This is a genomic window from Halobacterium sp. KA-4 (assembly GCF_021028995.1).
Taxonomy (GTDB): Archaea; Halobacteriota; Halobacteria; order Halobacteriales; family Halobacteriaceae; genus Halobacterium.
Map to the genome: position 1 here is coordinate 56,215 of NZ_JAJJZG010000013.1, position 43,719 is coordinate 99,933.

At 54.2% G+C, this 43,719-nt stretch carries 39 protein-coding genes, 1 tRNA gene, 1 other RNA gene and 3 pseudogenes (1 of these 44 only partly in view); 17 read left to right on the forward strand and 27 right to left on the reverse strand.

Going from position 1 to position 43,719, the window contains the following annotated elements; genetic code table 11:
- Nucleotides 1-380 carry the 3' portion of a DUF7504 family protein gene (locus tag LPA44_RS12880; protein WP_230889951.1) on the forward strand. Its footprint begins 271 nt before the window's first position, so the window shows 380 of its 651 coding nt (coding positions 272-651); the start codon falls outside the window, past its left edge; its stop codon occupies nucleotides 378-380.
- A gap of 121 nt (nucleotides 381-501) precedes the next feature.
- Here LPA44_RS12880 and ffs read toward each other — a convergent pair.
- An RNA gene (gene ffs, locus LPA44_RS12885) (signal recognition particle sRNA) lies at nucleotides 502-814 on the reverse strand.
- Nucleotides 815-918: 104 nt separating this feature from the next.
- Between ffs and LPA44_RS12890 the strand changes: the two genes are divergently transcribed.
- From LPA44_RS12890 to LPA44_RS12905, 4 genes and pseudogenes are all read left to right on the forward strand, one after another.
- Nucleotides 919-1,941: a hypothetical protein gene (locus LPA44_RS12890; protein ID WP_230889952.1), complete on the forward strand. Its 1,023-nt coding sequence runs from the start codon at nucleotides 919-921 to the stop codon at nucleotides 1,939-1,941.
- Nucleotides 1,942-2,007: 66 nt separating this feature from the next.
- Complete coding sequence (locus LPA44_RS12895) at nucleotides 2,008-2,313, forward strand: DUF5798 family protein (protein WP_230889953.1); 306 nt, start codon at nucleotides 2,008-2,010, stop codon at nucleotides 2,311-2,313.
- Between the two features lie 27 nt (nucleotides 2,314-2,340).
- On the forward strand, nucleotides 2,341-3,321 hold the full coding sequence (locus LPA44_RS12900; protein WP_230889954.1) for a PLP-dependent cysteine synthase family protein: 981 nt from the start codon (nucleotides 2,341-2,343) through the stop codon (nucleotides 3,319-3,321).
- Between the two features lie 94 nt (nucleotides 3,322-3,415).
- Nucleotides 3,416-4,068, forward strand: a pseudogene (locus LPA44_RS12905) (AIM24 family protein).
- 7 nt (nucleotides 4,069-4,075) lie between these two features.
- Here the strand turns inward: LPA44_RS12905 and LPA44_RS12910 are convergent.
- The 3 genes from LPA44_RS12910 to LPA44_RS12920 form a co-directional block, all read right to left on the reverse strand.
- Entirely contained in the window at nucleotides 4,076-4,486 is a 411-nt protein-coding gene (locus tag LPA44_RS12910) for a CoA-binding protein (protein ID WP_230889955.1), read from the reverse strand.
- 31 nt (nucleotides 4,487-4,517) lie between these two features.
- Nucleotides 4,518-5,165: an RAD55 family ATPase gene (locus tag LPA44_RS12915; RefSeq protein ID WP_230889956.1), complete on the reverse strand. Its 648-nt coding sequence runs from the start codon at nucleotides 5,163-5,165 to the stop codon at nucleotides 4,518-4,520.
- A gap of 120 nt (nucleotides 5,166-5,285) precedes the next feature.
- Complete coding sequence (locus tag LPA44_RS12920) at nucleotides 5,286-6,125, reverse strand: geranylgeranylglycerol-phosphate geranylgeranyltransferase (protein ID WP_230889957.1); 840 nt, start codon at nucleotides 6,123-6,125, stop codon at nucleotides 5,286-5,288.
- Between the two features lie 107 nt (nucleotides 6,126-6,232).
- Here LPA44_RS12920 and LPA44_RS12925 point away from each other — a divergent pair.
- Nucleotides 6,233-6,307: transfer RNA gene (locus LPA44_RS12925), tRNA-Arg, on the forward strand.
- Between the two features lie 617 nt (nucleotides 6,308-6,924).
- On the opposite strand, the gene LPA44_RS12930 is transcribed toward LPA44_RS12925, so the two are convergent.
- The 9 genes from LPA44_RS12930 to LPA44_RS12965 all read right to left on the reverse strand — a co-directional run bounded on the left by LPA44_RS12930 (nucleotide 6,925) and on the right by LPA44_RS12965 (nucleotide 18,344).
- The gene (locus tag LPA44_RS12930; protein WP_230889958.1) at nucleotides 6,925-8,436 is read right to left on the reverse strand and encodes a hypothetical protein; all 1,512 of its coding nucleotides are present in this window, start codon (nucleotides 8,434-8,436) and stop codon (nucleotides 6,925-6,927) included.
- A complete protein-coding gene (locus LPA44_RS12935) occupies nucleotides 8,433-9,713 on the reverse strand; it encodes a hypothetical protein (RefSeq protein WP_230889959.1) in 1,281 nt (426 codons plus the stop codon). Before LPA44_RS12935 ends, LPA44_RS12930 begins: the two co-directional genes overlap by 4 nt.
- Before the next feature lie 292 nt (nucleotides 9,714-10,005).
- On the reverse strand, nucleotides 10,006-10,722 hold the full coding sequence (locus LPA44_RS12940; protein WP_269070162.1) for a M48 family metallopeptidase: 717 nt from the start codon (nucleotides 10,720-10,722) through the stop codon (nucleotides 10,006-10,008).
- Nucleotides 10,719-13,691 carry a type I restriction endonuclease subunit R gene (locus LPA44_RS12945; protein WP_230889961.1) on the reverse strand — a complete coding sequence of 991 codons (2,973 nt, stop codon included), beginning with the start codon at nucleotides 13,689-13,691 and terminating at the stop codon, nucleotides 10,719-10,721. Before LPA44_RS12945 ends, LPA44_RS12940 begins: the two co-directional genes overlap by 4 nt.
- Before the next feature lie 2 nt (nucleotides 13,692-13,693).
- Nucleotides 13,694-15,049 (reverse strand): restriction endonuclease subunit S, encoded by a 1,356-nt coding sequence (locus LPA44_RS12950; protein ID WP_230889962.1) that lies wholly within the window; start codon nucleotides 15,047-15,049, stop codon nucleotides 13,694-13,696.
- On the reverse strand, nucleotides 15,046-16,608 hold the full coding sequence (locus LPA44_RS12955; protein ID WP_230889963.1) for a type I restriction-modification system subunit M: 1,563 nt from the start codon (nucleotides 16,606-16,608) through the stop codon (nucleotides 15,046-15,048). The genes LPA44_RS12950 and LPA44_RS12955 overlap by 4 nt, the downstream gene beginning before the upstream one ends.
- Before the next feature lie 87 nt (nucleotides 16,609-16,695).
- Nucleotides 16,696-17,718, reverse strand: a complete 1,023-nt coding sequence (locus tag LPA44_RS12960) for a hypothetical protein (protein ID WP_230889964.1) — start codon at nucleotides 17,716-17,718, stop codon at nucleotides 16,696-16,698.
- A gap of 74 nt (nucleotides 17,719-17,792) precedes the next feature.
- Nucleotides 17,793-17,918 carry a hypothetical protein gene (locus tag LPA44_RS18125; RefSeq protein ID WP_269070166.1) on the reverse strand — a complete coding sequence of 42 codons (126 nt, stop codon included), beginning with the start codon at nucleotides 17,916-17,918 and terminating at the stop codon, nucleotides 17,793-17,795.
- Nucleotides 17,919-18,089: 171 nt separating this feature from the next.
- Nucleotides 18,090-18,344 (reverse strand): winged helix-turn-helix transcriptional regulator, encoded by a 255-nt coding sequence (locus LPA44_RS12965; RefSeq protein ID WP_230889965.1) that lies wholly within the window; start codon nucleotides 18,342-18,344, stop codon nucleotides 18,090-18,092.
- A gap of 110 nt (nucleotides 18,345-18,454) precedes the next feature.
- On the opposite strand from LPA44_RS12965, the gene LPA44_RS12970 reads away from it, so the two are divergent.
- From LPA44_RS12970 to LPA44_RS12980, 4 genes are read left to right on the forward strand one after another with little or no spacing between them, the layout of a single operon-like run.
- Nucleotides 18,455-18,856 carry a DUF7344 domain-containing protein gene (locus LPA44_RS12970; RefSeq protein ID WP_230889966.1) on the forward strand — a complete coding sequence of 134 codons (402 nt, stop codon included), beginning with the start codon at nucleotides 18,455-18,457 and terminating at the stop codon, nucleotides 18,854-18,856.
- Nucleotides 18,857-18,888: 32 nt separating this feature from the next.
- Nucleotides 18,889-20,007, forward strand: a complete 1,119-nt coding sequence (locus LPA44_RS12975) for a CRISPR-associated protein Cas4 (RefSeq protein ID WP_230889967.1) — start codon at nucleotides 18,889-18,891, stop codon at nucleotides 20,005-20,007.
- Nucleotides 20,000-20,785, forward strand: coding sequence for a hypothetical protein (locus LPA44_RS18410; protein WP_442903390.1), 786 nt, complete (start codon nucleotides 20,000-20,002; stop codon nucleotides 20,783-20,785). Before LPA44_RS12975 ends, LPA44_RS18410 begins: the two co-directional genes overlap by 8 nt.
- Nucleotides 20,775-21,707 carry a recombinase family protein gene (locus LPA44_RS12980; RefSeq protein WP_230889968.1) on the forward strand — a complete coding sequence of 311 codons (933 nt, stop codon included), beginning with the start codon at nucleotides 20,775-20,777 and terminating at the stop codon, nucleotides 21,705-21,707. The genes LPA44_RS18410 and LPA44_RS12980 overlap by 11 nt, the downstream gene beginning before the upstream one ends.
- A gap of 41 nt (nucleotides 21,708-21,748) precedes the next feature.
- Here the strand turns inward: LPA44_RS12980 and LPA44_RS12985 are convergent, their stop codons facing one another.
- The 4 genes from LPA44_RS12985 to LPA44_RS12995 all read right to left on the reverse strand — a co-directional run bounded on the left by LPA44_RS12985 (nucleotide 21,749) and on the right by LPA44_RS12995 (nucleotide 26,328).
- Entirely contained in the window at nucleotides 21,749-23,173 is a 1,425-nt protein-coding gene (locus LPA44_RS12985) for a recombinase family protein (protein WP_230889969.1), read from the reverse strand.
- A complete protein-coding gene (locus LPA44_RS12990; protein WP_230889970.1) occupies nucleotides 23,173-24,312 on the reverse strand; it encodes a tyrosine-type recombinase/integrase in 1,140 nt (379 codons plus the stop codon). The genes LPA44_RS12985 and LPA44_RS12990 overlap by 1 nt, the downstream gene beginning before the upstream one ends.
- 595 nt (nucleotides 24,313-24,907) lie before the next feature.
- Entirely contained in the window at nucleotides 24,908-25,681 is a 774-nt protein-coding gene (locus LPA44_RS18415) for a hypothetical protein (RefSeq protein ID WP_442903391.1), read from the reverse strand.
- Nucleotides 25,682-25,797: 116 nt separating this feature from the next.
- On the reverse strand, nucleotides 25,798-26,328 hold the full coding sequence (locus LPA44_RS12995; RefSeq protein ID WP_230889971.1) for a hypothetical protein: 531 nt from the start codon (nucleotides 26,326-26,328) through the stop codon (nucleotides 25,798-25,800).
- 34 nt (nucleotides 26,329-26,362) lie between these two features.
- Between LPA44_RS12995 and LPA44_RS13000 the strand changes: the two genes are divergently transcribed.
- Both LPA44_RS13000 and LPA44_RS13005 read left to right on the forward strand, forming a co-directional pair.
- Nucleotides 26,363-27,601, forward strand: coding sequence for a hypothetical protein (locus LPA44_RS13000; protein WP_230889972.1), 1,239 nt, complete (start codon nucleotides 26,363-26,365; stop codon nucleotides 27,599-27,601).
- Nucleotides 27,602-28,192: 591 nt separating this feature from the next.
- Complete coding sequence (locus LPA44_RS13005) at nucleotides 28,193-29,116, forward strand: hypothetical protein (RefSeq protein WP_230889973.1); 924 nt, start codon at nucleotides 28,193-28,195, stop codon at nucleotides 29,114-29,116.
- A 144-nt stretch (nucleotides 29,117-29,260) separates the two neighbouring features.
- Here the strand turns inward: LPA44_RS13005 and LPA44_RS13010 are convergent, their stop codons facing one another.
- The 3 genes from LPA44_RS13010 to LPA44_RS13020 form a co-directional block, all read right to left on the reverse strand.
- Nucleotides 29,261-30,715: a hypothetical protein gene (locus LPA44_RS13010; RefSeq protein WP_230889974.1), complete on the reverse strand. Its 1,455-nt coding sequence runs from the start codon at nucleotides 30,713-30,715 to the stop codon at nucleotides 29,261-29,263.
- Nucleotides 30,716-31,017: 302 nt separating this feature from the next.
- Nucleotides 31,018-31,365 (reverse strand): hypothetical protein, encoded by a 348-nt coding sequence (locus LPA44_RS13015; protein ID WP_230889975.1) that lies wholly within the window; start codon nucleotides 31,363-31,365, stop codon nucleotides 31,018-31,020.
- Between the two features lie 156 nt (nucleotides 31,366-31,521).
- Nucleotides 31,522-31,956: a hypothetical protein gene (locus tag LPA44_RS13020; RefSeq protein ID WP_230889976.1), complete on the reverse strand. Its 435-nt coding sequence runs from the start codon at nucleotides 31,954-31,956 to the stop codon at nucleotides 31,522-31,524.
- A gap of 8 nt (nucleotides 31,957-31,964) precedes the next feature.
- Here LPA44_RS13020 and LPA44_RS13025 point away from each other — a divergent pair, with 8 nt between their 5' ends.
- The 3 genes from LPA44_RS13025 to LPA44_RS13035 are packed head-to-tail and all read left to right on the forward strand — an operon-like array spanning nucleotide 31,965 to nucleotide 35,428.
- Nucleotides 31,965-32,294, forward strand: coding sequence for a hypothetical protein (locus LPA44_RS13025; protein ID WP_230889977.1), 330 nt, complete (start codon nucleotides 31,965-31,967; stop codon nucleotides 32,292-32,294).
- 30 nt (nucleotides 32,295-32,324) lie between these two features.
- Complete coding sequence (locus LPA44_RS13030) at nucleotides 32,325-33,461, forward strand: hypothetical protein (RefSeq protein ID WP_230889978.1); 1,137 nt, start codon at nucleotides 32,325-32,327, stop codon at nucleotides 33,459-33,461.
- Nucleotides 33,461-35,428 (forward strand): hypothetical protein, encoded by a 1,968-nt coding sequence (locus tag LPA44_RS13035; RefSeq protein WP_230889979.1) that lies wholly within the window; start codon nucleotides 33,461-33,463, stop codon nucleotides 35,426-35,428. Before LPA44_RS13030 ends, LPA44_RS13035 begins: the two co-directional genes overlap by 1 nt.
- A 30-nt stretch (nucleotides 35,429-35,458) precedes the next feature.
- On the opposite strand, the pseudogene LPA44_RS18420 reads toward LPA44_RS13035, so the two are convergent.
- The 5 genes and pseudogenes from LPA44_RS18420 to LPA44_RS13060 all read right to left on the reverse strand — a co-directional run.
- Nucleotides 35,459-35,512: pseudogene (locus tag LPA44_RS18420) on the reverse strand (zinc-ribbon domain-containing protein); the annotation flags it as partial.
- A gap of 351 nt (nucleotides 35,513-35,863) precedes the next feature.
- On the reverse strand, nucleotides 35,864-36,277 hold the full coding sequence (locus LPA44_RS13045; RefSeq protein ID WP_230889980.1) for a TRAM domain-containing protein: 414 nt from the start codon (nucleotides 36,275-36,277) through the stop codon (nucleotides 35,864-35,866).
- A gap of 54 nt (nucleotides 36,278-36,331) precedes the next feature.
- A complete protein-coding gene (locus tag LPA44_RS13050) occupies nucleotides 36,332-36,484 on the reverse strand; it encodes a phage terminase large subunit family protein (protein ID WP_230889981.1) in 153 nt (50 codons plus the stop codon).
- A gap of 317 nt (nucleotides 36,485-36,801) precedes the next feature.
- Nucleotides 36,802-37,383 carry a hypothetical protein gene (locus tag LPA44_RS13055; RefSeq protein ID WP_230889982.1) on the reverse strand — a complete coding sequence of 194 codons (582 nt, stop codon included), beginning with the start codon at nucleotides 37,381-37,383 and terminating at the stop codon, nucleotides 36,802-36,804.
- A gap of 115 nt (nucleotides 37,384-37,498) precedes the next feature.
- Nucleotides 37,499-38,176 (reverse strand): annotated as a pseudogene (locus LPA44_RS13060) (IS6 family transposase).
- 228 nt (nucleotides 38,177-38,404) lie between these two features.
- On the opposite strand from LPA44_RS13060, the gene LPA44_RS13065 reads away from it, so the two are divergent.
- Both LPA44_RS13065 and LPA44_RS13070 read left to right on the forward strand, forming a co-directional pair.
- Nucleotides 38,405-38,851 carry a hypothetical protein gene (locus LPA44_RS13065; RefSeq protein WP_230889983.1) on the forward strand — a complete coding sequence of 149 codons (447 nt, stop codon included), beginning with the start codon at nucleotides 38,405-38,407 and terminating at the stop codon, nucleotides 38,849-38,851.
- Nucleotides 38,852-39,194: 343 nt separating this feature from the next.
- Nucleotides 39,195-40,367, forward strand: coding sequence for a Fic family protein (locus tag LPA44_RS13070; RefSeq protein ID WP_230889984.1), 1,173 nt, complete (start codon nucleotides 39,195-39,197; stop codon nucleotides 40,365-40,367).
- Nucleotides 40,368-40,545: 178 nt separating this feature from the next.
- On the opposite strand, the gene LPA44_RS13075 is transcribed toward LPA44_RS13070, so the two are convergent.
- Both LPA44_RS13075 and LPA44_RS13080 read right to left on the reverse strand, forming a co-directional pair.
- A complete protein-coding gene (locus tag LPA44_RS13075) occupies nucleotides 40,546-42,693 on the reverse strand; it encodes an AAA family ATPase (protein WP_230889985.1) in 2,148 nt (715 codons plus the stop codon).
- Between the two features lie 367 nt (nucleotides 42,694-43,060).
- Nucleotides 43,061-43,719: IS66 family transposase (locus LPA44_RS13080; protein ID WP_230889986.1), on the reverse strand; the 659-nt coding region annotated here is incomplete at its 5' end.

Sequence of the window (43,719 nt, forward strand, 5' to 3'; positions counted from 1 at the left end):
AGGTCCTGCCGGTCTCGGGGCCGTCGGACCTGACCGGCATCGGCATGCGCTACTCCGACGTCTACCGGACGTTCCGCCAGTCCGGCGTTGAACGCGTGCGCACGGGCCTGTTCTCGGTGTCGACGCTGCTGTCGTTCGGCGACCTCAAGACCGTCTCCCGGTTCGTACACACGCTCGTCGGCCGCATCGACGCAGTCGACGGCATCGGCGTGTTCTGCATCGACCCCGGGATGCACGACGAACAGACCGTGAGCACGATTACGCAGTTCTGCTCGGCGCGCATCGATGTTCGCGAGACCGAATCCGGCCAGGAACTCCGCGCCCGCGGCATCCCTGACCAGCCCCGCGAGTGGATGAACTTCGACGTAGAGACGGAGTAAAACTCACAGCGCGCTGACTGACGAACTGTCGGTACGGCTCACAGACCCATCGCTGAGTGCTATTTAACGTAGGTTTCTAGCCGGGAGCCGATGGCTGGTGGCTGAAAATGGCGCGTATGAATGGTGGACGGGCCGAGGTGGCCCGGTGTTCCTGCCCGGGTAGTCCCGGTCGCCTTCTCCACCCCGCGACCCTTCGAGCGACGAGCGTTCGGTGCTCCGCTGCTCACTTCCGTGCCTGACGGAGTGGCACCGACGAACCGCGACGACGCCACCCTTGCAGGTGTGCGCCGCGGACCGCCGTCCCCGAAGGACGAGGCTTCCACGTTGGCTTCCGGGGCCCGGACAGGTCGACCGGACTCCCCCGGATTTCGGCCCCCGCTGATGACTGTCTCGCGGGTAAAGGGCGGGGCCAAACCGCCCGGCCTAGTCCACTTCACCGTAGTCGACTGCCTCTTAAGGGCCTTTCGGGACAACCGCTGCGTCGTATGGTATCGCGAACCGCGTTAGCACTTTAACGCCGCTGCTAAAATTGCCAGCCATGTCGGCATTGCTCGACCACTACGAGGCCGTCCGCGAGGAGTTCGACTACGACCGCCCGGATGTCGACATCGGGTCGCTATCGGCGTCGCTCGTAGACCGCGCGTTCGTCGCAACGACCGACACCGACGCACTCTGTCAGACGGGCGACCGCGACACACTGTTCGTCGCGAGCGCTGGCCTCACCGGGACGCCGCACGTCGGCACCGTCGCACAGATGTATGCCGTCAAGCGCCTGCATGAGGCGGGCTTGGACACGCAGTTTCTGCTCGCCGACTACGAGAAGTACGCCAGCGACGGCCGCGACCTCGACGTAGTGCGCTCGCTCGCCGACAACTACCGGACGTTCCTCAACCGAATCGAGTACAGCGGCGAGGTTCGCACACAGTACGACGACTACGACGTGATGCAGACGGCGTTCCGGCTGGCGCCGCACTTCGAGTTCAAGGACGGCCCGACGTTCGACGTGGAACCGACCGAGTGGGTCGAGCAACTCCGGACGGCGTACGACGACGACCAACTGACTCACGACGACGCGACAGGCACCACGAAGTTCGGCGGTCGAGTCGCGTCGCTGCTCTGTCTCGCGGACTTCCTCCATCCCACAGTCGGGGACGACTACGACCAGACTGTGTTCGTGCTCGGCGTCGACGAGCATGCACTCGTGCTCGCAAACGAGTACTACACCGAGAAGACGCCGTTCGAGCCCGCCTTCGAGGGATTGTTCACGTACATGGTCCCGGGGCTGAACGGATACCCGAAGATGGCGAAGACGATTCCGGGGTCGGGCATCACGATGGACATGGACCCGGAACGAGTGCGGCGACTCGTCCACGAGGCCGACGACGGCACGACGCCCGCCGAATCCACCGTCTACCAGATGCTGTGTCTGGTCTCCGAACACGACGGCCAGCGCCTTGACGAGTTGGCGACCACCTGTCGAGCGGGCGGCGAGGAGTGGGACGCCGCGGTCGCGGCGTACGCCGACTTCCTCGCGGACCTCGCGGCGGCGTGGCCCGAGTAACAGAAGCGACCGCTGGCGCTGCAGCCGAGGGAAACGGTCATCCCGGGCGAACGTCTACTCGCGACCATGGGATTCGGTTCGACCGCGAAGAAGCTCCAGAAAGTGACGGAGATGGCGGACAAGCTCTACGAGCGCTTCGAGCGTCTCCGGGAGCAGGTCAACGATCTGACCGAGACCGTCGAGGACACGCACGGCCGCGTCGCGGACCTCGAAGCCGAACTCGCCGAGCAGCGCGCGCTCGTCGAAGCGCTGGCCGAGAAGGAAGGCGTCGACGTCGAGGCCGTCGTCAGCGACGCCGGTACTGAGTCCGAAGCCGCCGCGGAGGCTGGCGTCGGCGACGCCGGCAGCGAGCGTGTGGATGGCAACGACTAAAGAACCCAGGCAAGAATTACCGCGTAGATGACCACCCACCGGAGGCCGCTGGACTCGGTGCTGGAGACTATCGGGGAGACGCCGCTCGTGCGCGTCCACGCGTCGCCCGACGACGTCCCGGTGTACGCGAAACTCGAGTCGTTCAACCCCGGCGCGAGCGTCAAAGACCGCATCGGGAAGTACATGCTCGAAGCGATGCTCGATTCAGGGGAACTCCCCGAAGGCGGCACCATCGTCGAGCCGACCGCCGGCAACACCGGCATCGGATTCGCGGTCGCCGCCGGCCAGCTCGACGTCGACGCCGTCTTCGTCGTCCCCGAGCGCTTCAGCATCGAGAAACAACAGTTGATGCGCGCACTCGGCGCCGACGTCATCAACACGCCCACCGAGGATGGGATGGGCGGTGCCATCGAGCGAGCCCACGAACTCGCCGAGGAACTGGACGACGCCGTCGTCCCCCAGCAGTTCTCGAACCCGCTAAACCCGGAAGCCCACTACAAGACCACGGGACCCGAGATCGGCGAGGCGCTGGACAGCGAGGTCGGCGCGCTCGTCGCGGGCTGTGGCACCGCGGGCACGCTCATGGGAACAGGGCGCTTCCTCCGCGAGCAAGTGCCGGACCTCCACGTCACGGCCGTCGAACCGAAGGGGTCGCTGTACGCGACCACACAGGGAACCGACGTCGAGAAGGGCGAGTACAAGACCGAAGGCATCGGCACCCACGACCCGACAACGAACGAACTGTTCGACCCCGACTTCGTCGACGACGTCGTCCAGATTCCCGACGAAGACACCCACGCGGAGATGCAGCGGCTCGCCCGCGAGGAGGGGCACCTCGTAGCGTCAAGTTCCGCTGCGAACAGTCTCGCAGCGCTGGACGTCGCCGAGCGCGCGGCCGCCGGCGACCTCGATTTGCCGCATGACTGCGTCGTCACCATCTTCCCGGACTCCAGCGAGCGCTACCTCTCAAAGGGCGTCTACGGCAGCTACGAGGAGTGGGAGGGCTGACGCCACCCGGAATCGCCGGAGCGGCAGCGTTCGCACGACGCGTCACTCGACGAAGCGTATAACTCGGATTGTCGAGAACCGTGCCGACGTCCCCATGGACATCTCGAACCTCCCACAAGCCGCCGAAGCCGACGGCGACGGGTTTCGCAAGGAGAACAACCGCTCCTCGGTATCCCGGTCGACGGGAGCGTGATGATTCGCGCCGGCTCGATGGTCGGTTACACCGGCGAGTTGACGTTCACCGGGAAGTCGACCGCCGAAGGCGGCCTCACCGGCTTCGTCAAGGAAGCCGTGACCAGCGAAGGGACGCCGGTCATGGTCGCGGAAGGCTCCGGCTACCTCTACGTCGCCGACCGCAGCAAGAAAGTCCAGATTCTCGACCTCGACGCCGGGGAGTCGCTCTCCGTCAACGGCAACGACGTGCTCGCGTTTGAATCGAACGTCGACTACGAAATCAACACCATCGGCAGCCTCTCGGGGGCCGCCGCGAGCGGACTGACGAACGTCTACCTCACCGGCCCCGGCGAAGTCGCCATCACGACGCACGGCGACCCGCTGGTCGTGACACCGCCCGTGAAGACCGACCCAGACGCGACGGTCGCATGGAGCGACGACCTCTCCCCGTCGTTCTCCGTGAACAAGGCGTTCGAAATTGGGCAGACCTCCGGCGAGTCCGTCCAGATGGAGTTCACCGCCGACGAGGGATTCGTCGTCTTCCAGCCCCACGAGGAAGGCGGCCAGATGTAGCGTAGGTTCAGGCCTTCAAGCGGCCGTGCTCGACTTTAATGCACTTGTCCTGAACGACGCGCAGCCCCGCGTCTTCGGCGCGCTGTGCGGCGTCGTCGTCGCGGATGCCGAGTTGCGTCCAGACAACCTGCACGTCGTCGCGCGCGATAGCCTCGTCGACAATGCCCGCGACCTCCTCGCTGGGCCGGAACACGTCCACGATATCGACCTGTTCGTCGACGTCGGACAGCGAGTCGTACGCCTCCCGGTCGAAGATTTCGTCGGCGTACGGGTTCACCGGAATCACGTCGTAGCCGTGGTCGAGAAGGTACTGGGGAACGTCGTGGGCGGCCTTCCCCGGCGTCGAGGAGCAGCCGACGACGGCGACGTGGTCGTACCCCAGAATCTCCTCGATTTCGGCGTCGGATTCGATGGGCATACGTTCCTATTGAGCGGCCGCGGCGAAAAAGTTACAGGTCGCGCCAGTCGGTGCCGTCGCCGATGCCGACGAGGCGCGCCTCGAAGCCGCCGTCCTCGCGCTCCCGAATCGTGACGATGCCGTCAAACAGCTGCTTGAGCGTGCTCACCGTCTGCTCGTCGTGGGCGCTGGAGTCGACGACGAACACACCGAGGGCGTCCGCGCTCTGCACGCGCCCCGTGAACACGTGGAGGAATCGGAACACCGTCTGGAGGTCCGAGTACATCAATAGCGTCGACAGCGAGTGCAGGAGGATGCGGTTGCGGGTGACGCCGCGCTGCTGGTAGAGCGCGCGCAGTAGTTCGGAGAGCTCGATACCGATGCCGGTGAGGTCCACCGGCGAGGAGGCGTAGCGCACGAGTTCGGACTCTGTCGCCGTCCCCATCCCCTGCTGTTTGGTGACGCAGTCGACGACGCCCAGCAGCGGCTCGGTGTCGCCGACGTGCTCGGCGAAGTCCTCGATGACGCGTTCGGCGCTGTCTTTCGTCGACACGACGATGGCACCCTCGCCTTCCCGAGCGCCGGTCGCGAGGATGTCGAAGCCGAGGTCTCGCTTGCCGCTCATCGGCGGTCCCTCGACGAGGATGTTGGTCCCCGGGTCGACGTCTACGTCCGAGAAGGCCGCGCCAAGCTCGTACATTATGCTACCCCTCGCGTCCCGACTGCGACCGGGGGGTGGCGTGTCGTCGAGTCGTACTCCCCCGTTCTCATCTGCCCGAAAGATATGCTGATTCGCTTATATTCCTTTTGATTGGCCGGCTCACGGCGCGACCAGCCGACCGACGACGAACGCCACAGCGGCGACGAACGTCCCGGCCTTCAGGAGTTGCTGGCCCGCCTCCGGGTCGTCGAAACTCCGGTACGCCGCGGCCAACATCACCGCGTCCGCGGGTGCCACGACGACGAGATACCAGACCCCGAACGTCCCGAACAGGTACGGCACCGGGCTCGCGAGCACGGCGATTATCAGGAGGGCTGTCCCGAGTACCAGCGCGCGCCGCTCACCAACAACTATAGGGAGCGTCCGCAATCCCTCCTCGCGGTCCCCCTCGATGTCCTCGACGTCCTTGATGACCTCGCGCGTAAACGTCGACAGCGCCGCCAGCACCGCAAGCACGCCGCCCGCCAGCGGGTCACCTACGGCCGCCGCGCCGAACAGGAATGTGCTCCCAACGAGATATGCCACCAGCGCGTTCCCCGCGCCCGGCAGCCCCTTGAAATACTCCGTGTACGTCACCAGCGCGACGAGGTTCACTGCCGCGATGCCGAGCGCCAGCGGTGGCAACAACAGCGCGAGCACCATCGCGCCCGCGAACAGCGCGAGGCTGAACACGAGCGTGCCGCGCGCCGACACCGCGCCCCGCGGAATCGCGCGCTCCGGATTGTTGATGCGGTCGATCTCCCGGTCGAAGTAGTCGTTTATCGCCATCCCCGCCGCTGTCGCGAACCACGTCGCCCCCACCGCGGCCGCCGTCGCCGTCGGCTCCGCGAACGCCCCACCCGCGACGAACGCCCCGATGAACGTCAACGCGCCCGCCGCAACCGTGTTCACCGGTCGCGTGAGCTCCACCAGCCCTCGAACTGTCGCCGCCACGCTCATACCCACGCCTACGCGGACCACCCCGAATAAAGGAGGCGATACAACCGAAACCCGGTCCGCCCGGAATCACCGGGTTTAAAGCCGACCTCCGTCTACGTTTGCGTGCCGGGCGCTTAGCTCAGCTTGGACAGAGCACTTGGCTTCGGACCAAGACGCCGCGGGTTCAAATCCTGCAGCGCCCATTCGTTGCTCGAACGATCCAAATCCGACAGACAGCGGTACATCGTTTATAAACCGACGTTGGTTTCTGAGTTAGATTTCGTTCGCTTACCAGACGATTCTGAACTGGGGCGGCTCCGTCCTGCGATTCGCTATATCCAAACAGGTTCTACGGCGTCTTCAACAATTGGTGATTGTGGGAGCAAACATAGGCCGTCTCATGCAATGGAGCCGTCCAACCGTTCGCGAACATCTCGGGTAACTTCGCGAACAAGGACTCGTCGAGTACTACGACGAGGAAGGCGGCATCTACCAGCTCTCTGACCGCGGTCGCGCGTCGCTCGACGGCGACCTCCCGACCGATGACCTCGAAGACGACAGCTGAAGTCCACAACGATCATTCTCGCTGGACGTTCGACGATTCCTTGCTCACCTCGCGTCTGCTTGCGTTCGGTCACGTACGAACCGAGGGAGTTAGCTTGGAAAAGGCCACAGCGGGCGCGAACGGAAACAGCGGTTTCGGCTTAGATTATTGTTTTCTGGTTCGAGAGCGCGTCTACCTGCGAACGGAAGTGCGAACGGAAAGCGAACAGGTCCCTGCCTTGGGTCTCTTCGAACGAAATCTCTACCCGATCTGTGGTTAGTATCCTCCTGATAGGACAGAGGGCTTGCGGAAATACTCTGCAAGGTCCTTTTCTACCTCTGCAGGGGATTTTACGAAGTTCCGTATCCGCTCTTTCACGACATCCGTGGTTATGACGTGCAGTCGAGGGCGTCCTTTGTACTCCTCATTATATTCCTCTTGTACCTTCCCAACACCTTGCTCAGGCTGATGACCAACGCTTCTCGTAATTCCGCTCACGTTGGTCTCTCTGAATGCCTCGGTGACGAAGAAGGGATAGAACAACTTCTGGAAGTCACCGCCAATCAACTGCAGATCGTTCCGAATGTTGACTGTTAGGGCCACATCGAGTAGCATTGCAAGCGCGTCTACGTACCAAATTACGAGGTTCTCGTTCGCTTTGTAGAACTCGTCCATCTTATCGAAGAATTCGATGTCCTTCTTACCATCAATCTCGTTGACGACGAAAATGTGGGAAATGAACTCTGAGTCTAAGTTTCTTCTCGCCCGGCTCAGATACTCTGTATGCTTCCCCTCTGTTTCTTCGCTACCAAACTTCGCGTCATCCCCAGATTTCGTATCGACAATGCCACCGACAGTCGCGTACTTATCATCGGGGTCAGGCGCGATATCGGTTATTTTGAAGATTAAGTCTGGAAGCTCATCACCTCGATCGTCCTCCCCGCCAGCGTCCGGATACGTCGGTGTCAAAGTTGAGAAGGCAGCATAGCCGACCTCTTCGAGTCGCGTTCCAGAACTTTGTTCGAGTTCTTTATTCGCTCGAAGAAGCCGCATATGGTTGAGTTCAGTGAGCATATATCGGGGATTCGAGTGAATTCTGCCGACTACCTTGTGTGACTCTTCTCCCAGCTCTTCTCGGACAATATCTTCCTCCAAAGCCTGTATCTGCTCCATAGCTTCCACTGGGTTTTCGAGGTACTCTGAGTCCTCAGCGAGCATCGAGAGGGGAGCAGTATAGACAAGACTCCCAGTCGAGAACAGGGACTGCGTTTCGAGGTAGGAATCAATCTCGGTGTCGGGAACGAGAAGCAGCGTGGGCTGATTCTCCCGTAATGCGTGTGCATACACTTTCGTCGCTTCTCGTTCCGGCTTCCGCCCACCAATTATCGAGATTCGGAGTCCCTCCTTCGTTACTCCGTGGACTGAGCTCGGGAGGCTCTGCTGGTCAAAGCGTGCCAGTTCTCTACTGATTTCTGTAGAAACTTTTTCTAAAACAGATTCCCAGTCTAGATCAAAAAATCTCCGCTTTTCAAAGCTGATTGTTTCCTCGTGTACTCCGTCGGATGTTCCCGTACATCGAGTACGGAACACCTGTTCGCTTTTATCAGTCTCTTGATCCCGTAACTGTGCCCGGCAGTGCGGATTTGGACAGCGTTGGGGCGGTTTCAGCTCTGAATCCACGAACTTTGTCTCCAGAAGAGCCTCGGGGAGGTCGTCGTAGTGAATATCTCCGTCACGGAGCCTCGAAGCAACAGCCTCTGCCAATGCCTCCAACAAAGATTTGCTCATACCACGTCTTCCTCGTCGAAGAAGTACTTCAGAGCGAGCTGTGCATCGTCGGAGAGACGAGCACTATCTGTCGGGCGGTAATCCCCACTTCGAACTGCTACGTTTCGGTTGTCGATAGAGAGAACTAGTGCGGCGTTCTCGTCGTCTGCGGTAGCGAGAAGGTCTAGGAAGCTGTCTCGCATCTGGTCTACTCTGTCGAAAATTGCTTCGAGCCCCTCACGGCCAACTAAAGAGAATTCTTCAGCCGCTACCGACGGGTCATCAATTACTTGCGAGCCGTCGTACTCGATGGTGTCTAAGCACTTTATGACGGAGTTCTGCTTGTCTTGTGGGAGCGAATCTGCATCACGGACACGATCCTTGGCCTGGTCAGCATGATGTTGAATCAACTGGCGCGTCTGCTCGATTGGGTCATCCGCTTCCTGAATTGCTTCGGAAGCATCTTCTTCGAGTTCTCCGGCAGCCTCGACTTGCTTTGTCGTAAGTTCGTCGACGAAATCGTCCACGCCGAATGCGCGGCTGAAAAATGAGTTGAGAATCTTCTTCCAGCCCTGCTTCCCTTCCGACAGGACGACGGTGGCGTCTTCTCCTTTTGCGTCAATATAGACACGGCTCGACTTGACTGCCCGGTATTTTTGCATAGCCACCTCCGGTTCCGTGGGCATTTCGTCAGCCTCACTCTCTCGGAATTCGAAGACCCGAACCTTACTGGGCTGGATACCGCGCTCGGCAGTGACGTGCAGCACAATACTTTCGCTACCCGATTCTTCGATTTTCACTCGCACCGCTTTGGTTTGCCCGTCCGAGTTCCACTGTTTATGGAACTCATCAACAGCCTCCTCAACCCCGTCTAACGATAGGTCTCCGTTGTAGACATAGGTTTTTGTAGAGGAGACCTTCCGGATTCGGGAGCCGACCACAATGTGGTCAATCTCGCTGGATAGGTCCTCCTGAAGGACTCGAAGAGCGAGTTGGTACTTGGACGCTGGCGATTCTTCGTCGAAGTCTACTTCGTACTCCTCGGCCAGGAACCGGATTGTGGTATCGATTCCGACGTTCTCATCGTCAAATCGGCCATAGATTGCCAGCCATTCGCGAGTCTCCTCAGCATACTCAGAAGAGAGTGCGCGTTGGAGCCCCTCGATTTGATAATCTGATTTAGTTGAATCCCCGGATTCAAACAGACTCAGAGCATCGTAGAGCGTTTGCTTTCTTCGCTGCTGTAGCCTTGAATATACTTGCTCATCGTAATCCTCCGCCACACCAGATGCTGTCATACGTTATGTCTGACACGAGGCAGGCTTTAATACTTGTATTTTACTTGCACTTTATGTGGGACTCACCTCTGTAAGAACAGTTCGTTCATCGCAAAATATATCGAATTGATTATATATGGCTGGATTTAACCATCGAGTATGGTGAAAACGAGAGAGTGTGATTTATACCGGTGTAAGGAATGTCATGTGGTCATGGGTCGAAAATCTACTAAGGCATTCTCTCCAGACAAATGTGCGGTTTGCGGAAATAGTGGATTCGAGAAAGTCATAGTATCATAAGGAGCGCGAAATGCTATACCCGTAGTTTTCCGCCGTTAACACGGAGCCATTCCCTTCGCTTCTGGTAGTCCGGAACGAGCGTCCCCACTGTATTCCAGAAGGAATCGGAGTGCGTGTCGTGTCGGAAATGGGCCAGTTCGTGGGCGACAACGTAGTCCTGAATATTCCGTGGTGCGAGTATGAGCCGCCAGTGTAGTGAGACCTGTCCGTCCTGGTATTCACCCCAACGCCGATTGAGCTCGCGAACAGTGATGTCCACGTCGTTGAGCCCCAATTTCTCAATGTAGCCGCTTGCTCGCGTAGGCAGGTCTTCGCGAGCACGGTCGAGATACCAGTCGACAACCGCCTGTCGCTTTCGGGTAACACTCGTACGCTCGTCGGCCGAGATTCGCATAGTGAACCGCGAACCATCGAACTCCAACGATGGCTCGGCTACGTCGTCTTCGTGAACTTTCAGCCGATAGCGACGGCCGTTTAACAGTAACTTCTCGCCACTCAGGTATTCCTTGTCTAGCGGTGGGTCTTCTTGGTCTGCGACGCCGTACAGCGTCTCCAGAATCCATTGCTTCCTATCAGCCAGTACATCCTCGACTTCTTCGACAGTCGCGGAAACAGGTGCCCGAACCGTGAGTTCCATCGAGCCGTCCATCGAGAGCGCGACCGTCTCACGGTCGGGACTCCACTCTATTTCGTATGGGACAACGGTCTGACCGATGTGGTACTCGTTCATGGCTGGTAGTGAGCCCGAGCCAACTCTACAATCCGATTCGTGAGCTCGGTACGCTCGTCGTCAGTCATTTCGACATCGGACTGGAGCAGTTGGAGTTTTACCTTCTTCCGTAGCTTCGACTGCACGCCGACTTTCTGCTGCCACTCCACCACGTCGACGACGTTTTCGACCTCCGCCAGAATGGTACTGGTCAGTTCGACCAACTCCTGCTGGTCGGCCTCCCCGGACTCCCTAAGCAAGACATCCTCAAGGGCGTGGTAGAAGGAAAGCTCCGTCGCGTCTTCGAGCCCCTTCGCTCGCGCTTGCTTGTCGCGAGACCGCATCTCCTCCAAGAGCTCGTGGAGTTCCTCGACGACCTCTTGGTCGCTGAGGCGCTTTTCTTTGTATTTCTCGATTAGCTCCTCGACGCGTTCCTGGAGGGACTCGTACTGGACCGGGTCCTCGTCGTACCGGACCGAAATCTCGTGCTTGATGGCGTGTTGCATTTCGCTGGCCCGGGCTTCGTCGCTCTCCAGGCCTTCAATTTCGGGGTCGAACTCCTCAGCGTCCATTATCGACACGGGCTCCTCGTTGAGCACGTCGATACCCTGCGAGCGAATATGGTTTTGGATGACCTCCCGAACCTTCTCGCCAGTGCCTTCCAGGTCCATCGAGTCGTCGCGGAATCGTTGTTTCGCCCGGGCATAGATCTCGCTGAGCTGGTCGAGTTCGTCTGTGTAAGGATTCGCCATCGGGTCGGGGAGCACGACGTCCATAAGCTGGGAGAACCGCTTGTACGCGTTTTTGAACTCGATGCGCGTGTCCTCGTTCTCCAGCGTTTGCAGGCACGCCTCCATATCGTGGATGTCCTCGAAGAACGCCGTGGCCTTCCGGTGGGCGGCCTCCAATTCCGGCTTCTTGTCCTCCAGAGGGACCATGGCGTGCTTGACGTCGTCCTCGGAGAACATCGCGAGCGCCTCCCGCAAGTCGTTCGAGACGCCGTAGTAGTCGACGATGAGCCCGTGGTTCTTCCCCTCAAATGGACGGTTCACCCGAGCAATTGCCTGCAGGAGGTTGTGCTCTTTCAGCGGCTTGTCGAGATACATCACCTGCGCGACCGGCGCGTCGAACCCCGTGAGCAACATGTCGCAGACTACCAGGAGTTCGACCTCGCCATCGGGGTCGACGAACGCGTCCTTGTAATCCGAGATCTCGCTATCGGTCGGCGTCCACCGCTTGATGTGCTCGGGGTCGTTATGGCCCTTCGAGATGACGACGCGTGACTCCGGGCCGTTCAGTTCGTCCAGTTTCTCCTTGTACCGGACGGCGGCCTCCTTGCTGGTCGTGACGACCATCCCCTTGAACGGGTCCGCAATCTCGTTCTCGTAGTGCTCGATAATGTCCAGCGCGACTTCCTCGATGCGCGCCTCGGCTTCCGCTAGGTCCTGCTCGCGGGCGTAGCGCTTCTTGATCTCGGCTTTTTCTTCCTCTGTGTAGTCGGCGAACACGCGGTCGAAAATCCGGTCGAGGTTCGAGCCTTCGAGATGGATGTCGGCGAGGCGGCCCTGATAGAGGATTTCGACAGTGGTGTCGTCTTCGAGCGACTGGTCGATGGTGTACGTGTCGACGTAATTGCCGAAGGTGCGGCGGGTGTCGCGGTCGTCTTTCTCGATTGGCGTCCCCGTGAACCCGATGTAGAAGGCGTTGGGAAGGGCCGTCCGCATGTTGTTCGCGAGGTCTTTGTACTGGGTACGGTGAGCCTCGTCCACCATCACGAAAATGTCCTCGTCGCGTGAGAGCACGGGGAAGTCGCCGTCCTCGTCGTCGTCGAGCTGGAACTTCTGGATGAGCGTCGTAATTGTCTCTCCGGCGTGACTGGAGAGTTTCTCCCGCAGGTCTTCCTTGTCCTCGGCGCGCTTCGGGTTCGGGAATCCACACCGCTCGAAGGTCGCGTGGATTTGCTCGTCGAGGGCCGTCCGGTCGGTCACCAATAACAGCGTGGGATTAGGTTTCTCGCGGCGGAGTTTGAGCCCGAGGAACAGCATTGTGAGGGATTTCCCGGAGCCCTGGGTATGCCAGATGACACCGCCCTGTGCTTCCCGCTGGCTGCGCTTGCGAATCCGCTCTAGGGCTTTGTGGACAGCGCGGTACTGCTGGTAGCGCGCGACCATCTTGATCGTCCCACCCTGCTTGGTCTCGAAGACGGTGAAGTGCCGGAGCTGTTCGAGTAGCCGCTCGGGCTTGAACAGCGCGTACAGCATCCGGTGTTGGGGCGATACGTACCCGACATCGAAGAGCTCCGCGAGCTGCTCGTCGTCCGCAGGGTAGGGGTCACGCCAAGGCTTGTACTGGTTTTTAGGCGTCCCGTACGTCCCCATGACCGCGCCCTCGTACCAAGTGGCGACCGAGAACTGGTTGTACCGGAACAACTCTTCAGCGCCCTCGCTGCCGGTCCTCGTACGTTCGTTCTGGTAGCGCTGGAGTTGTTCGAGCGCCTCGCTCCTCGGCTCGCCGGCAGTTGGAGCCTTGCACTCAATGACGCCGAGGGGAATGCCGTTGACGAACGGGACGATATCCGGTTTAATTGTCTCGATGTCGCCCTCGACGGGGAACTGGTTGACGGCGAAGAAGTCGTTGTTCTCGGGGTTTTCGTAGTCGATGTACTTGACCGTCTGGTGTTTCGCGCCGTAGCCCTCGTCTTGCTTGACAGATGTGTGCCGGACGAGCTTCTCGTGGATCTGCTCGTTCTCGGCCATCGTACTCGTTCCGGTAACTCGCTGAAGTTCGCGCACGACCGCGTTCAGGTTATTTTCGGAGAGCCAGGGGTTCAGGCGGTCGATGGCGTGACGGAGTCGGTTTTCGAGTACAGCCGAGGACGTAGTATCGCGTGGGTCGTTCCAGGTGGTTTGCTGCTGGTCGATGATCTCCCACCCGAGTTTCTGGAGGGTGTCAAGGGTCGTGCGTTCGGTCTCGACGTACTCGTCCGGCATATCTATTCCACCATATCCACTCGAACCTTCCCAGTGAGGAGGTCCTGCATCAGGCTGCGCTTGAGAGCTTGAAGTTCTTGTTTTGTCTCGCGCTCTTCTTTGATTTGCTCGTCCACCGTTTGTAGGGTGCTAACGATTTTTTGCTGCTCGTCAATTGGGGGGAGAGGGAGAAGGATACTGGAGTATTCGCTCGTATTGATGTTCTCCTGCGCACCCTGCCGGGTTATTCTGGCGACCCACCGGCTATAGTTGTCTGTCTGTGTGTAGTAGAACACGAACTCTGGGAGGACGCGACTTTCATCGAACTTGAACCGGATGAGGTAACCTGCATACGCTGCATCCGGATGATAGTCCCTGTAGAGGAATGTCTTCCCTACGGTTGCACCGGTTCTTGCAAACATGATGTCTCCCGGCTCTATCTCGTAACCTTCTGCCTTCTTAGGAGAAATGCTCGTAGGGTCGTCGTCTTTCAAGTGGCCTTCTTCGGAAATGTCGGTGATTCGGAGGTACCGAAGCTTCGCCTCGCTGAATTCCTCTGCACTCGCGTTTAGCCCATAAGACGAGGACTCCGAAAGCTCACCAAGACGTTCCGTGTCCCAGTCGGCGGGGATATCGCCTACGGTCGTTTGATCCATCCCAGTGCTAACGCCACCGGATTGCGCACCGAGATCCTCTGCAGCGAGAATCTCCTCGTGTTCACCATATCCATTATGGAACAAATCTTGGAGAAGTCCTGCTCGTAGCCCCTGAGTCTCCTGGATTATCCTATCCGTCTGCTGAATCTGCTTGTCTATCTTCGCGAGGATATCTGCAATGTGGCGCTGTTCTTCTAACGGTGGAACGGGCAGTTGAAGTTTCGTAAAGGACTGCTCTTTCACCCGCTTATGACTATTTGTGGATGAGGAGGAAGTGACTTTAGGATCACTCATGAATCGGTAACTATCGAAATAGTAATTATAGAAGGCTAAACTCAATTCCTTCTTGGGTAGAAGAGGCCAATACTCAGTTGAGCAGATTGCTGGATAGTCGTGGTCATGACGGACTCTCCAAAACCGCCGTTTCCGTATATTTAATTTTGGAAACAGAATCGTGTCCTGGGGTACTTCGTATTTTTTACTCCCGATCTCCTCTACCCGCGTCTTTTCTGGTTCTCGGCCGGAATCGTACGCGGGCATGGAATAGAGTAGGACCTTAGAGCCTCTCTCGCGTTCCGAAGGGTCAAACGGGGTTTTCTGGATTTCGAAGAGGTTGTCAACCGTATTTATCTCCCAATCCTCCGGGAATGTAACACTCCTAGGGCCGAGTTGGACCTCTCGGTATTTTTCTGGATGTCGTTCTGGAGTTATTACCTCACTCATCGGTACTCTAGTTCCTCCATGTATGCATCCAGTTCTGCATTCGTCTCTTCGCGTTCAGCCTTCAACCGGTCCAACTCTTCGAGCTTTTCACGTACATCGATGGGTTCCTCGGGTTCGGTTGTGTCGACGTAGCGGGGGACGTTAAGGTTCCAGTCGTTCTCCTTAATCTCCTCCAAGTCGACGAGCCGACTGTGGTGGTCTTCTTCCCGCCCTATAAGGTGTGTTTCGGCGAGGTACTCGACCCCCTCGCTGGTGAGCTGGTTCTGATTCGAGAGGTCCTCGAACACGTGAATGCCAGATTCCCGGAGTTGCTGGTCCTCGGCATAGATGAACTGGACCTTGTTCTTGCGCTCCGCGGGCTTGTCCTTGTTCAGGACGAGGATGCACCCCGGTGACGACGTGTTGTAGAAGAGGTTCTCCGGGAGTGCGATGACCGCTTCCACGAGGTCGTCCTGCAATAGGGGCTTGCGAATTTTCTTCTCCGAACGCGAGCGGAATAGTACACCATTGTCCATCACTATGCCAGCCTTTCCGGTCTCCGATAGCGACGCGAGCATCAACTGGATCCACGCCCAATCCCCACGGTTTGCAGGCGGGAGCCCGTACTCGAAGCGGTTGTACGGCTCGTTCTCCTGCACCCACTCCTTGTTCCATTTCTTCTGGTTCCACGGTGGGTTCGCGACCACGCGGTCGAACACTTCGAGTTCGTCGTGTTCAGTGACGAATTGCGGCTTCCGAATGGTGTCGCCTTTCTCGATGGTGGCGTCCTGGAGCTCGTGGAGGAGGACGTTCATTTGGCCGATGGCCCACGTATTCAGGTTCTTCTCCTGCCCATACAGGGAGATGTCGTCGCGGTCGCCGCCTTCCTCGTCGACGTGCTGGGCGGAGTAGATGAGCATGCCCGCAGACCCACACGCCGGGTCGTAGACGCGGTCACCGGGCTCGGGGTCGACACACTCGACGAGGAGCTGGACGACCTCGCGGGGGGTGTAGAACTCGCCGCCCTTCTTTCCGGCGTCGTCAGCGAACTGCCGAATGAGATACTCGTAAGCGCGCCCGAAGATGTCGGGGTCGTCGAGGTCGGAATTCCGGTAGCGGTGCTTGTCGAAGTGCGTCACCAACTCTTCGAGAGTCGAGTCCGCCAGACGCTCCTTGTCGTTGAAGTCGACCGTCGTGAGCACGCGGTCGGCGATTGCGTCGTTCTCGTCCTCGACGGCCTCCAATGCCTTGTTGAGGGTAGCGCCGATGTCGGAGCTCTGGGCGGTGATGTGATTCCAGCGAGCGCGCTCGGGCACCCAGAACTCCTCGTGGAGGTCACGGTCGTTCCGGACCGTCTCCTCGTCGACGTCGTACTCCTCGGCGATCTCCTCGGTCTCCTCGTCGAAACGGTCGTTGATGCGCTTCAGAAACAGTAGTCCAAAAATGTAGTTCTTGTAGTCCGCCGCGTCAATGCTGCCCCGGAGAATATCGGCCGCCTCCCAGAGGTGAGATTCGAGAGTGTCCAAATCGAGGGTTTCGCCGTCGGCGTAGTAGCGAAGATCCTCGTTTTCTGCAGCCATGTTCTCACCGTTGCCCGACACAGGTTTAGACCTTTCTGGAAGCGTCCCAGACAGATATGGGATACTTGTACTGGGCCAATAGGTGAATTAGAATACGTTCTGGAGCGGGCCGGCGTCCTGAACCGTCTCGTAGGTTTCCTGAACGTCGTCGAACGAGAGGAACCCCAGGTCGCAGTGTTCAGCGTTCCCCAGCACCTTGTCGAAGGTCGGGCGCGTCATCTCTTTTCGGACCTTGTCTTCGTCGTTGCCGGGCGCGACGATGCGTATGTCGATAGCGATGTTCGGGACCTTCACCGCGAAGTCGGCCATTCGAAGAATCCCGCTGTAGATGCTGGTGGTACTCTCGACCTCGAAGAGCTTCGCGATGTGGTCGTCCTCCAGCCAAATCACGTCGACGTACTTAATGATGTCTGTCGCCGCCGAACTGAACCCCGGTAGCTGGAGCGACTCCACGCAGTTCTCTCCGAGGCGCTCGCCGTCGTACTCGCGGTTCTTGTCGTTTTTCGCGACGTACACGTCGTACCCGTGCCGGAGCCCGAGCTGAACGAGATAGTACTGAATCTCGGTGTGCTCGCGGGGAGTGTCGGTATCGTCGTCAGGTTTGGACGGTTTCTTCTCGCCACCGTCTTCCTCGGTCTGGAAGTCCTGGAACGCCTCCTCGATCGAGTTGTATTCTTGGAGGAGCGTGTTCCGGGCGTCGTTCGAGACCTCGACGAACCCACGGGGATACCAGCCTTCGGAGTACCCGAGGAGGCGGCCGATACGACGCCGGTCGAGCGTGATTCGTTTGTAATCCGTGATGGTGAAGAGGAAACTGCTCTCGGGTTCGCCCCAGGCTGCTTCGCCGACAGCATCGCTCTCGAAGGGAGTGCCGATGCGGCCGCTCGCGATGAACTCACCGTTGTTGTAGAACAACACGACGTCGCCCGAGGACATATCTTCGAAGAAACTCCGCTTCTGTGGACCGTCCCCCGTCCCCCAGAGGCGAATCTTGTCCTCCCGCTGGAGGTCGTCGGGGGCGTCTTCCGGGACCGGAACCCGATTGTCGACGGTTTTGTTGAACTGGTCGATCCACTCCGGACCGACAGGCGCGAGATAGAGATTGTTCATATTATTCGACTATTCACGAGGCAACTGCTTGAAAATACTGGACAAGAAACCAGTAGGGGACTACCGAGACTGGCTCAGTACTGCGGTTCGAACGCCATCGCCTTGCTGTCGAACGAGTACTGGTCGATGTCGTGCTTCTCGCAGACGTCCGTCAGGCGCTGGGGTTGGAGGTAGTCTTTCTCGATGAGGTGGTCGAACACTACCGTCAGTTCGCCGTCGTCGACGCTGGTGACAATGGCGAGGTCGGGGTCGTCGTAGCCGGGTTAGGCGGCACTCTTCCCTAACTGGAGTTCTGTATGATTTGGGTACGGCAGTGTGTTCGAATCCCGGTCGTTCTCACCGATTCCAGCTTGCACTTGCCGTTACTGATCTCATCGGTGGGGTTCGACTGGTTTGGTCGAGGTGTTTCCTGGATACCACCATACGGTGCTTCGACTGCCGACTTTTTTCGATTTCAGGAATCCCTCGCTTTCGAGTTGGTCTAATCGACTTAACAAGCCTCGCCTGCCGATATCGAGTTGGTCTGCGACTTCGGAGGCTGTCAAGACTGGGTCCCCGGATTGCTCGAAGACTTGGAGGATTTCTTTGTCGGAGACATCGGGCGGCCGCCCGGGGCCATTTTCCATTAGACTTAGTTGGCCGTGTCACATCTGTTATGAATTTGCTCCCACGAGGGAGTTAATACGGCTGAGGCCCATACCTCCACCACGGAAAATACACAAAACCAACAAATGCCATGGCTCACGACACCAACAACAGACTCTCCGAACTCTATCACTGCCTCCGTGCCGACCGCCGCCGGCAAGTAATCAAACACCTCGAACAGACCACCGAGGACGCCGTTTCCGTTCGAAGCCTCGCACGTTCCATCGCAGCCAACGAAGAGGGCGTTCCTACAGCGAACGCGACCGGGGAACCCTACCGGAATGCGTACAATGCACTTTCCCAGACTCATCTTCGAACACTAGCGGCTGCGGATATCATCATCTACGACCCAAAGCGTCAGACCACAAAGCGTGGGTCGAGTTTTGAGATCGCTGCTCTCCTCATCGATATTGACACTCCCACCGTCGAACTCTTCTCCAAATCTGACGGGACCGACCAATCACAGGAGTCTGAGGAACCCGACAATGACTGATAGAGCATCGTAGTCCCCGCCTTGTATCAAACATGGATGAACCAGAACATCTGGGGAACAGCGGCGATGTCCCTGCCCCGTCACACGCGGGAGAATCTCTCAGAGACGGTCTATTGAACCGGTTGACTCCAACCCAATTCACCGAGTGGCACCGGGAAGAGCAATATGCGCAAAATATCGAGAATGGCACGCCATACTTCAACGGAACTGGCTATCAGCCAAGTGCCGAAAGACACAGCCCTAGCAAGCTTCTTCGCTGCCACCGCCGCCAATTCTACAACGACTATAACGCCCCGGAGGAAAGCGCCGACCCGGACGGCATCTTCTGGGCCGGCTCCAAACTCGAAGAGGAACTTCTCTTTCCTTTCCTGAAACAGACTGCCGCAGAACTAGATTCCTACGTACGAAACTCTATCTGGATCGACTATTCGACCGACAGCCACGCGGGGCCAATTGAAATCAAGGGGAGTACCGATCCGGTTATTGTCGATGAAGACGCGACTCCTGTTCTCCCGACCGAAATCAAAACCAAGCGCACCCTCAAGACCCTCAACGAACCAAACCGAACGCACCGCGCACAACTACATGCGTACCTCCTCGGCCTCTCGGAGAAATTCGAAATCGATCTCGACGTTGGCGTCTTGATCTACGTTAGCCGACAATCTCTCGACATCGAAACGTTCCGTATCGACTTCGATGCGGCATTCTGGAACGAGACGGTCCTTGATTGGGCTGCCACCCATACTCAGTACCGGATTGACGAGGAGCTTCCGCCGGCCACGCCTGAGACGGACTGGGAATGTGAGTACTGCTCGTACCGAGAACGCTGCGGGAAAGGCTCGGCCCCTGCCGCTGATTATGGTGTTCGGGGGTTTGTACGGGAATTTGCCGGGTATCCCCCGGAAAAGATTGAGGAGTACTTGGAGAACAACCCTGAGGAGGAGCTCACGCCCGCACTCGCTGCCGAATACCCGGAATTGGCTGCTACATACGCAGTGCAACATTGGTCGTGCAACCGATGCGGGTCCAGTATCAACTGGAAGGAAGTGGAAGCCGCAGATGAACCGCTCTGCCCCTGCTGTGCTGAAGACGACATTTTAACGCCGCTTACCCGGCCAGACCCGCAGAATATTGGAGAACCAAATGACTAGCACAAACCAAGTAAGCAAATCTAACTCTGATTGCCCGCTCTGTGGAAGCGAGTCATCAGTCCATCCAGAATATTCTCTAAAAGGCGTATGCGCCAACTGTGGGTTTGTAACCGATAACGACGTGGAACAGCACACTCAGTCCCAAGAGATTCTCGCTGAATCTGGTACAGAGCTAGACTCTTGGAAAGATTACTCGCCGATTCACAACGCGACTGAAAAGCGATTCACAGCTGCGATTGATATTCAAAACCAAGTTGGAGACGATCTGGGACTCGACGCCCAGGCACGCATCCGTTGTGCTGAGCTACTCGGACAGGGAGTGGTTGAAGGAATCACTGATGGCCGAAGTACGGACTCCGTCTCATTGGCAGCCCTCTACTGGGGCGAACGTCAAGCCGATCAACCAGTCCCTATCTCGGTAATTGCAAATATCAGCGGAACCCCTCGCTCTGATCTCACGAAAGCCATTAACACACTCCAGAACTCTCTCGGCATTCCAGCGACTCCCACACAGCCAGTTGACTATGTCCCGTATCTCTCCCGCCAATTAAATATAGAATACAAAGAGAAAGTCGCTCTCGTAGAGCTTCTTCGTCGGGTCGAAGCAGACCGGGATAGTTGTGGAAGTAACCCAGTAGGAGTTGTAGCGGCGGGGGCTTATCACATACTGGAGGGGGAGCGAACACAGGCAGAGATCTGCCAGGTGGCGGGCGTTTCGACTGAGACACTGCGGGTCCGATTATCTGAATTACAGGAGCTGAGTCGAAATGTCGACTGAGATCAGCCCTCGTGTGACGGATGAAGAAGACAGCGAAGCGTCTACAGTTGCGATATATGCCCGTACCTCGTCGAAGAGCCAGCAGTTCGGATACTCGTTAGACGAGCAGGTTCGCCAATGCGTTGAGCACAGTGAGCTCCGCGGTTGGACTGTCCAGTTTATTTACCGTGATGAGGCTGAGAGTGGGAAAGACACTGACCGGCCGATGTTCCAGAAGATGATGTCCGGTGCGAAGCAGCGGTGGTTTGACGTCATCATGTTTTGGAAGCTCGACCGGTTCTCGCGAAGCCTAATGCATGCGGTCCAGTTGGAAGCAGACCTTCGCGAATCAGATGTAGGGCTGTTTAGTGTCACAGAGCAGATTGATACGACATCGGCTGCTGGCCGGTTCAATTTCCGGAATATCGCAAGTGCAGCTGAATTCGAGCGGGATATGATCCAGCAGCGTACTCAGATGGGGTTACAAGCGCTTGCAATGGACCACAAGTGGCCGAATGACCGTCCGCCCCTTGGATACACAAAATTACCTGACGGCAGGCTCTCAATCGACTCAGAAGAAGCGGATCTAATTCAGGAGATATTCCGGTCCTACCTTGGTGAGCGATCAATGCCAGCAGTTGCTGGAGCTTTGAACGACAGAGAGGTCCCCACAAAGGCAGGTAATCAGTGGTGCCCCCGTGCTGTGGGGGATGTTCTCCGAAACGAACTCTACACCGGTCAGTACTCGGTTGGAGACCTCACTGAGTACGTCGACGAGTATCGAATCATCCCGGATGAGCTGTTCGAAGAAGTGACCGATATTCGACTGCGTTTTCAGACGGAATCTATGGCTCGCGAGAAGATGCAGCCTTCCCGGAAGCAGCGCATTATTGATGGGGTGATCGAACGCTACTCCGAATTCCTGAAGGAAGAATCGAGATAGCTGTTGCTACCGGCTTTTGCACTCTACCCTAGGCTCGTGAATCAGTTAGTCAGCCGGTCCAGAAGCGCCGGTAGGTCGGGGAGCTTCTGAAGTAGTTCCATTCGATTGTAATCATCGTCACGAGGCCATTTCCGAGACTTTCCACACTCGGTACAACGATACATATGACCATCCACCGATGCACCCGATAGTGACCGCTGACCGTTTTTGACCATCTGACCTTCGCATGACTCACAACGCAACTCGACCGGTGGACTCGACTCTACGACTGTGAATAGGTCGAATTCCTCGATGAACTCTGCAAGTCCGCCCGTGTCTTCACTTGAGTACTGTTCGTTCTTGGCCTCAATAACCCGTTGTGCCTTCTCAAACCTCTCTCCGTGGACGAACTGCAGTTCTGGGTCATCTCGGACTCGCTTTCCTTCGTAATTGCCAACCGAATTCGCGGACACCTGCGGCTTCCCTTTGTACGCGGGCTCTTGGAGGAGCGTCTTCACCCGGTGGCCGTCTAAGACATCTCCGTATTTCTCTTCGAGACGGCGTTTCGTCTCTTGGTACGTCTCACAGTCGAGGAACTCATCGAACAGATCCTGAACGACTGGTTCCATTTCTGGCTGCTTCTTAACCCACCCGTCGTCGGTCTTCTCGTAACCGAGTGGGGTGACCGGCTTATACGCACTCCAGTTTTTGTTCTCGATGAAGCTCCGGACTGCCGACTCCTTCGCCTTCCGCATTCGAAGTTCATTATTCAGCTGTGCCATTAGTGACATGAGTGTCGTCTGCATAAGGCCTCTTGTGCTGGAGACATCCTTCTCACCTGACTGAGTAATGAGTGTGACGTCGCATTCACTCTGTAGAATATAAATGAAGTACAGAGTTTCTGCTGCTGCTCGCCCAATTCGGTCAACGTCTTGGACAAGGAGGTAGGACGGTGCGTCTTTCTGTGCTTCGCGAAACACGCGCTGGATTCCGTCCCGCTCGAAGCTACCCCCGGTTTGCGCCTCGTCTCGAATCGGGTCGCAGTGGAGAGACAGCCCCTCCTGTTCTGCGATCCGCTTCAGTTGTTCCACCTGTGTGTCTAAGCTGTGCCCTTCACGTGCCTGCTTTTGGCTACTAACACGAGCGTAAATGATGGCTGTACCATCAGCCTCGTCCGACTCTTCTTCTTCATTTGGTCCTTGGTCCTGACTCTCGCCAGAACGAGGTTTTGACGAGGGAACCTCGAAGTCGGTGAGGCTATGCTGTTTTGCCGAGGTGGTGAACTTCAGCAGGTAGAGGAACTGGTGGGTGTCGTCTTTTTCTTGATTGACGCGCTGCCATAGTCTCTGGTACAGACTTAATATAATGGATCGGATACGGCGAGGGTTCCCTGTCCGTATCTGATCTTTTTTATGTACTCTGTGCCAGAGCCGCTTGAGAACATAAAAGATGAGATTCAACTGGCGATTAAGTCGACTGGTGAACATTAGATGAATCCCCCCTGGTCAGTCTCATTCTGAAGTTGCTCCAATTGACGCCGCCGGAACTCTCGACGCTCTTCCGGCGTCCGCTCGTCGTAATGTTTCTCGATAATCTCTTCACTCACGTCACAGCGCTCACTCAGCGTCTTGACTCGCAGCCCCTCTTGGAGCTGATTCGAGATGTAGCCGTGTCGGAGTGCATAGGGTGGCCGACTCGACGGACATTTCGATGCCTGATCGGTATTCTGAGACGCCTGGCACGCTTCTGGATTACGGGTATGCGGACAGTCACGCCCAATTTCGCACGGGCGACTCCACTTGTAGATGTATTTCCGCATTGTCGACTTCGACAGTCGTCCCATCTTTGAGGTCAGAAACGGACTTCTGCCAGTTTCGGATGTGACCTCGACTCGATTCTGCTCAATGTAGTCCTTGAAGACCTCGGCGACACCCGGTTTGATTACGACCTGCTGCTCTCCTCCTTCTCCGTTTTTCAGTGAGGTCTCTTCGGGCCGATGTTCAAGGACAATATAGGGATCCTCACAGTCGATATGGAGGTCTTCAAGATCAAGTGAGTGAAGTCCGCCGGGACGCCGCCCAGTACTTGCGTAAAACAGCCAGACGACGTGCTCTGCAGTGGCGTATTCGTAGCTTGAGAGATAATCTAGGACCGCATCGACACGCTCGTCGGCTATATCGATATCACGAACGCCCTCATCGCCAGTTAGTGAAGGTGGATTGAGTTCATCCGCCAGCCCGGACTCTAACGCATCAATCTTCTCAAGGAACCGGACGAAATCCTTCAACAGATACATTTCATCCCGCATGGTTTTCGCCGAGAGCGAATCATCGAGATCGTGACTCTCCTCTCGCCGCCAGTGTCGATACTGATTCAGTTCACGGAACCCGATCTCGTTCAACGACTCAATTTCCCGCATCTCACAGAACTCAGTGAAATACGCGAGCTTGTTCCTATACTCCTGAACTGTCTTCGGACGGACCTCCTCTGATTTGTGCTCAACAAACTCAACAACCCCCTGCTCAGGAGGAATGTCTTTGAGATCCGGACCGATCTGATCGAGTAAGTTGGGGTTCTCCTCAAGCAGTTTGTTGAGGGCTTGTTCAACACCAACGTCAGAAGCCATGGATTTCACCTCGAGCGGTGCAGTTACTGTGACAGCGATGCCTCTGGAAGCCGTAATTAGTACGTGCAGTATTCATGATTAGGCGCGACGGCTTGATTCGGCTCTTACGAACGCTTCAGGTGCAACTACTCAGGAACTTCTCCCTCTCTCAGGAGACTTTCTGACCGATCGGGAGTCACTACACACCTCAAAGCGTCCACCCCCACTGTGCGTTAAAAACAATCCACTCAGCCACTTCACCAAGGAATCCTCAAGACCACACCTCTCCTCCGAGCTTTCGCTTTTACAGGTTATCCTAGAGTGGCTAGGTGGACTTACTGGTTTGCTTATATCAACTACAAACATCTCCACTCAAACTGGGTGATAAAAACCACTCTAGCCGGCAACCCGTCCAACGGCTCTATTGTACTGAGTCCGAGCAAGTTTTTGCTTAAACCAATTCTTCGGTGTTGGCTGGAAGTACGAACTACCTTGTTTGCTGCCACTACTACGAACATCTCCATTTTACCCGGATGGTAAAAACAAGATGCTTGAAATTATTATAGTGGTGACGAGGTGAGATCTACCCCTCCGGTGTCTGTTGATTCAATAGACTTTATTTAAGTGACTCTCCAAACGAATATGGACGCCATCCACCGCCATGTAATACCGTCGCGATCTTTTGTTTCTCCCAGCTCTCTACTGAAATGGCGTCCTGTGAGCTCAGCGCTGGCACCTTCTGCCCCAACGCGTGTACAAGCCGAGATCTATGCTCCGGTGAGTGTTCTATCCTCACGACTACTTGAGGATCGTGTGCGTCTTCTTTTGCGATTGGGCAGTTGTTGACGTGGGATTCTAATACCGGAGCAAGTGTGGATTGCTGGACTGGTTCTGATAGGTAGAGTCCCAAGAAGACCCGTGGATAGCCATTATACCCCTCTCCTCCGATAGCGCGAATTGCTTGCCAGTGGTCTACGTCATCTAATGCACGACTGAGCGACTTCTGTCGGGCTCGCTTTGACGATTGGAGTCTGGCTAGGTATGTTACTGGAGGGAGAAACGTTTGTGAGGATTTATCCAGCCAATATGAACCACTGAATGAGATGAGTGCGGTCGACTGAGCCCATTCACAGGCCTGCTGATCAACTCGGTACAGATCACTCCATGCAGCGCCTGCCCAGTCACTTGTGAAAGTCTCGAAATCCAGCACTCGGTATGTTTTGATGTCCTCTTCCTCGAGATACTGGACAAGCGACCGGAAGCGACGAGTTGCTTTGCTCCATGTAGGAATCTCTCCATCAATCCGTAGTCGGTCCGGAATCAGTTCTTTCTCGGCGGGCCCGGTAAATCGAGGCGATTGAGACGTTTTCTCAGATAGAATTCGGCCCATCTGTCTATATCCATGGTGTCAGTCGTTTAAGATTTAATGGTGGTCTCTGACAGCTGAAGAAATCCTGTCACTTGTGTAGGCTTTCATAAAGAATAGCCGAGTCCTCAACAACATGTTCATAGTGAGCGTCGGGACATACTCCAGGTTTCGAACTCCCCTGGATCCTGACCATCATCTAAGAACTCAATCCCCTGCTCGAATATCTCGATCGTATCGACTTCCCACTCCTCTATTTCACTCCTATCTAACTCTGCGAAACGGTCTTCGACTGTCGAGTAATCCAAGAATGGCTCAAGCCATCGCGGATCGATGTACTTGATAGTGCCACTTTCAGAAATCGAGGAATATCTTCCTTGACGAATAAACTGGTTGACGAACTGGAGCAACGCAGCATCCGATTGTGTGGCCTCTTCGGCCCATTCTTGCGGCCGGTCAGAATCTGACCATTCCTGCCACCGTCCTAAAACCGAGTCCATATGCGGTGTCGATAGAAGCTCATCCACTTCCGCTGTTTCAGCAAATTTGTCAATCGCTACCTCTTTCAACTTTTCTATCTCCTCATGGTTAAGCAGTCGCTGGTCGGGGGCACCTCTGCCTGTCCAACACACCACAAACTCGTCTATGCGACAAATAGTAAAGGATTCCAACGGAAAAGCCCTCCCAGTGCAAAACTCCGAACACTTGGACGAAGCCCTCTCTTGCATCCGATCCCTTCCTGAGCGGGACCCACGAGTCCGTAGGGGAAGGCGGTCGAAGTTCGACCATCAAATCGACCAGTTTCTCGACGCCGATGTTAGTGTTGACTGGGTGCAGGAAGGACTAGCGAGGCAAACGGTCGGTGATAAGATTGAGGAACTTCTTCTGGATGCGTACGAACAAGACAACCCGAAAGAGGAATTTGTAGCGTCATTTCGTAGTTACATGTCTGACACTTTTGGGTCCCCGAAACCGACATACACCGTCTACTTCCCGATCAACTTCTCCGCGTTCCACACCCCGCCCGATAGATTTGAGCAAGGTGTCGAGATCGACCGTATACCCTACGACGAGTGGGAGACTTATCGAGGCGAGGCCGAGCAGTTAGATGAAATTGCGGAATTCTTCTCACAGCATCCGAATGACTTTGATGAGGATACCTTCACCTTCTGGGAAGCTGATGTAGGCGCTCGGGATGTGGTTGTCCCGCCGAATATCGTGTACGACGCCGTCGTAACACTACTCGGGCAAATCCAATACAGCTTCCACCTCCGGGGACTGCATCCGCGGGATGACTCCAACGGATTGCCGAAGCACAGCTGGTCGAACCTACGCGCTCCCCCGATACTGCTTGTAGCCGACGAGGACGGAGACATCAACTATGCGCACGCTATCGACCGGAATCACCGTCGGGCGGAAACCGTGCAGTGGGTAGACGACAATCGCCGGAATCGATTTGACTCAATTCCATCCCTGGACTCAGAATCAGCGTACGATAAGAAGCTCCTAGACGCCTTTCACGCGCACCAGCGAGGGATGGCTGAACCCCGGAAGCATTCCTCATTCCTTTACTTCTGGCAGGGGCTTGAACGGCTAGCAACACGGGATGACGAACGAGCAAATACGGGCGACACCGTGGAACGAGCAAGATTCGTGTATGAACAACTCGGGGATATAGACCCGGTCTTCAATGACGTACTGCGTGACTTAGCCAATAAACGGAATTCGCTAGTTCACGAGGGACCGAATACGACTATTGCAAGGCGATTCCAGGAGTATACGAAGGTTCTGCTGGACGGTATGATAACACTGTACCTGGAGTGCCGAGACGACTTCACAGGTCAGAAAATGAACGATTTACTCGAATACGGGCCTGGCGATTGGAAGCGCGCAGGGTTGGTTCGGCAACTATCTGAGAGAGAAATTGATTTTGAGAGGAAATGAAGTTAACGGCAGCTCTCTCCTCGATTTACGCTCGGAACAGGAGTAGAATATCCATGACGGGTACTCCATGCGACTCACCCCGGGTATTGTAGTCGTCGCACTCGCTCGGCCGCCGCCACAAGCAAGTTGCTGATGTCTACATGGGTGAGGGGTGCATCAAGAGTGGAGTGTCGTACGCATACCTACTGAGCGGCTATTCCACCAGATACACCGGTGAAGAGAAAGCGCACCAGAAGTTAATCCTCGGCGTGCTATATCCCAGGTATCTCGGCGATTAACGCCGGTGATACGGCGAATATCGTTCTCTTCGAGTCTACTAGTAGTTACTGTATATGGAACGCCCACAACGGAGATCTACTATAGTAATCTCCAGAAGTGTCTACTCACATCTCTCACCAGACCCTCAGGAATCGACTAAGCTCGCCGATCTATAATGGGTGCTACTACAAAGACTTCCAGATTCTACTATAGTACGTGGGCAGAATCGGTGCTTCCATCCTCAACCGCAGGTTATGCCGACCAAGACATCTATCGTAGTTACTATACAATATCCGGATAAGTTACTTCCCGCTCAACAGCGTTGCCACTGCTATGACAGAGGAGAATAATGAGACTCAGGAGGGGGTTCTGACTCTCCCTCAACGAATGATTGAACGTATTGTAGAAGACATACGGCACGATATTCAGGAGGGGAAACAGAAGACTGCAGAAATCATTCCTGCTGCGTTCATCCTATTTGTAGAGAAGTGGCTCGGATTCTGGGTTACCCTTATCGGACTGACATTCACTATCGGTTCTCTCGGAATGGGGCTTACCTACGCCGCTGAGAAGGGTGCGACTATTCCTGCACTCGCTAACAACATATCGTGGTTCCTCGGCCATATCTGGACCGTAGGTCTGCTCGTTGTCCTCACGTATGGAGTTATTCTATTTTCGCTCCTACTCGTTTCCACTGTTCGCCTTGTTCTCTGGGGACGAACGATTTACCGCAAGTTCTGGAATCAAAATACACCGCCGTTCTCAACGGAGACAACTGAGGCAGGTTCTAAACAGTGGCCACCCACCAACCAGCAGCGTGAGGAAGCATGGAAGCACGCCAAGGACCATTTAGGAAACGGCTCAATTCTCTTCATCACCATCACGTTCCTCTTACTGCTGTTTGAGCAACTTGCTGCGGAGACACTGAACAACCTGCTCTCATCCTCGTGGCTGACTGTCGTCGGCAACAGTATTGACGTCGGGATTGGAGTGCTGGATTTCGACAGCATTCTAGGAGCCGCAGCTCCCAACGCAAGCCAATATGGAATCGTTCTCTTCGTTCTGTTCTTTGTGCTCCCATCAGCCGTAGTAGCGATTGGTACTCGCAACCTCCTCTACCTAGTTGAGAGCAGTATTCGAGACCACATTGAGAAGGGGCGTAACGGAAGTCTCCGGAGCAAGTCAACGGCACTTCTCGCCTTCTTTTTCCTCTATAGTATCGGTATATGCACCAACATTCTAATACAATTGCCCTGAGAACAAGATCCGTGATTGCAGCTAGGAGAATTTGTCTTCGCACAAAGTTGCGTATCTAAGTGCAATTTGCGGACTCTCTGGTCTACTCTCACCGCCTATCTATTTTCCCGGCAATACTTTCAGATTATATTCTCCCACTCAACGTTACTCCCCGAGAAGTCGGTTAACAGTGTTCAACGCCTCTTGAGTCTCTTCTCGTGCCGTTCCAGACTTCGTCGCCCACTTGAAGACACGACGGGTCTTTGATTCATCGACGCCCCCATCTGTGTCTACAAACTCGGTAAGGTATAACCCAATCATAGCATCGGCAAGCACTTTCGCGACAATCTCATGCTCAGGTCCGATGTGAATCCATCCTGTCTCGTGGGTGCGAGTGTTTCGAACCTTCCAAATTTCATCGGCAACCCGTTCGAAAATCGGGTCATACTCCCCGTCTGTAACTACCTTTAACGCGAATAGAGCACGCTCAACGGTCGCATCCTTCTGTCCCTGCCCGGCCAGTGACAATTCCTCGATGACTCGCCAGAAATTGATAAACGAGCGTCGATGATCAGTTTCCGTGAGACCTTGCTGGTAGTCAACCAAGACATCGTGAAGCAGCGGTTCATTGCCAACTCGTAGGTCCTCAAACGGAAGATGGGTATCAAAGCGGTTACTGAGTGAAGAGTAGTCGAGAGAAACCTCAGGACGTCCGCCGCGATGATACACATTTGCTCCCCAGTGAGGTGTGTAGGGTTGTTCGTCGACGTATTCATCAACGTAAAAAATTCCAAATGGACGCTGAATTGCCGTCCATCGGCCGCCATCTCTCGTATCTCCCGACATTCGGTCCAAGCGATCGGCTCTCGTCTGGTAGTCCATGAAGTACGTCGAGTGATTCAACTGTGCCGAGAGAATTTCGAGCGCGTTCTTGAACCGAAGCATCGCCCACCGAGGAGTTCGGCTTGAGATAGTCGTCCTCCAGACATCGTAGTTCCCGTCTTCGATTTCTTGAAGGATGTAGACACCACCACTCACATCCGGGCCGTGTGCGATTTCCTCGAGACGAGGACGCCATTCAGACTGGTCGGCGGACTCGAATGTATGTCCGTACACCTCGAATACCGGTGGATCATCACCCCAGCGGATATGCCAAGGGAACCAAATGGTGAACTCCCGAGACGGCCTCTCTCCCCAATTCTGTTTGATTGCATCTACCTTGGCCGAGAATACCTCGACAAGCCCATCATCTTCTAATGTCTCTTGTACGGGGAAACTCGGGTCTGGTGGTACTTGGTCTGAGTTTTCTGGGTTCTCGCTTGGTCTTCCCTCGGTGAATTGTTCAAGCACCCACGGATCGTCCGCTAAATCCATCAGTACAGCCATTACCGGCCGTTGAAGATCGCTGACGGTGACCTGCATCGAGTCGTAGTTGAAGTATTCAACGATGAGACGTTGCATCGCATATTGGTACTTCAGATTAGTGAGCTGGTCATGCTCTGGAGGAGATATTTCAGGAGACGCGTCTTCGTCATTACTGGATACACGCTCCATCATACGAATTGAGAGCGAGTTCGTGACGAGCATCTCAATTAGAGCTTCTTTCTCTTCTTCGTCCATTACTCACATTCACGGCTGAACCATCTTCAGATCTGGGCCATTTGACAGGGTAAGAATGCGAATTAGCTGTCTCTGAAGTAAGGCCAATATCTCTATTGGGAGACCAACATGTTGAAACCTCAGCTGCTGGCAGAACTGAGCTGCTAAGTATAGTGCATTGAGAACTATGAATTTCTGCGTCAGCTCAGTTCTTCCTCAATCTCTTCAAGTGACTGCGCCACCTGAGTCATGATCTTAACAGTAGTTGCCAATACGGTTTCTTCATTCAGAGTACTGGGTGAAACAGCCGGTTAGTTCAATAATTAGCTAACCGCTTCCTCTATATTGATCTCCTCTTCAAGTATTGATACCGTTAGCACAGAGCCACTACTTGATGGACTATCATTCCATGTGTGTCGTTCACTTCTGTTGACGTTAACGGTTATCTTCAACTCTTTTTCACCACTCGTCTCAAATGGTTTCGAGTAGGATTTGTCTCCATCAGCATCTAACGAAAAGGTCTCATCTATGACTGGATCTTCTTCCTCCACATCTCGTACTACTAATTTAATATCAATTCTATCACTGGTCTGGTTAGAGATGGATATTGTTGGTAGTGAATCAGTGTGTAAGCACCCGGCAATAGTGAATATTGAGCCACTACCGAGCATTTGGAGAATACGTCGGCGGTTAATCTCCATTATTGACTTATTCATATTTGTGCCATATGTGCGTTCTGCCTAATACGTGGGCATCCCTACTTACCGATTCAGCCATTTCATTTTCAGGTATCTACCTGAATAAAGAAACCGCGTTAGCAACTACTGTTAATGTATGCCCCCTCGATAATCTCTGACTGGCCGGCTGATACCGACAGCATCCATTGCTCGTTGCCATTTACTATTCCCACGATGGGCGCGGTCTAAGCGAAGGTCATACACAGCGTTCAATGGATCAAGTAGTTCCGCTGCTCTACCCCTATCAAAGAGATGAACAGCTACTTCAAACAGTGCGGACTTCGAGCCATCTACCTCATCAGACCGTTCTTCGGGAAGATACCCTCGGATATTGTCAATGTAGTCTCCATCAATCCGCTCAAAGAGAACCTCATTTAGCGCTTCCATCGCATCCAATAGTTGGTCCTTCTCATCGCGGGCAGGCATAATCACTTGATCGACTGGATCACTCTCCCGTAGTTCCCCAAGCATCGGTGAGCCATGTGCCTGTTCGAACGTCTCATTGAGAGCAGCAATCGCAGTCATCACCCGACTTGGACGGCGTCGACAAGTCCTTGGCCGAACACCTGATCAACGACTACACGAACTTGAGGACGGTGAGCTGGGCAGCGACAAGCGACGTCGAACACCTCGAAAACAAGTACGACCTCGACGCCCACGAGTTCTTTAAGGCCCTCGGAGACGAAGATGTCTACCGCAACGAGAAGAGCCCAGAGGCCGGGAAACTGCACGTCCTAGACCACAGAGGCGACATGGAAGCCTCCGGGAGAAGACGAAAAAGATTAAGACGACACCATCCAAGCAGGTTTCGACGATTTCAGCGGTTGATGACGGCATCAGAGAACAGAACAGTCATTCTTTAACCGATGCCTTGAATTATCCCTCTAAGAAGAATGGCATCCCGGAAACAGATATACAACAAGAGCTTTCAGTCACTGGTTTCTTTAGTGACGCGCTTCGGGGCCTTTATTGCGGTTCTATCCGCTTCACTCGTATTCCTTAAGCAGTTTCTCAACGTCAGTTGGTGGATCATCTCCTTGGTGAGTGTCGTTACCCTGGCACTCCTCTTTGGAACGATATGGTCGCGAGGTATCTTCATATCACCTTGGTCTCTGAGACTGAGATCCCTGTATCAAAAATATAGATACACGGGCCTACTTCCCTTGCTTAGGCTGCTCAAATCTCGAGAGAAGAAACGAGTAGAAGTCCTCAAAGGAGTTTTCAGAGCTCTTCTGGCCGTTGTTGTAGGTAGCTCTATCTACCTGATACAGTCAGTTATCTTCGGAGATTCTCCTTTCACTGTCCAAGGAGGGATACTGTCCACGACTTGGCAGGTCCATGCAGTCATCATCGGCTTCAGTTTCGTTGCTTTGACGTTTGCCTGGGAGGAAATATACAGTAACCCGTTAAACGATGAATTGACGAGGCTGTTTATCGAAGATATTGGATCTATTTGGACAGTAACTTTCGTATTCACTTCAAACCTGTTTATCGGCCTCATAGCTTTCGTACACTCCTCAGCAGAGAACGCAGGCTATCTACCGGTATACGTCACCGCTGTACTGTTTGCTTCCTCTATATACGCTGTTGCCACCCGGTTCTTGGACGCACTTGATCTACTGTTTTACACCGATTTTGACGAAGAAGTGAAAGAATACGCAAAGGAAAATCTGGAGAAAGAAATGGTAAATGAATTTTCCAACCCGAACAGGGTTCTCTCAGAGTCTGTACCCGGATTTGAACATATATCAGCGGGAGTTATGGATTTTGGACTGGAAAGAACATCTATACTATCAAGGGACATAGACAAGGCCGGCAATATCACAGATATCAACCTGAAGAATATGAGGCGGATCTCTCAAACCGTCGAAGAGGAATCCGGCGTCGGTATAGACCGGAGCCCTTCTGTCGGTACCTCGCTGGCTGAAGACACAACGGTTCTTTCCTTGGATGGAGATGTCTCTGAGGGAGCCCTGGAGGAGATCGAACGACAACTACGTCAAGGGATACGGACACGGAGGGAGAACTGATGCCCAACTACGAAGACTACTTAGAGCACTTCTTCACAGATGCGGAAGCCGCTATCCGGGAAGGAAAAGGCCAGGAGCTTTCAGATAACCTATCTCACATCGCAGAACTGATCGATGAACTGATTAACAGGGAAGTAGACTCCCCAACCCGGTTCAGGTCTATCTACGCCTTCTGCAGACGTCGATACCTACAGCTTTACGACGACGTGCTTGAGAACGGTGCTGGCGAGGATTTGAGATCGAGCATTTTCAATTCGATATCTGTGAACGTTAGATATTCTAGGCAGTCGAACGACTTGGAGGCCTTCGACCAGCTACTTAACGCACTTGTCAGTTGTTACGTCCGCTCATATCCCAATCCAGGTTTCGACGAGTCCTTAGAGGACTTTTTCGAAAGGTTGGACGTTAATCAACGAGGGATTGCACAGAACTTTGAAAAGGTTGACAGCGTCGACAGGCTGGCTAAGAGCAGTGATCTTATCGATACTTTCCTCGGGTATTACCGTGAGGTGTGGAGGTATGCCGTTGAGTACGAGTGTAGAGAGTCTGCTATACGGCTTCATGAGAACCTGGAGGAGGTAAGGGCGTTTGAGCAAGCCCGGTACCTGCCTCCGGGAAGGCCTGAAAACCAGTACAGTGAGGAGTTCTTGGAGGAGAAACAGGAGGCAGCTGATGCTGTTAGGAAACGGATTCAGATACAGAAGTTCGCCGCATATTCGTGGGCATACAATCTCTACGTGAAAGATGTACTCTCGGAGGACTTTCTCAAAGAACTGTTTCAGAATCACGCTAAAAAGGAGTTCCCCACGGTCAAATCCCTGACTGAAACTTACTTCGACATCCGAACCGTCTTAGAGGGGGTCCCTTACTGGGATGACTGGGAAATGGAGCGACAGCTGGAGGAGTCGAGAGGAGGACCTGTTATGACTTCAATGGGTTCGAACAGTTGGATACCGTCTTTCTATCTGGCTTTCTCACTGTACTTGTTTGATGAAGATGAGCAGGAGGTCTTCCTGGACTCTGCACCTGAGGACCTTCCTTTTCCGACAACAGAGGACGACCGGTTGGATCTCGACAACTTATTGGATTCCATAAAGGAGTTTGAAGATGACTATCCCTTGGAGTTCCTCTTGGATGGTCAAACGGATATCGGTGAGAGGATAGAAGCGCTGTCTGAGGTTCTTGACCGGGCGTTTTCCCATGCAGAGACACAGGCGATTATGCGGGTCCGTAACCACCCTATTGACCCTGATTACGTCGATTCTTGGGAGCAGGAGATGAACGACCAGTTTGATAGCTCTTGCCAGTTGAGACGGGCGTTGAAAGAGGTCGACGTGTTGAAACAGAAAAGGTTTCCTCCGGATCTTGACGGTGTGAAGGTTTCAGTGGGGTATCCGCAGAAACGCAGTTTCGTACCTGAGGATCAAGTGGCTAAGCCTGTGACCGCCAATTTTCGCCGTGTTCTCGAGGACTATCGTGAGTATGTATTGAGATGGCTGACTCTTGAGGAGCGTACTATAGAGAGTATAGAAGAACTGATCGATGAGATGGAGACTGAGGTCAAGAAGAGAAATCCGTCGATTGTTCTTCTTCAGACTGGTGAGCACCGCAGGCAGTTTTTAGAAGATGAAAGATTCGAGCGGGGCAGTGACATGGATGATGCACATTTTTCGTTCATTGATCAGCCTGTTCTCACCGAGGCAACGGACCACTATACCGCTTTACTGCTGCTGGAAAGCGAGAGTTACGGTGTGGAGTTTATTGAAGATGGACGGGTTCTGAGGGTGACAGCTACACCAGGTGAGGAAACTGATGTTTTTGACATGCCGAATCAGCCTTTGGAGTCAGTACCCTATACTAATGCGCCGCATGATTTCGTGCAATTAGAGACCCGTCTCCGAGGATTCATAGATAGTCGAGGACTTGACGGAGTCGTTTTCAAAATGAGTTCGGACTCCCCCAGCTAATCGAGAGTATAGCTGTCGTTTTTCTCCGCGTCCACACTGAGGACACAGCTCCGCTTCTTCATCTAAGGTTTTCCCGCAGTTCCGACACTCATAGGCTCAACTTAGGTATTATATCCGCCTGCTGAATTCGCACCCTGGTATTCAGTAAGGTCGCGGAAACCTATCACTGGCGGAGGATTTCAAAAACGGCCAATCATTCTCTACTTTTCGGCTATTCTACTCGGCACTTCGGTGCATCAAACGCGAATCCATAGCCGACGAATAACACACAAAAGATCCGGGATATAGCCCTGAAGCCGCGAAAATACAGTATATCTCATCCTCTGGAAATCTACTAGTAGTTACTGTATTTGGAACCCGCTCCACACCGATTGACTACTAGTAGGAGCTCACGGGCCAGCACTCGCTCAGACAGAAATCGTACCGAGGGACTGTTTAGTCGTAATAACTCTCGCGTTCGACGACCTCGGCAAAGGCAACGTTCTCAGTTACCTCTGTGATTTCGACGGTGACACGCTCGCCTCGCTCGGTATCCGGGACAATGACGACGAAGCCACGCTCGACACGGGTGATTCCGTCCCCCTGATCACCAATGTCTTCGATTTCGACGGTTCGCTGTTCGCCTTCCTTAACAGGTGGCGTGCTCGGCGTCCGCTCACGCTGTGAGTCGGTAGTGTTCTCGTTAGCGTCGTCGGTGGCTGGTGACCCGAGCACAGCCACGCGGTACGTCTCACCGGACTGCAGCTCACCAACCTCAATCTCTTGCTCCGGGACCTCAATGAGATACGTCCCGTCGCGCTGTTCGACAGCGCCACCGAATAGACACCGCAGTTGCGTAGGAATCTCCATTACTCGTGTCCTGGTCGAGATACGATGTGACGGCCACTTGAGGCTGCTGTCTGGCTACTCCGGCGCAACGACCTTCTCGCATGATGGGCACTCCGCCCAGACACCGTCAGTCCCGTCGTTATTACTGTATTTAACGAGCATCCACGCGGCAGATATCGGTTCGCCGGACTCTGGGCACTGACCAAGCGACGAGTCATCGGTAGGCATGTCTAGGGGTGGAAGGAGCGTGTGACAGGTCCTTCCAGATGGATTTCGCTCCGTCCGGAAGGTAGCGTTTGGTGGGTCCGCTGACCATTCACCCCGGATTTCCGGAGAAAATCCCCACCAGTGCCATTCATGCAATGCCGGGAGAATATCGGGTGATCATGAGTGTGCGTGCGGTACTCGCTCAGCTCCTCCCCAGTGGCGAGCAGGAGGTCGTCGTGGAGTACCGCCACTGCGGAACGAACCTCTCTCTAGGCGAAGATCAGTGTCCTGACTGTGGATCAAGCGAATCATCAATCATATATCAAAAGTAAAATAGGTCATCCATATTTATCAGTAGAATTGGACAGTTCTGACTCAATCAACTCCATCAATTCCTGGTTTACAATACCAGACGTGTGCCGACCTGTTCGCTCGGCAGCACGTTGATTAACTTCGACTGCCACCCGCATAAGGTCATACAGTTGTCTGCTTGTGATTTCTGCCGTCTCGTCCGCCACAACTTTCCCCAAGCTCACTGACAGACTCTGAGGGTCTGTGCCGTCAATTGAAGTAAGATTAATGTCCAGATCTTTGGGGGCACCGTAGAGCTGATCCAAAAACTCTTCCGAGAGTTCTTCTATATCTTGGTAGACATCTGTATTCTTATATTCCCCTAGTCTAATCCCAATATGGGATTCTGCATCTTTTGGGTTTTGCTTCTGGTTTAACCAGAGTTGCAAACATTTGATGGCAAGCTTGTTTATTATTGGCAGAGTTTCATTATACCATTGGTTAATTTCATTTTCCTCTTCACGCTGTTTCCGACGATAGAATTTGTACTCAATTGGTACAATCTTATTCGCAATGAAACCAACAGATAGTCCAAAAAGAAATATAAGACTAGGAATAACCGACCCCATTATCTCATTCAAAGTGTTACTTTGCAGTGAGTTATATTTAATGGACAATGCAGAGAGTATTGTCTTCTACTAACCACACCAATAGTAGGGTGCATATTTGCCCTGTAGGCACTGTCTAGTTCTGGACCTCCTCGATCGGCGTTCTGCCATCGAGAGCCTGATGCGGTCTGTAGCGGTTGTAGTAATGCATGAACTGTTCAAGCTACTCGCGGACGCTTGACCGACTTCCCACCCACGAATTATGGAAGCTGTCAACCCGCATTTTGAGAGTGTGAAACCACTTTTCGATGAGGTTCTGATCGGTATAGTTAACCCGACCGCTCAATCCTAATCGAGTAAGGGAAGTCCGATAGCCGAACTGATCAACCAGAAATTCAGCCTCCGAGAGATCATGTTTCTCGCGGAGTCCAGCGAGGAACGTAGCCGCCGGATCGGTGCCATGTCGTCCGAACAACGCGACATCGAGGATCAACTTTGTGTCGATGTCTATTGCAGCATACAGCCAAGACCACTCACCGTTAATCTTGACAGCAGTCTCGTCAACGGCGACCCGCTTGGGCTGCGCCTCAGGCGAGTCGCAGCCGCTGTCAGATAGCCGATGCACCTAGTTCCAAACCGCGCTATGAGAGCGTTTTACGCCTAATTCCGCTAAGAGAGTTGTTATTTCTCTGAGCGAACAACCGGTCGAGTGGAGGCGGACGGCGAACGCCCTGACGGGCGTCGCCGTCCGCTCGTTCTCCCAAGTTTCTTCTAAATCCGGTTCATAGCTCTCGCTGAGCAGGTCTGCGAGCATCTTGACCAACTCACTCAACGGCCTACTCACTTCTCAAACTAACTCAACTAGACAGTGCCGCTGAGCTCGTTCTATCGAAAAAGTGGTGTCATACGCCCCATCCCAAACTGGACGGTAGGGCTTGGAAATTATAGATGAAAGAGACATAGTACAACAGACCATGACCAATCAATCGCTGAGCCAGCTGTGGAAGAAAGTTTTAATCTGTGTTATTCATGACTGGTTCGTATGGAAGCGGACATAATGGATGGGACTTGGGACCCATCAGAGGGCGAGAGTGCTCGCGTCCGAGTATTGCGGTATGACGATGGAGGCATGACAGTTGAATACCCGGGTAAAGAGGTCCCTCTCAAGGTAAATCGAAAGGACGGAGCGTCTCTTGAGATTCCGGAATCACCAGGCACCTACGAGGTATGTGGTGAAGTAACTACCACCATCTATCCTGTGACTACAGAAGAGCCCGTAGTTCATTCAGTCACTCTGAAAAACCCAGACATTCAAGAGGTATCTGATGAAGTAGAGCCTCTACCGCGCGATTCGTATGGTTCTGACGGTGAGAATATGAGTGCGGAAGATGTTGATGTCGGGGTTAATGAAGAGACGATTCCTGACGAGACCGTCGAGAAACAGATGGATGATTCTTCTAGGCAGCGTTCAGAGACGGATGACCGGTGAGCCGCGCCGATCTGTGGGTGTATACCCAATAACCTCGCCCCATGGGAAATAGCAACGGCCTTGCGTAAGCGTTTCTGGAACGAGACGTGACACACGGGTTTACGGTGAATTTTCCCGAGAACTGCCACAGTTTCCAGATCAAGGCCTTACTGCTATTATCGATGTGGAGGGCCCAGGCGTTCTATGAGAACCCGCAATATAATATCGATTATTGTGGAAAATACGCCTCGATGCCAATTGTCGCTTTCGTAGTTGTGCGAGTACGAATAGTACGGCTACTATTCTGATTTAGAGTCGAAAACAACAATAAGGTCGGTTGTGTTTGTACGATCGGTAACTGCTGATGGACCGAGATGACTTTGCTGAAACGGCCCCGGGAGAGATTGTTCCGACGACTACGTCAAAGGGAACGTATTCAGCGTTTCGCCCAGATCCTCTTCCACCAGACATCGACACCAAGGAGCTAATCACACCACTTGCAGAGGCCACTCAGGCACTTGGACGACTTCACGGAATTGGGCCTCGTGTGGGGTCTCGTGAAATTCTCATTGAGCCGTTCATTCGCAAAGAAGCACTCGAGTCATCTCAGATTGAAGGGACGCACGCAACCCTCTCTGACATCTATGCTTTCGAAGCCGGCCAGGAAGCCCTCATCGATGAAGACCGACGGCAGGGAACCCAAGAGGTCGTAAACTATCTTCATGCCCTCACACACGGGTTAGAGACGATCACAGCGGGCAGCCATGTAACCGTCGAGACACTCTGTGAGATGCATAATCGGTTGTTGTCTGGGGTTCGCGGAAATGAAGCCGACCCCGGCGAGCTTCGGGACACGCAGAATTTCATTGGCAGTACACCCTATATCCAGGATGCACGATACGTCCCACCACCGCCAAATGACGTTCCTGACCTTCTCAGCGGTCTCCTCGAGTATGCGAACCAAAACACCGATCTACACCCCCTCCTTCGAATCGGACTTGTCCACTATCAATTCGAAACTGTCCATCCATTCTTAGACGGTAATGGGCGGCTGGGAAGGCTGCTGATTAGCTTGCTTCTCCAGCGTGAGAATTTGCTCCCTGAGCCATATCTCTACCTTAGCTCGTATTTTAACGCTCGCCGATCAGAATACGTAGATCATCTACTATCGGTAAGTCAAGACGGTGAATGGGAGGAGTGGCTGCTATTCTTCCTCCGTGGAGTACAGTCACAGGCAGATGAAGCTCACCAGCGGGCGAATCTGCTCGTTGACTTGCGAGAGGACTATCAGCAACGGTACCAGAGTGAGCGGTCTGAGAACATTCTTGAGTTGGTGATGCGGCTCTTTGAGGACCCTTACTTGGACGTGAATACAGCAGCTGACTGGCTTGATGTTGGGTATAGCACCGCGAACCGCCTTGTTGACCAGTTGGAGGAGGACGGGATTCTTGAAGAGCTCACTGGGCAGGCCAGAAATCGATTCTATCGAGCAAACGAGATATTCCACATCATCAACAAACCAATAAACGAACTCTAAATTGGCAAGCTGAATAGTATCTCTTGTTCTGTTGTAGCCCTTCTTCGGTGATCGTTCTCAGAGGCCCTGCTGACCAAAAAGACGCACATCCCTTCCATGGGGAACCACAAGTAGACCGTAACAGACCGATAGCGTACAGGGTAGGCAGATGTCTGGTGAGACAGCCCATGCAGGCAGGTCAATCATCGAAGACTTGTTGTAGGAATTCTCCCAAATCTGGTCGTTCGCGGCTGGGGAGCGATTGAAAGAACGAGCGTGGTTCCACATCTTCGTAGTCCGTTTTGGGGTCGAAGGCAAGAGCAGCTTCGCGTTTGCCTAAATTTTGATCCTTCGGGTAATAGTCCTCGATCTCACCGCTCAGGAGCAGCACGTTTTCCTCAAGCAAAGCCTCAACTAGAGCTACTCGCTGTTCTTCAACGGCTGACTCCGGAAGAACATCAGTCGTGTTTTGTGTTTCGCAGGCAGCGAGAACTTTCGCCACCATATCTGCATGGTTCTCATTCACCGGGCTCTCATTTCGAATTCTCTCTTCGAGGTCCTCAAGCCGGTCAAATGCGTTATCCCACGGTTCGTGTGTGACCTCAGTTGGCAGGTTGTTGCGGTTGTATCCCGAGCTGTCAAGTTCGTCCTCGGCTGCTTCCTGCAGTTCCTCGGCTAGTTCGATAGTGGCTGGTTCGTCACTGATGTTCTCGATTTGGTCTTGGACGGCGTCAATATCGAGAATAGAGTACGTAGTAATACCGAGGTTTGATAAGAAGTTGTGAAAGCGCGTCACTTCGGATTTCCCGCCAACCTCCATTATTGGAATGCCAGACGTTCTGAAGTCCCACTCACCATCGAGATGAGGTGCTAACTTCTGTAGAATAATACGATCGCAGGCGCCTTCGACAAGCACGATTTGGTCAGAAAAAATGTACTCAGAGACGCTGTTCAGGTCAGTGACGAGTGGCCGGTCAGATTCGTCTATCACTCGCACTAAGATTGAGTGGAACTGTGTGACTGTCGTCGCTTCAGCGTCGTTTTTTCGAACGATATTGATTGTGTCCAGGATTGTATGGTCAATAAGAACAGGGGAGTGAGTTGAGAAGATAACCTGATTTTGGCTGTCAGTGATTTTGGAGAGGGCAGAGAGCAGTTGATTCTGGAGTTGTGGATAGAGATAGAGTTCAGCTTCCTCGAAGAGAATGAGGAGTGGCGGCGCTTTCGAATTGTCGTCCTGATCGTCTGCAGTGACACTGAGGCGTCCTTGTTGGAGGTCGGCAAGTGTTCGCAGGAGACTGAAAATCAGGGTTCGTTTGACACCTTCGCCGACGTTTTCTTTAGAGAGTGACCCGTCAAGGTGTGTTTCGTCGATTTTGATGTCTGCGCCGGAGAAAATGTAGTCCATTGAGAAGTTGGGGAAATCAAAGGAGACCTCACGGTCATCGAATGTCTCACTAAGATGGTCTGTAACGTGATTTTCGATTTTCGTGATACCATCATGGTCCTGAAACTCGAAGCCTTCTAACTGTGCTTCAAGTTTCTTCTCGAGTTCTTCTTTGACGCCTTCAGAGATAGCGTCGACCAATTCTCCCACTTCACCGCCTCGCTTTGTGGTTGAGTCCATCTCTTTGACCGCTGGAATCGTGATGACATCGGGGAGGAGGTTTTCTCGGACTGCTGTTACTGTACCTTGGGGAAAGTCAGTGGGGGCAATTGTCAGGGTAAGCTCGTCCTCGTACTGGCTTACGAATTCTTGATGCCTACTAGTCCAGATGGCCTTGTTGCGCTGCTTCTCTCTAGGGATGATATCGGCCAATCGTTCATATCGGTCCACCATCTCGCTCCGGTAATCGGCTTTTGAATAGTTCTTGTCTGACTTCTGCTTCTCCCAGAGCCGATTCCGTACCTCCTCAATTGAACTCTTTCGCAGATCTTCGTCTTCTGGAACGCGCTGCAAAAGCTTGAACGACGGACTGGAGTCTTCCTCACCATCGAACTGGCGACAAATCCCCAGAACTTGGTCATAGGGCTCATACTCAGAGATAAGGATATCTCTGATAGTGTTTCGTTTTTCGGCGTCTTTGATTCGGTCTAAATCCCCAGAATTGATCTTGAAAAATCCCCTCACTTCGGCGACTTCGTTATCCCGTTTTTGCCAGAAGAGTTCCTCGTCATTCGTTTTCTTTTCTTCTCTGAGCAGAAACCGTACCGCGGATAGAATGTTTGTTTTGCCAGCGTTGTTTTCGCCAACTAAACAGTCAAGACCTTGGAATTCAATTGAATCCTCTGCCGTCTGGTCTTTTATTGACCGAAAGTGTTCTATCTCAATATCGACCAGCTTCATGCAGAGCAACAATCAACTACAGATAATGAAATTACTGCATACAAGTTGAGGGGTTAGAAATGTTCAACGAGGACTGAGCGTTGAGATGAGTCACCTGGAATTTAATGAGAGTTGATTTCCGCTCATGGCCTATGAGCCATGAGATGGCTCAGTTACTCTTATAGTATATATGAAATCGGGAAGTCACTTATCCGTCCTATAGTAGAATCTGGAAGTCTTTGTAGTGGTACCCATCGTAGATAGGCGAGCTTAGTCGGTTCTTGAGGATCTGGTGAGAGATGTGAGTAGACACTTCTGGAGATTACTATAGGCTTTCGCTTGAGGGCACACTGCATTCATATTCAACTAATAATTAAAAGGTACGTGTTTACCCCGAGGACGGAACAGCGGGTACAGCCTGGGCTCGTGAAATCATCTCGTTGTTTCGAGCGATTCGCTTGAACTCTTCGTAGGGATTGCGTCCCTGCTGGCGCCACGTCGCCAGCAGGGACAGCAGCGTCTCATGCACAAACATGCCGCGGTCGTTGCGGAGCGTTCCGATGAGCTTCCGGAGAACCACTGGCTCACGAAGCGCATTTTCAGCGGCGTTGTTCGTTGGGGAGACCGCTGGCTCACCGATGAAGGTGAGCCAGTGGTCGAGGCCTCCTTCGATCTTGCCGAGTAGTGTTGCCACTGGTCCGTCGGGAACTGACCGCTCTATCAGCGATTCAAGCTCTCTTCGCGCCACACGCTGGAGTTCTGCTCGCTCATGGACTGTCACGTCGCTCTCCAGCTGCGTCTGGAGAGCGACGTACAACTGTTTGAGGGCACGGTAGATCGGTTCACCTTCCGCCTGTTTCTCGGCGGCGTCTTCAGCCTCCCGGAGAATATGCGCCCAACACCGCTGGAGGTTGCTGCTAAAAGCCGGATACGCCGTCCACCCATCACAGACAACCGTTCCCGCGAAGTCCTCGCCGAGGACTTCCGCGGGAACATCACTTCCACGACTCTCCCTGACCGCGTACAGCGTGTGTTCCTCGGTGGTGA

Coding starts and splice junctions, on each gene's coding strand:
- LPA44_RS12890 (WP_230889952.1), top strand. CDS start 919: ATGTCGGCATTGCTCGACCACTACGAGGCCGTCCGCGAGGAGTTCGAC.
- LPA44_RS12895 (WP_230889953.1), top strand. CDS start 2,008: ATGGGATTCGGTTCGACCGCGAAGAAGCTCCAGAAAGTGACGGAGATG.
- LPA44_RS12900 (WP_230889954.1), top strand. CDS start 2,341: ATGACCACCCACCGGAGGCCGCTGGACTCGGTGCTGGAGACTATCGGG.
- LPA44_RS12910 (WP_230889955.1), bottom strand. CDS start 4,486: ATGCCCATCGAATCCGACGCCGAAATCGAGGAGATTCTGGGGTACGAC.
- LPA44_RS12915 (WP_230889956.1), bottom strand. CDS start 5,165: ATGTACGAGCTTGGCGCGGCCTTCTCGGACGTAGACGTCGACCCGGGG.
- LPA44_RS12920 (WP_230889957.1), bottom strand. CDS start 6,125: ATGAGCGTGGCGGCGACAGTTCGAGGGCTGGTGGAGCTCACGCGACCG.
- LPA44_RS12930 (WP_230889958.1), bottom strand. CDS start 8,436: ATGAGCAAATCTTTGTTGGAGGCATTGGCAGAGGCTGTTGCTTCGAGG.
- LPA44_RS12935 (WP_230889959.1), bottom strand. CDS start 9,713: ATGACAGCATCTGGTGTGGCGGAGGATTACGATGAGCAAGTATATTCA.
- LPA44_RS12940 (WP_269070162.1), bottom strand. CDS start 10,722: ATGAACGAGTACCACATCGGTCAGACCGTTGTCCCATACGAAATAGAG.
- LPA44_RS12945 (WP_230889961.1), bottom strand. CDS start 13,691: ATGCCGGACGAGTACGTCGAGACCGAACGCACGACCCTTGACACCCTC.
- LPA44_RS12950 (WP_230889962.1), bottom strand. CDS start 15,049: ATGAGTGAGGTAATAACTCCAGAACGACATCCAGAAAAATACCGAGAG.
- LPA44_RS12955 (WP_230889963.1), bottom strand. CDS start 16,608: ATGGCTGCAGAAAACGAGGATCTTCGCTACTACGCCGACGGCGAAACC.
- LPA44_RS12960 (WP_230889964.1), bottom strand. CDS start 17,718: ATGAACAATCTCTATCTCGCGCCTGTCGGTCCGGAGTGGATCGACCAG.
- LPA44_RS12965 (WP_230889965.1), bottom strand. CDS start 18,344: ATGGAAAATGGCCCCGGGCGGCCGCCCGATGTCTCCGACAAAGAAATC.
- LPA44_RS12970 (WP_230889966.1), top strand. CDS start 18,455: ATGGCTCACGACACCAACAACAGACTCTCCGAACTCTATCACTGCCTC.
- LPA44_RS12975 (WP_230889967.1), top strand. CDS start 18,889: ATGGATGAACCAGAACATCTGGGGAACAGCGGCGATGTCCCTGCCCCG.
- LPA44_RS18410 (WP_442903390.1), top strand. CDS start 20,000: ATGACTAGCACAAACCAAGTAAGCAAATCTAACTCTGATTGCCCGCTC.
- LPA44_RS12980 (WP_230889968.1), top strand. CDS start 20,775: ATGTCGACTGAGATCAGCCCTCGTGTGACGGATGAAGAAGACAGCGAA.
- LPA44_RS12985 (WP_230889969.1), bottom strand. CDS start 23,173: ATGTTCACCAGTCGACTTAATCGCCAGTTGAATCTCATCTTTTATGTT.
- LPA44_RS12990 (WP_230889970.1), bottom strand. CDS start 24,312: ATGGCTTCTGACGTTGGTGTTGAACAAGCCCTCAACAAACTGCTTGAG.
- LPA44_RS18415 (WP_442903391.1), bottom strand. CDS start 25,681: ATGGGCCGAATTCTATCTGAGAAAACGTCTCAATCGCCTCGATTTACC.
- LPA44_RS13005 (WP_230889973.1), top strand. CDS start 28,193: ATGACAGAGGAGAATAATGAGACTCAGGAGGGGGTTCTGACTCTCCCT.
- LPA44_RS13010 (WP_230889974.1), bottom strand. CDS start 30,715: ATGGACGAAGAAGAGAAAGAAGCTCTAATTGAGATGCTCGTCACGAAC.
- LPA44_RS13015 (WP_230889975.1), bottom strand. CDS start 31,365: ATGCTCGGTAGTGGCTCAATATTCACTATTGCCGGGTGCTTACACACT.
- LPA44_RS13020 (WP_230889976.1), bottom strand. CDS start 31,956: ATGACTGCGATTGCTGCTCTCAATGAGACGTTCGAACAGGCACATGGC.
- LPA44_RS13030 (WP_230889978.1), top strand. CDS start 32,325: ATGGCATCCCGGAAACAGATATACAACAAGAGCTTTCAGTCACTGGTT.
- LPA44_RS13035 (WP_230889979.1), top strand. CDS start 33,461: ATGCCCAACTACGAAGACTACTTAGAGCACTTCTTCACAGATGCGGAA.
- LPA44_RS13045 (WP_230889980.1), bottom strand. CDS start 36,277: ATGGAGATTCCTACGCAACTGCGGTGTCTATTCGGTGGCGCTGTCGAA.
- LPA44_RS13050 (WP_230889981.1), bottom strand. CDS start 36,484: ATGCCTACCGATGACTCGTCGCTTGGTCAGTGCCCAGAGTCCGGCGAA.
- LPA44_RS13055 (WP_230889982.1), bottom strand. CDS start 37,383: ATGGGGTCGGTTATTCCTAGTCTTATATTTCTTTTTGGACTATCTGTT.
- LPA44_RS13065 (WP_230889983.1), top strand. CDS start 38,405: ATGGAAGCGGACATAATGGATGGGACTTGGGACCCATCAGAGGGCGAG.
- LPA44_RS13070 (WP_230889984.1), top strand. CDS start 39,195: ATGGACCGAGATGACTTTGCTGAAACGGCCCCGGGAGAGATTGTTCCG.
- LPA44_RS13075 (WP_230889985.1), bottom strand. CDS start 42,693: ATGAAGCTGGTCGATATTGAGATAGAACACTTTCGGTCAATAAAAGAC.